General features: G+C 51.5%; 37 protein-coding genes, 1 rRNA gene, 1 pseudogene and 2 other annotated features (1 of these 41 cut by a window edge). Of the genes and pseudogenes, 19 read left to right on the forward strand and 20 right to left on the reverse strand.

The annotated features are described in order from the left end of the window. The 4 genes and pseudogenes from tssJ to L462_RS24015 all read left to right on the forward strand — a co-directional run. A pseudogene (gene tssJ / locus L462_RS05835) lies at positions 1-210 on the forward strand (type VI secretion system lipoprotein TssJ) (it extends 335 nt beyond the left edge of the window). Then, positions 210-650, forward strand: coding sequence for a type VI secretion system baseplate subunit TssE (gene tssE / locus L462_RS05830; protein WP_032679180.1), 441 nt, complete (start codon positions 210-212; stop codon positions 648-650). The pseudogene tssJ and the gene tssE overlap by 1 nt, the downstream one beginning before the upstream one ends. Before the next feature lie 19 nt (positions 651-669). Next, on the forward strand, positions 670-2,031 hold the full coding sequence (locus tag L462_RS05825) for a VasL domain-containing protein (protein ID WP_032679181.1): 1,362 nt from the start codon (positions 670-672) through the stop codon (positions 2,029-2,031). A 12-nt stretch (positions 2,032-2,043) separates the two neighbouring features. After that, a complete protein-coding gene (locus L462_RS24015) occupies positions 2,044-2,859 on the forward strand; it encodes a hypothetical protein (protein WP_050595759.1) in 816 nt (271 codons plus the stop codon). A 1,521-nt stretch (positions 2,860-4,380) separates the two neighbouring features. Here L462_RS24015 and L462_RS25195 read toward each other — a convergent pair. Both L462_RS25195 and L462_RS05820 read right to left on the reverse strand, forming a co-directional pair. After that, the gene (locus L462_RS25195) at positions 4,381-4,608 is read right to left on the reverse strand and encodes a hypothetical protein (protein ID WP_155964443.1); all 228 of its coding nucleotides are present in this window, start codon (positions 4,606-4,608) and stop codon (positions 4,381-4,383) included. Positions 4,609-4,889: 281 nt separating this feature from the next. Then, positions 4,890-5,825, reverse strand: coding sequence for a LysR family transcriptional regulator (locus tag L462_RS05820; protein ID WP_050595761.1), 936 nt, complete (start codon positions 5,823-5,825; stop codon positions 4,890-4,892). A gap of 2,008 nt (positions 5,826-7,833) precedes the next feature. On the opposite strand from L462_RS05820, the gene L462_RS0123770 reads away from it, so the two are divergent. The 6 genes from L462_RS0123770 to L462_RS05795 all read left to right on the forward strand — a co-directional run bounded on the left by L462_RS0123770 (position 7,834) and on the right by L462_RS05795 (position 16,577). Further along, a complete protein-coding gene (locus tag L462_RS0123770) occupies positions 7,834-10,596 on the forward strand; it encodes an inverse autotransporter beta domain-containing protein (RefSeq protein ID WP_082209491.1) in 2,763 nt (920 codons plus the stop codon). Positions 10,597-10,624: 28 nt separating this feature from the next. Further along, a complete protein-coding gene (locus tag L462_RS24595; protein ID WP_072031460.1) occupies positions 10,625-11,287 on the forward strand; it encodes a ZirU family protein in 663 nt (220 codons plus the stop codon). A gap of 190 nt (positions 11,288-11,477) precedes the next feature. Next, a complete protein-coding gene (locus tag L462_RS25200; RefSeq protein ID WP_155964445.1) occupies positions 11,478-11,909 on the forward strand; it encodes a hypothetical protein in 432 nt (143 codons plus the stop codon). 17 nt (positions 11,910-11,926) lie between these two features. Further along, positions 11,927-12,403, forward strand: a complete 477-nt coding sequence (locus tag L462_RS05810) for a hypothetical protein (RefSeq protein WP_032679184.1) — start codon at positions 11,927-11,929, stop codon at positions 12,401-12,403. Between the two features lie 697 nt (positions 12,404-13,100). After that, on the forward strand, positions 13,101-13,259 hold the full coding sequence (locus tag L462_RS25785; RefSeq protein WP_369797572.1) for a PerC family transcriptional regulator: 159 nt from the start codon (positions 13,101-13,103) through the stop codon (positions 13,257-13,259). A gap of 1,668 nt (positions 13,260-14,927) precedes the next feature. Further along, a complete protein-coding gene (locus tag L462_RS05795; RefSeq protein WP_020884498.1) occupies positions 14,928-16,577 on the forward strand; it encodes an alpha,alpha-trehalase in 1,650 nt (549 codons plus the stop codon). Positions 16,578-16,637: 60 nt separating this feature from the next. Here L462_RS05795 and L462_RS05790 read toward each other — a convergent pair whose 3' ends face one another. Continuing rightward, entirely contained in the window at positions 16,638-18,227 is a 1,590-nt protein-coding gene (locus tag L462_RS05790) for an STY4199 family HEPN domain-containing protein (protein WP_032679187.1), read from the reverse strand. A gap of 148 nt (positions 18,228-18,375) precedes the next feature. Here L462_RS05790 and L462_RS05785 point away from each other — a divergent pair, with 148 nt between their 5' ends. Then, positions 18,376-18,915 carry a GNAT family N-acetyltransferase gene (locus L462_RS05785; protein ID WP_032679188.1) on the forward strand — a complete coding sequence of 180 codons (540 nt, stop codon included), beginning with the start codon at positions 18,376-18,378 and terminating at the stop codon, positions 18,913-18,915. Positions 18,916-18,986: 71 nt separating this feature from the next. Further along, the gene (locus L462_RS05780) at positions 18,987-19,325 is read left to right on the forward strand and encodes a lysozyme (protein WP_032679189.1); all 339 of its coding nucleotides are present in this window, start codon (positions 18,987-18,989) and stop codon (positions 19,323-19,325) included. On the opposite strand, the gene L462_RS05775 is transcribed toward L462_RS05780, so the two are convergent. Together L462_RS05775 and L462_RS05770 are read right to left on the reverse strand one after the other, a co-directional pair. Then, entirely contained in the window at positions 19,304-19,906 is a 603-nt protein-coding gene (locus L462_RS05775) for a response regulator transcription factor (RefSeq protein WP_032679190.1), read from the reverse strand. The genes L462_RS05780 and L462_RS05775 overlap by 22 nt on opposite strands. Positions 19,907-20,079: 173 nt before the next feature. Next, positions 20,080-20,838, reverse strand: coding sequence for an SDR family NAD(P)-dependent oxidoreductase (locus tag L462_RS05770; protein WP_032679191.1), 759 nt, complete (start codon positions 20,836-20,838; stop codon positions 20,080-20,082). 119 nt (positions 20,839-20,957) lie between these two features. On the opposite strand from L462_RS05770, the gene L462_RS05765 reads away from it, so the two are divergent. The 3 genes from L462_RS05765 (at position 20,958) to L462_RS05755 (ending at position 24,517) form a co-directional block, all read left to right on the forward strand. Then, positions 20,958-21,857: a LysR family transcriptional regulator gene (locus L462_RS05765; protein ID WP_032679192.1), complete on the forward strand. Its 900-nt coding sequence runs from the start codon at positions 20,958-20,960 to the stop codon at positions 21,855-21,857. Between the two features lie 50 nt (positions 21,858-21,907). Next, positions 21,908-22,933 (forward strand): inner membrane protein YhjD, encoded by a 1,026-nt coding sequence (gene yhjD / locus L462_RS05760; RefSeq protein WP_032679193.1) that lies wholly within the window; start codon positions 21,908-21,910, stop codon positions 22,931-22,933. A 261-nt stretch (positions 22,934-23,194) separates the two neighbouring features. Beyond that, positions 23,195-24,517, forward strand: coding sequence for an MFS transporter (locus L462_RS05755; RefSeq protein WP_014172082.1), 1,323 nt, complete (start codon positions 23,195-23,197; stop codon positions 24,515-24,517). A 60-nt stretch (positions 24,518-24,577) separates the two neighbouring features. Here L462_RS05755 and L462_RS05750 read toward each other — a convergent pair whose 3' ends face one another. Together L462_RS05750 and pdeH are read right to left on the reverse strand one after the other, a co-directional pair. Next, positions 24,578-26,620: an AsmA family protein gene (locus tag L462_RS05750; protein WP_032679194.1), complete on the reverse strand. Its 2,043-nt coding sequence runs from the start codon at positions 26,618-26,620 to the stop codon at positions 24,578-24,580. A gap of 65 nt (positions 26,621-26,685) precedes the next feature. Further along, positions 26,686-27,459, reverse strand: coding sequence for a cyclic-guanylate-specific phosphodiesterase (gene pdeH / locus L462_RS05745; RefSeq protein ID WP_032679195.1), 774 nt, complete (start codon positions 27,457-27,459; stop codon positions 26,686-26,688). A 228-nt stretch (positions 27,460-27,687) separates the two neighbouring features. Between pdeH and L462_RS05740 the strand changes: the two genes are divergently transcribed. Then, complete coding sequence (locus tag L462_RS05740) at positions 27,688-28,617, forward strand: 2-dehydro-3-deoxygluconokinase (RefSeq protein WP_032679197.1); 930 nt, start codon at positions 27,688-27,690, stop codon at positions 28,615-28,617. A 45-nt stretch (positions 28,618-28,662) separates the two neighbouring features. Here the strand turns inward: L462_RS05740 and L462_RS05735 are convergent, their stop codons facing one another. From L462_RS05735 to bcsR, 9 genes are all read right to left on the reverse strand, one after another. Beyond that, a complete protein-coding gene (locus L462_RS05735; protein ID WP_014172086.1) occupies positions 28,663-30,156 on the reverse strand; it encodes a M16 family metallopeptidase in 1,494 nt (497 codons plus the stop codon). A 226-nt stretch (positions 30,157-30,382) separates the two neighbouring features. Beyond that, positions 30,383-31,669, reverse strand: coding sequence for a dicarboxylate/amino acid:cation symporter (locus L462_RS05730; RefSeq protein WP_014172087.1), 1,287 nt, complete (start codon positions 31,667-31,669; stop codon positions 30,383-30,385). A gap of 159 nt (positions 31,670-31,828) precedes the next feature. Continuing rightward, positions 31,829-33,835: a biofilm formation regulator HmsP gene (gene hmsP / locus L462_RS05725; protein ID WP_032679198.1), complete on the reverse strand. Its 2,007-nt coding sequence runs from the start codon at positions 33,833-33,835 to the stop codon at positions 31,829-31,831. Between the two features lie 119 nt (positions 33,836-33,954). Next, positions 33,955-37,437: a cellulose synthase complex outer membrane protein BcsC gene (gene bcsC, locus L462_RS05720; RefSeq protein ID WP_032679199.1), complete on the reverse strand. Its 3,483-nt coding sequence runs from the start codon at positions 37,435-37,437 to the stop codon at positions 33,955-33,957. Continuing rightward, positions 37,419-38,525 carry a cellulose synthase complex periplasmic endoglucanase BcsZ gene (bcsZ, locus tag L462_RS05715; RefSeq protein WP_032679200.1) on the reverse strand — a complete coding sequence of 369 codons (1,107 nt, stop codon included), beginning with the start codon at positions 38,523-38,525 and terminating at the stop codon, positions 37,419-37,421. Before bcsZ ends, bcsC begins: the two co-directional genes overlap by 19 nt. Positions 38,526-38,531: 6 nt before the next feature. Continuing rightward, positions 38,532-40,952: a cellulose biosynthesis cyclic di-GMP-binding regulatory protein BcsB gene (gene bcsB, locus L462_RS05710; protein ID WP_032679201.1), complete on the reverse strand. Its 2,421-nt coding sequence runs from the start codon at positions 40,950-40,952 to the stop codon at positions 38,532-38,534. A 10-nt stretch (positions 40,953-40,962) separates the two neighbouring features. After that, positions 40,963-43,578, reverse strand: a complete 2,616-nt coding sequence (bcsA, locus tag L462_RS05705; RefSeq protein WP_025202799.1) for a UDP-forming cellulose synthase catalytic subunit — start codon at positions 43,576-43,578, stop codon at positions 40,963-40,965. Next, a complete protein-coding gene (gene bcsQ / locus L462_RS05700; protein ID WP_025202798.1) occupies positions 43,575-44,327 on the reverse strand; it encodes a cellulose biosynthesis protein BcsQ in 753 nt (250 codons plus the stop codon). The genes bcsA and bcsQ overlap by 4 nt, the downstream gene beginning before the upstream one ends. 11 nt (positions 44,328-44,338) lie before the next feature. Further along, a complete protein-coding gene (gene bcsR, locus L462_RS05695; protein ID WP_020884481.1) occupies positions 44,339-44,527 on the reverse strand; it encodes a cellulose biosynthesis protein BcsR in 189 nt (62 codons plus the stop codon). Between the two features lie 173 nt (positions 44,528-44,700). Here bcsR and bcsE point away from each other — a divergent pair, with 173 nt between their 5' ends. The 3 genes from bcsE to bcsG are packed head-to-tail and all read left to right on the forward strand — an operon-like array spanning position 44,701 to position 48,126. Next, positions 44,701-46,263: a cellulose biosynthesis c-di-GMP-binding protein BcsE gene (bcsE, locus tag L462_RS05690; RefSeq protein WP_020884480.1), complete on the forward strand. Its 1,563-nt coding sequence runs from the start codon at positions 44,701-44,703 to the stop codon at positions 46,261-46,263. Further along, on the forward strand, positions 46,257-46,454 hold the full coding sequence (bcsF, locus tag L462_RS05685) for a cellulose biosynthesis protein BcsF (protein ID WP_025202797.1): 198 nt from the start codon (positions 46,257-46,259) through the stop codon (positions 46,452-46,454). Before bcsE ends, bcsF begins: the two co-directional genes overlap by 7 nt. Next, positions 46,447-48,126: a cellulose biosynthesis protein BcsG gene (bcsG, locus tag L462_RS05680; protein WP_032679202.1), complete on the forward strand. Its 1,680-nt coding sequence runs from the start codon at positions 46,447-46,449 to the stop codon at positions 48,124-48,126. Before bcsF ends, bcsG begins: the two co-directional genes overlap by 8 nt. Before the next feature lie 44 nt (positions 48,127-48,170). Here bcsG and L462_RS05675 read toward each other — a convergent pair whose 3' ends face one another. From L462_RS05675 to rrf, 4 genes are all read right to left on the reverse strand, one after another. Continuing rightward, positions 48,171-49,166: a glycosyl hydrolase family 8 gene (locus L462_RS05675; protein WP_020884478.1), complete on the reverse strand. Its 996-nt coding sequence runs from the start codon at positions 49,164-49,166 to the stop codon at positions 48,171-48,173. Positions 49,167-49,172: 6 nt separating this feature from the next. After that, complete coding sequence (birA, locus tag L462_RS05670; protein ID WP_032679203.1) at positions 49,173-50,135, reverse strand: bifunctional biotin--[acetyl-CoA-carboxylase] ligase/biotin operon repressor BirA; 963 nt, start codon at positions 50,133-50,135, stop codon at positions 49,173-49,175. Then, positions 50,132-51,160: a UDP-N-acetylmuramate dehydrogenase gene (gene murB, locus L462_RS05665; RefSeq protein WP_014172099.1), complete on the reverse strand. Its 1,029-nt coding sequence runs from the start codon at positions 51,158-51,160 to the stop codon at positions 50,132-50,134. Before murB ends, birA begins: the two co-directional genes overlap by 4 nt. Before the next feature lie 134 nt (positions 51,161-51,294). Beyond that, a 5S ribosomal RNA gene (gene rrf / locus L462_RS05660) occupies positions 51,295-51,410 on the reverse strand. Positions 51,411-51,487: 77 nt separating this feature from the next. Then, positions 51,488-51,753: a sequence feature (23S ribosomal RNA rRNA prediction is too short), on the reverse strand. Positions 51,754-51,768: 15 nt separating this feature from the next. Further along, positions 51,769-52,311 (reverse strand) — a sequence feature (23S ribosomal RNA rRNA prediction is too short).

Here is a 52,311-nt window from a genome sequence, read left to right on the forward strand (position 1 = left end):
GGTGCTCAAACCGGGCGGTGACGCACGCCTTGATATGCCAATGGAAGAAGGCGCGAAATATGTGGCCGTGGTGGGATTATTTAGCCATCCGGATATGGAGAAAAACACCTAGAAACTGACGATTGAACGCGAAGAACTTGAGGCGGATGAAGCCGGGTCATTGAGGCAGGAAATAACACCCTGACCCTGAAGCCTGTTGAGGAACAATAATGCCACAGGAACCGAATACACCTTCACTGTATGACATTCTGACCGGCAACTTCAGCGGAGGGCTTGAGCGTCACCAGGTCAGTGAAGAAAACCAGGTCATATTGTCCGTTCTGGACAATATCCAGCGCATCCTGAACACCAGGGCAGGAGCATTGGCCCATCTACCGGATTACGGACTACCGGATATGACAAAAATCCTGCAGGGAATGCCCGGAACGGCACATCAACTCGTCGCCACGCTTTCCGGTGTTTTGCTGAAGTATGAACCACGGCTGAACAGCGTGCACGTTGCCCTGCTTGAACAGACGCGGCCCGGTGAGCTCCGTTATGCCATTGATGCCGGGCTGAAAGGGTTCGGACTCGTGCGATATGGCACGCACTTCCAGCCTGACGGTAAAGTGATATTAAGACACCTCAAGCAACAGCAGTTGCTCCCCTAAAACCTCAAGGAACCTTCCTATGTTTTCCAGAAACCTGCCTGTTCACACGGGCCAGGACCCTCGCCCGTGGAGCGAGTTCACACATCTGCGTGAAGAGTTAAATAAACTGGCGCATCCAGCCAGACCCGACGTGGACTGGCAAAAGGTGGAACAACTGTGCCTGACGCTGTTTCGCCACAACGGCACGGATTTACAGACCACTGCCTGGTTCTGCTGCGCACGACTGCAGCTCGCAGGGCTTTCAGGGCTTCAGGAGGGACTGGAGTTACTGGACTCACTGATTAGCCATCAGTGGAGCATTATGTGGCCCGCACAGCCAGCGTTGCGGCGTGAAATTCTGGTATGGCTCAGCGACCATCTGATACTGAGTCTTCGCCGTTTAACGCTCAGTCACCAGGAACTGCCGGTGATTTATCGTCTGGAGCAACAATTCCGGCACCTGTGCGATTTGCTGCAACGTCTGGAGATACGTCAGGCGAGCAAAATGGACGCGCTGTTGCACTGGATGCATGCTGCAGTGGTCCGGCTGGAAAATGTGCGGGAGTCCCGGCTGACCGACAGCGTTTCAGGCACTTCTTTTGCACCCGGCGTAAGATCTGATACCGCCGGACAGCAGCATACCGCAGATGAGCCGGTGGTTCTGGTATTCAGGGATGACGGTACTCTTCATAGCAGACAGACATCAATACGCAGTCTCCATCGCAGTGCTGTATGGGCGGGGTTTATCGGGGGAGTAGTCACCACTTTATTGCTCACGGTTTCGGGTGTTTCGGCCTGGCAAAGCTGGCAGGAACGTCAGCCGGAGGCCTTACTGTCAGGTTCACTGAGCCCGTTACCAACACCTCTCACGGGAGCAGAGCAGACCGCAATAATTAACACTCATGCAGCAAAGTTTCAGTCGCAGGGGCATAAGCTCCTCTCACAAACCCGCAAACAGCTGGACACGCTGATAGCACTGACGCCCGGGTGGGAAGTGCACTATGGGTTTGCACTGGTGGCGCAGGCGCAGCGTCTGTGGCCTCATCATCCCGAAACCTCATCTCTGGTCACCCACTGGCAGCAGCAGGTGGAAAGCGCCTCACTACCTGCAGGCCGTCTGGAGGGCTGGCATCAGGCCATGACACAGCTTCAGTCGCTGACGGCAAAACTGAACAACACAGATACAAAGCGGGGTAAATACTTGACGGTTTCGGAACTGAAGTCAGAGGTTTTTGCCATCACGCAGACAATGAGCCAGAACCCACCACTGGAAGAGCTTTTACGCCGGTTAACACAGCAGCAGACAGAGATGCCCGACTGGCACCAGACAGAGCTACAGGCGACGCAATATCTGCGCCTGCTGATTAATCGATATGTGCTGGCTGTACAACCATTAGATTAAGGAGGCTGAAAAATGAAAGACAGGGAAAGTAAAATTAAGGCTGTTAAACGTTCAGGGGGATTAAGCATGCCTGGCCGGAACCACGGAGCAGGATGGACAGTGGCAGAGATGAACTACGTTGGATCCCTTTATGGGAGCATACCTGCGCAGGAGATTGCGGATAAGCTGGGCAGAAGTGTTAATGGAGTGAGACGAATTGCAGGATACCTTGGTGTGACGAAAAAATCAGCGGGGGTATGGGACGAAGAACAGCTAAAAATACTGCGTCAATATTATAAAAATGGTCATGGGCTCGAGGAAGTAATGAAACGTCTACCGGGCCGGACAAAAGAATCGATCGCGGCGCAGGCAAGCAAGCAGGGGATTGCCGGGGGTAAAAAAAGCTGGGGTCTTCAGGAGAAATCATTTTTAATAAAGCATTATGGCTTATTGTCAACGCATGAAATTGCCCAGGCACTGGGGCGAAGTGTCAGTGCAGTGAGAGGGGCTGTCAATATGCTTAATCTCGGAAAACGCTCCTCCGGCCCATGGACTGAAGCCGAAAAGGTGATTTTGAAGGCCCGTTACGGACGTTATCACGATATGCTTGATATCCAGTCCCGGTTACCTGGCAGAACCCGGCACGCCATTCAGATGCAGGCATCTCTTATGAGTCTGACCTTTGCTCGTGAATGGAGCGAAAATGAAGAATATATTTTACGGAAGTACTATCCGATACAGGGGGGCAGGACTGTAGATAAACTACCGGACAGAACAGTATCTGCAGTGAATCATCATGCAAAGACGCTTGGTCTGAAGTATCAGCCCCATAAGCAGAGACAAGAATGAGATACGTCAGGTACAGATCTTCGTCGCAAGGCCTGGCGCCTCGAACTATTTATATTTTGAACCCTGTGAAAACCAGTATCAGTAAGGCTGGCTGCTGGCTCACGCCATAGTGTCCCTATTCTTTGGGGGCTCACATGCTTCTGTTCCCTGATAACCTGAAACCGGCTGTCAGTCACGATGAACCGATACTGAACAAAAACTACCGCAAGCCAGGCTGGTACTACAAACTGCAGTACTCCCGCCCGACGTAACCCCAAAGACGAATTAAACCGTCCCAGCTGCGGAGCACTGATTCCTGATTCGTTTGCGCCATAAAGATTCCCAAGTGCTGACCAAACTTTATCTGACCAACGGTGATCTATTGCAGGAACTTAATGAACGTCTGACCCGTCGAATGCTGTAAAAAAGGACGAATATGGGGATAAACTCGCACTTAAGGTTCTCCCGCCTTAGCGTCAGGAACAGGAGGTTATATCCAACGGGCAATCAAGGCCGACGCCCGACTCGTTCGTTTCATTCCCTGGGGAAACGGGTTATCCAGCATTTGAGGGCACAGCAACAGGGCTGGTTCATCAAGCCGCCGCCAGCAACTATGAAGACGGACTTAAACTAGAGCAGGCAAGAAACCAGCCTAGCACGACGTCGAAAGCTGGTTAAAGGAAGTTTTAGCCTGAAATCGACATAACTGACCCGTGTTCAGAATATAATGTAATCATCGTAACTAATGCCTTGCATATCTCTTGAGCCATTCAACTTTCCAACTACTAAAGACCAGCTTTACCGGAAGAAATATCCATATTTGGTACATGGATAGCCCATGTTTGTCTCTTCTGAGCCGAGAGAAATGCATAAATGGAATGACACTATTCATAATATCAACTGGAATGAAACGTGGTGGGTCGTTACTATACCTTTATGTTTTAGTAAAATTCTTGGATAGCTAATAGTCTTGGTGAATGTCCGAAGTTTTTTTTCAGGTCTCCGCTTAACGTCTGTTTCAGGACGCTACTTTTTTTCCTCAATTGCCTGCTGAGTGATACAGGCGTTAAGCGGAGGCATGATAATAATAAGTAGTGGTAAGAAGTAGTAAATAAGAGTCGTACCATCCCAGTTTACCGGCCTTTGGCCGGTTTTTTTTGGGTGAATCCATCAGATTCCAGAGAGTGTCGTAGTAAGCGTTTCTCTGGTGGATCGATGGTATTGGAATTGTAGTCGTTCGCAATAATATCCAACGGCTTAACCCACACAACATAGTCTACTGTGTCATTACTAAATGGACAATATAGGAGAAATAAAAGCTTAACTTCATTGATCATATTCACTTTTTTACTAATAGTGAATCGATTGGCATGCATCAAAGACCCAGGTGCCCCCCCCTTCAACACACAATCAAGCACTTAACGATGGTGCTGCACCATAAATTATATTAATAGGAAAAAATCACTTTATGAATATGCATGCATTGCAAGGACTAAGGACTAAGGACTAAGGACTAAGGACTAAGGACTAAGGACTAATCAATTAAGCTCTTCTATTTTTAATTAAATCAGTTAAATGTTGGTTAATGGCAGAATAAACCTCAATGTCGATCAAGCCTGAACTTCTATTTTCGGTAGTAGAATAAAAACAACTATTACTTTCAACATCAAGCACCTTGCAGACTTTATCTGCCAGTCCAGCAACATCTGAAACCCCAGAGCTTTCCTGAGGATATGAAAATGCTGCGAGTAGATGATGTTCTACTGGCACCAGGGTATCCAGTCTGGAAGAACCCAAAGCATTTAATGAAACAAAAAAAGAACCACAACAAATAAGAACAGAGCATAGTTTATGTGTAAAAACAAAATTATAAAGCACAGCAATCACACCAAAAATTGAAATTGAAAAACCATCATAATCCCAAAAGACACATAAAAAAAATTAAAAAAAGGAATAACACAATTCCCGCAAGAAAAATTTACAGGCCTCAACATTATCAATCGTCATTTGATATACTGAAACATTAAGGCATCCAGCACTTTGTTTATAATCTATAAGCCACCATACGTATCCGCATACTTTTTAATCTCAGAAATGATCCCATCCAAAATAAACTGGACACGGAATGGTTGATATTCCCGCTTTTTGAAAATAACCTTTAAATCTAGTTGAGTTACTATATCTTGCCGTCCAAAACATGCCTTTAAGCTTCCGTCTTGTATTTCTTCAGATATGATGTATGGCGAGGTAAGAAATATTCCCAATCCTTGTTTAGCCAATTCAATTGCGGTCAAAGAATTATCGCATATGTAGCTCCCAGAAACTTTATAATCAGAGATTGATGAGTTATTGCGCTTAAAATGCCATATATTGTCCCCCCCCGTAAGCACTGAGTGTATAAGAATACAAGAATGTCGATATAGATCACTTGGCGCAAAAATAGGATTTTTTGACAAATACTCTGGACTAGCATAGGCCCGAACAGAGAGTTTAGCCACTTTAAGTGCAACAAGGGTGTCATCTTTTGGGGCAGTGTAAGTTAAGAGAATATCACAATCCTCGGGGAATTCCATTCCAGAGAAAAACTCCTCATTCGTTGGATTATATATTTTAAGTGCGATGATTATCCCTTCTGTTTCTTTAATAGCATGTATTACCTCCTTAGAAATAAATTTCATTATGCCCATTGGCGCATAAATAGTAACAACACCACTTTTTTTGGATTTATAATCAGTTATAAAATCGCTTGTTACTTGAATACTTTCAATATTTTTTTCGATGTAGGGTAGTAACTTCTTACCAAAGTCAGTCAGACTGATTTCTCTGCTTGACCGCTCGAAGACCTTCAAGCCTATACGCCCTTCAAAATTTGCAAGGTATTTACTTATATTCGCCTGCTGCATCCCCAAAAGAGTTGCTGCATAGCTGATATTTTTCGTTCTTGCCACGATCTGGAGTATCTCCATTTCGATAGTTTTGATTTTCATATCCCACTCCGAATATTTCATAAACAGGAAAACAAAATATACACTTTGATACTTGTTTTTCTAAAACAATACAAATCGATGCAACTGGAAATCCGAAAAACTTGTATCTTCTCGCCTGTAAGCACCTGATTCAGTATAGCTAAATTAGGTTATTCTGTTCAACTTTTCAAGTGTCAGACTCATTTCTAAACAGCAAATACAAACAAAGAACTTTACTAATAAGCTTATCACTCCTCTTTACTTTCATATAAAACCATGAACTTTACACCATAGTGCACAAATCCTTGCATCACGAATAAATGGAATACCGCCATTCCATCGGTTACCCCGTTGTTTTTTTTGACATTTATGTGACACTGAAACGCTACCTCAATATTAAGCCTTTATCATTTCTGCTTATATCCTTATCATAACTTTTGAATCGAATATACCCCCTTCTGTTTTTTTCCGACAGAAACCATTACAAAGAAAAATTAATATTTTATATCTTTTATATGAGAATCAACATGTATGATTTAAAAGAGAGAATTCGTAGGTGTGCAACACTTGAACAACTCGATATGTTACATGCCATCATGAGAAAAACCGTCTCTGTTCAGTTACGGAATGAATATATTGAACTTATTAATATACAGGAGTTATACATATTGAAGAATTTATTTATCAACTTAGATTACCCTGAGTAATTTAAACTTTGACAAATTAACAACTGATTGATGTAAACATAATTATCAGTTCAGGTTTGAATACCATAAAAATCAACGTAGAAAGGTGAGGCCATATCAGGCGCCCCTGACAACCCGATCCACATTCGGTGATGCAGGCACTTTTCATCCCAAAACAATTCCGACATCCTCAAAAATAGTAATCATTTCACTTTCAGTGATACACGAGCAAAGTAAATATTGATTTTTTTTCATTTATATTCTGTCCTGGCTGTGTCTGCCACAACGAAGATCGCAGGCAGCGAGTGGCATTATAGCTTGCCAAAACCTGCCAAAACCTGCCCTCTTGCAATGAAGCCAGATATCATATTCATGAAACGGATAGTACCCTGAAGATATAAATCAATCTGTCAATCGTTGAAGAATCAAAGGTAGCAAAGTAATGCCTGGGTATATACGTTTCCAAAAGTCCGGTATTGGGTAAATCTCAACTGCTGAATCCTCCCTTTGGACACAAACAAACGCCTGATGGAGAAAAATAGCCTGATGAAAATCCCGAATAGTCCCTCCCATACAACACCGAATAAACTCTATCATTTATTTTCATGCTCAGGGACGATGTCTGTATGTCTAACTCAAACCGTCGTAATGAATGATTGAGAATCATTCAGGGTGGTTAGAAAACGGACATACTTAAAGTAATTCTACTCGAGTCAGGCAGTTCTTCAAAGGAATACCTTAGCAGTACACGAACGTAATCCGTAAGGGGTATCCTCGTGATACTTTAACACATACTGTCACTGATATAGAGGAGGCTAAAAATATAACCGTAAAAATAAATGCCTCCTCACAAGAGCACATTTCGCCCTGGACAGTAATGCTCATATCTCTGAACGTTTGAAAGAAGTAGCGCCAAAGATTCGACAGCAATTAAGCAACTCTTGTGATTGCCATCATAAAACGCTAAAAAAACTGTGGCCTTACATGCAGCCCATAGAATTGAAGGTTCATATAATAGCCTGTTTTAAAATGGATTTACACTTACGACATTTTTTACTATCGATTTAACTTTTAAAGTTTTGGTTTCTCCACAATTGATTACTTCAGATTTTATAGTATCGTTAGTATTAACAATACCACCCCCAAAAAAAGATAAAAATTAACTAGCAAGCTATTCTTTCAGTCAGAAGCAGGAAGGCATGGAATAGCTCTATTCCTGTAGCTATGTCATTGTAATTTCGAGAGTAATCACAAACACCCGTCTTTTGAGTCTTCCGAAGATATGTATAAAAGATACAATAGACGGAATTGAACTTACCTTAATACTCTATGGTCGATCTACGATGCCAGCTAAAAAACCGGATACTACTAATCCATACAGCCTATCTTCCTTTGCTTTAAAGAAAACAAGCATAGCTTGCATTATGCTTCAGGTATTATCTATATCTACTCCCGCATATGCAGCATTTCACAAGGAGCCAGTAGATAGGGCTAATGAGTATCAAGCAAAACTGCTTTCTTATCCCTCTAAGACTTACACTCTTAAGGATGGAGAAAACACAGCTATTATCGCTGAGAAGTTAGGATTGTCTTCGGCACAATTGAAGAATTACAACCAGTTCCGTACCTTCAGTAAGCCATTTAATAAGTTGTCTGCAGGGGATGAAATAGACATTCCTGCGACAGAAATGAAAATTTCCGGCGATCCAACTGAAAGCAATAACAAAGCTGCAAATGAATCCAAATTGTTTGAAGCCAGCCTTGCACATGGGGCTTCATCAATGGCAGGGGTTCTGCAAGAGGGCCAGGTTGCAACGGCGGCAGAAAGTATGGCTCGTGGTATGGTGACGAATAAAGTCAATCAGGGTGTACAGGGATGGCTTGGGCAGTTTGGTACTGTCCAGACACAAATTAACCTCGATGATGAGCTATCACTCGACAATAGCAGCATAGACTGGCTGGTACCAGTATATGAAACCGAAGGTAACACATTCTTCGCACAATTGGGACTGAGAAATAAAGACGATCGTAACACCATAAACATCGGTGCTGGAGCTCGCTGGTATACAGAACAATGGCTCTATGGTGTTAACACATTCTATGACTATGACAAGACCGGAGACAACCGTCGCCTGGGAGCTGGCGTGGAGTTATGGCGGGACTATCTTCAGTTTTCAGCAAACGGATATTTTGCGTTAACCGACTGGCATCAGTCTCGTGATTTTGATGATTATGATGAACGCCCGGCTAATGGATTTGATGTAAGAATGAATGGCTGGTTACCATCGATGCCACAGTTAGGTGGTAAACTGATGTTCGAACAGTACTTCGGTGAAGAAGTTGCATTATTTGGAAAAGATGAACGCCATAAAGATGCGTTCGCTGTCACAGCTGGCGTTAACTATACGCCTTTCCCACTAATGACACTAGGAGTTGATCATCGCATTGGTAAAGGCGATGACAGTGAAACCAATATAAATATTCAGTTTACATGGAAACCAGGGGAATCCTGGCAATCTCAGATTTCTCCAGCAAGTGTCGCGCCACTGCGTGAAATCGCTGGTTCGAAACATAATATTGTTGACCGAAATTACAACATAGTACTTGAGTATCGTAAACAAGAACTAATTAAAGCAAAACTTGATAAGCCTTATATTAAAGATTCTGAGGGAACAGTACATGCCATCCACATGGCTGTTGAAAGTAAATACCCAATGAAACAAGTTAACTGGAGCAATTCTGAATTTTTAGCTGCGGGAGGTAAACTGCGTGAGATTGACAAAACTCATTTTGAGATAACACTGCCGGCTTATAAACAAACCACCGTTGTTGCTCAGAATGCAACTGCCGCATCAAACGCATCAAACGCATCAAACGCATCAAACGAAAATATATATATTTTAATAGCAGAGGTCGAGGATACAAAAGGCAATATTTCTCAACCGCAAGAAATGATTGTTGAGGTATTGGCTCCTGAAATAAGTTTCAGTGGTGAAATGATTGTGGAAAACAACAATGCACCAGCAGATGGTAAAACGCCAATAGTTATCAAAACTAAACTCGTTGACAGCAATACAAAACCGGTCGCAGGGGAACAGGTTACAATGCAGGCAGTGCTTGCTGATCAGACTATTGTGACTGCTGACGTGATGACGGACACCACCGGTACTGCAATGTGGGAGTTAACTTCCGCGATTTCTGGTGTAGCGATAGTCACTGCTACAGTAGGGAATCAAAAGCAAACAGCTGAAGTTACTTTTTCTGAAGCAGGACCAAGTCAGGAATCATCTAAATTTGATGCCAGTAAGAAACAAATACTGGCGGATGGTAAAGACAACGTAAAACTGACCATGCTCCTCCAGGATGTGAACAATCACCCAATCACCGGGGAAACAATATTGTTCAACAGTTCACTGGAAGGTACGACTATTTCTGAGGTTGTTGATGGTGGCGATGGAACCTATGTTGCTTATTTGACAGGTATAAAAACAGGAATAACAACAGTAGTTGCTTCCGTTAAAGACTATGAGTCACTTGAATTTGCCCCTGTCCAGATTGAACTCATGTCTGTAGCAGGAGATATCAGCGAAATACTGGTAGTAAACAACAACAGACCTGCTGATGGAAAATCTGAAAACAGTATTAAAGTTATCGTTCGAGATGGCGATGGAAAGCCATTTGAGGGTCAAACTGTACAATTTAAAGCTGATAATGGAGCGAACATTTCTCCAACAGGAATAACAGATATCAACGGTGAGGTAACCATGCCTTTAACCAGTTCACAAGCAGGTCAGAGTCTGGTAACAGCTACTCTAAGCGATGGTAGCAGCAAGGATGTAACCGTTACGTTTACAGTTCCGAGCAATATTTTAGTCTATCGGGGAGATAAAGAGCTAGCTGATAACCCAATTGTAGATGATGTTCTTACTGCAATACTAAAATGCGGTGATACTCCCTGTGCCGAACAACCCACTGGATTTCAATGGCAGGTTGAAACAACTCCTGGCAGTGGAACCTTCACCAACATTGCTGGTGAGACACAACAACAACTTGTTGTTAAACGGGATATACAGAAACGTGCGTTGCGTGTAAGCATCCCTGATTAATTTTTAATTATTTTGAGTGAATTTAATTATGAAACAGAAATATATTTCTTTACTTATTAGTCTTTCTTTTGTCGCTATTTCAGGCTCTGCTCTGGCGGTTACCTCGAACCCTACTGATACCGTTAAAGGGCGAGCGCCAGTACTGACAGAAAGTACTATTTCCTCAACAGATAGTAATACCAATGGTATTATTGATACCGGTGATGTTCTTACTATTACCACACCAGGTGACTTTAGTGATGCCGATCAAGATGCCGAAACTCAACGCACCTACCAGTGGTTAGCGGATAATACCCCGATCAACGGTGAAACATCCGCAACATACACTGTCAAGGCAACTGATTTAGGCAAATCGATTTCCGTACAGGAAACTCCGCATACAGACCCTGCGACAACCGATCCGGAATTGGGTGCACCAGTTTCGTCTAATGCCCTGACCGTTGCATCCTCAAGTGCTCCAGCGAGCGTAGTTATCGATGGATTCGTTAACGGATATCCTCAGGTAGGTACAGCGCTCACAACGACTGTCACCCTGGCTGATGGATCCACTGGGGCAGCAAATTCATATCAGTGGCAAATCGAAACTTCCGTCGGTTCAGGCACATATGAAGATATTCCAGGCGCTACGACTAACACATATACACCTGTAGGTTCCGAGCAGAAGCGTCGAGTTCGTGTTATTGCAGATTAATTCTTAAAAATTCAATCTCACTGTTCTTTTATGAAGAGCAGTGAGATTCTTTATAGGGTTTATTGTATAAGTTCATTCATATCATTATTCATTACCATTTGCATAATTATTGCAGGCTATGCTTTTATTCATTAAAAACTTAGGCATTTTTGTATTTTCGCCAAGCTAAAACAGGAACTGTTGAAATATCATGACAAAACGCCATATCCAGAAGTTACCAGTAATTATTTCATGCCTTTACATATTATCTGGCTGCACATCAGAAGAAAAAGTCCCGCATGGAACTGAAGTAATTACAGCCATGTCGACTCCGCCCAACAAAGAATATAATACAACTGAACAGCCAGTTGAAAAAGGCAGCGAAGATACTTATTTACAGCAATGTCTTAATGATGCAGAATTGCTGCTCAGAACAAATAAAAAATATACTAATGAAGTAACCTCTCTATACAAAACCATAGACAGTGCTAAACACTACGCTTCGGTCTCTAGTAAAGTATCCACGAGCGTTAGCATGACAGTAACACCACTTTATGAGTTCAGGGTTCATGATATATGCAATAATATATCATCCCTTGTAATTAAAGAGATCAAGACTGAATCAGGCACGCGTAACAATTAACAGGAGATATAATCAAAATGTCACGATCATACTTCCTTATAATTCCTTTTATACTTCTAAGCAACTCTGTTTCAGCAAGCACCTTTTTAACAGAAGTTTCTGAAATTAAATTACCAATGCATTATGAAAAAAACGAAGTTGCAAAGTCTCCCCCTAAAAAGAAAAATAGTAAAATTGAAACAAAACAAAATGTAAAAGTAGTATCACATCATCATATTTCTAAACAAAATGAAATTAATACATTGAAAAAACAGCTTGAAGAAATGTCCAGACAGAATGCACTACTTACGGCCAGAGTCGGAATCTCACAAGACCAGTCTGTAAATGAAGAATTAAAAAAGCTAACCATTGAACTCGATAAAAAAGATCGGGTTCTAAAGGCCTTACAACTTCAGGTTGAAGATCTTACACATAAAAATGCGAAGCTTAGCTCTGAAAGCAGGCGTACGGATCCATCGTCCGCAGTGTCTCAGGAGCAGTCAAACAAAAGCTAAAAAGCCTTAGTGCTAACATATAAGTCCCGATTCCTTATATTAAGAAAACTATATGGAATGATGAGCGCCCAACTTCGTGAACATTATGGCAGGCTAATTATACATGGTAAATGTTGTTATTATTACTGATTGCTTATATCATCAGATCGGTGTTCAGGCACTGTTCCATCCTTTTATTCAGGATGGCTATAAAATTAACTTCATAATTAAAAGCACTACATCTTTCCTGCAGGACCTGAAAGAATCTTGCTGTTACATCCAGGTTAAGGCGAGTCTTATTTTTGCTGACAACAAAGCTTACCCTTTAATTAAATCCCTCATGAGAACAAGTTTCAATGATATTAAACTCTTCTCACCCAATCTATCTCTTAACGAAATTAATTTCATTCTGTACTCCCTAAAAATACCGAAACCTCATACAATACATTTATATAAACTACCAGAATCCTTAAGCATGATAGAGATTTCAATATTACAATACACTGCAAAAGGTTATTCTATATCAGCAATTGCTAAAATCTTGCAAAAACAATGCAAGTATATTAGCCAAGTGAGATTGAGAGCATTCCGAAAGTTAAATATTATTAATCACTCTTTAATGGCCAATTACATACACATAATTTCCTGAGCTATCAAGAAATCATATCAAACCACTCAATTTATTTCTGGAGGAACCATGGTCATTAATCCCGATATTATGTATGACTCAATTGCTTTACAACTTGAATCAGCCCGATTCTGGCGTCGTGCCGCTACTCGATGGCTGTATCTTTTGAACCGGTGTCATAACAAAGAACTTCAGGAGTCTATCAGACGAAGAAAGGATTTTTGCATAAAAATGTCGAAAGAAAAATGAACAGATCACAATATGACATTTTTAAATAACGAATTAATTTTGAGCCTTACGAAAGCATAGATTAACGGAGCGTAACATGAATACAAGATGCAGAATAAAATACCGACAATAAAGGCGAAAAATGGGATTGTCATTTTATTATTATATCCCCTAAGTAAACACAGATATGAATTTGGGTTCTAACCTGGTACCTTGGAAAAAACGAAATGAATCTGCACTTTCTTCGGGGATCGAATAAAAAACCGATGGGGAATGAATATTTCCAATGCAAATTGGATTTTTACATGCTTGTTCAGCCCAGCATAAATTAAGAATTCTAGGGAGTTCAACTGATACACTTGATACGGTGAAACTTAACCTTTCAGTATATTCCCGGGAGGACGTGAGAGAAACGATTCCATTAAGTAATGGAGTTACATTATATACGTCACTTTTGAAATAAACAGGAATATAAAAACACACTATTTAACAGTTTTTTTTGAAAAAATAAATCACATTAACTTTAAACCTCAAATATCTTAGAACGAGAAAAGCATGTGAATCTAAGAAGAACACAGAGTAAGCATGACGATCGAGCCACTTTTTAGGGATTTACGCATCTTTTAGGCCAGAATTCGAAAAACAACACCCTACTTGTAACAGTAAAAAAAGGATGGCAAATGCCATCCGAAAACCCTTCCAGACTAAATATAAAAACATCTCTTACTACAGATGTAATTGACCCCTCCACTAAACCAACGGTTCGCATACTAGCCCTAAAACCATGCCCCATCAAACATTATAAAAAGAATAATTTCATTCCATAAGTTTTATAGAAGATGGTGCCGACATGAAATGATTTAGGCCGTCATATAGAATAGTCATGAACATATTTCATCCTATGAATTCAGGATCATTAAAATCTCATCTTCCGACCGTCCAGTCTTAGTCTGTTCTTCACATTCGTGAGGAAGAATTTGCTCACTCGATAGATTGATAAATTACTGACAAGTAGTGAGAGTATCATCTCTTAAAAGAATTCTTTTGTCGACGTTACGGCAGAAAGTCTCATGTGAAAAAGACTCAAAACGGGTATAAAAGCTCTAACAACACACCCTCTTGATATTAAGTCTCATTTTACTTTGTACATCACGATCCAACATGCTCATTCCGTAGATTCTTTTCTGGTACCAGATAGCAAGTAAAAGAGAGGTCTTATGCAACGCAAGATAACTCTCCCTTCTGATAGAATCCTTTAATGCTTAATCATTAGCCAACAGCGTTAACAACAAAAGTAACTTTGGAAACACGTCCATGGTCTGGAAAAATACAAATCATACGTTCAGAACACGCTCTGCGGGGCTTTCCAGAATTTCAGAAATTGGAATCTGTGATAGTATTGTGTCACCATGCGTTAAGCAAAATGCCCCTCTGCGGAGGGGCGTTTGTTTCAGACATAAATGGTTGCACAACGAATGCTCTGAATTATTTGCCCCATAAATCTGTCTAAAAATCCCTTTTAGCCTTTATTTTTCAGCCAATTGCTGTTCTAACTCCGCAAATACCTCGCGTTTAAAAACGTGATCAACCGCACATTTCCCTCAGCCAACACCGAAGCGAATGTCTACGCTTATAAGACGCCCGGAAAAAACTGTTATTTTGAACACACAACCGGAGGTCCTTATCGCCATGTTCAACCAGAAACTACAGGCTGCCGAGAACATCGAGTTCGAGATTGCAGAAGAGCTGCGCTACGAGACCGATCCCTGCGAGTTAAAACTGGATGAAATGATTGAGGCGGAGCCGGAACCCGAAATGATTGAGGGGCTACCCGCCTCTGATGCTCTGACGCCCGCCGATCGCTATCTGGAACTGTTCGAGCACGTGCAGTCGACACGGCTGTTTGCGGACAGCAAAACCTTCCCCGACTGTGCCCCGAAGATGGATCCTCTGGATATTCTGATCCGCTATCGCAAGGTCAGGCGCCACCGGGATTTCGACCTGCGCCGGTTCGTGGAGAACCACTTCTGGCTGCCAGAGACCTATACTACGGAATATGTCTCCGACCCCGGCCTGTCGCTAAAAGAGCACATTGACAGCCTGTGGCCCGTGCTGACGCGCGAGCCGCAGGACCACATCCCCTGGTCTTCTCTGCTGGCGCTGCCGCAGGCCTATATCGTGCCCGGCGGGCGTTTTAGCGAGACCTATTACTGGGATTCCTACTTCTCCATGCTGGGTCTGGCAGAGAGCGGACGTAACGATCTGCTGAAATGTATGGCGGATAACTTCGCGTGGTTGATTGAACGCTACGGCCATATCCCGAACGGTAACCGTACCTATTATCTCAGCCGCTCCCAGCCGCCGGTATTTGCCCTGATGGTGGAGCTGTTTGAAGAGGATGGTGTGCGCGGTGCAAAGCGCTACCTTGAACACCTCAAAATGGAGCATGCCTTCTGGATGGACGGGGCGGAATCGCTGCTGCTTAATCAGGCCTATCGCAGTGCGGTGCGTATGCCAGATGGCTCGCTGTTAAACCGCTACTGGGACGACCGTGACACGCCGCGCGATGAATCATGGATTGAGGATGTGGAAACCGCCCGTCACTCTGGCCGTCCGCCGAATGAGGTTTATCGCGATTTGCGCGCAGGCGCGGCCTCCGGCTGGGATTACTCCTCGCGCTGGCTGCGGGAGCCTGGCCGACTTGCCAGCATCCGCACCACGCAGTTTATTCCTATCGATTTGAACGCGTTCCTGTTCAAACTGGAAAGCGCGATCGCCAATATTTCGGCATCGAAAGGGGATAAAGAGACCGCGGAACTGTTCCGCCAGAAAGCCAGCGATCGCCGCGCCGCGGTGAACCGGTATCTGTGGGATGACGAGAATGGCTGTTACCGTGACTACGACTGGCGCCGCGAGGTCATGGCGCTGTTCTCAGCGGCGAGCATTGTGCCGCTGTACGTTGGCATGGCGACCCACGAGCAGGCTGAACGCTTGTCGGATGCGGTAAAAGCACGTCTGCTGACGCCGGGCGGGATTCTAGCCACCGAGTACGAGACCGGCGAGCAGTGGGATAAACCCAACGGCTGGGCGCCGCTGCAGTGGATGGCGATTCAGGGCTTCAAACAGTACGGCAATGACTCGCTGGGCGATGAGATTGCCTGGAGCTGGCTGCAGACGGTGAATCATTTCTATAAAGCCCACCATAAGCTGATTGAGAAATATCACATCGCCAGCAGTACGCCGCGCGAAGGGGGCGGGGGTGAGTACCCGCTGCAGGATGGCTTCGGCTGGACTAACGGCGTGGTACGGCGGTTGATTGGGTTGTATGGGGAGCCGTGACCTTCTGCGGTCTGATGCCCGTATCCATCCCTCTCCTCCCGGGAGAGGGAGAAGACAGGATTAACGAATCACTTCATAAATGGCGGTCTGGATGGACTGCCATTTTTTTGTGGTGGCATCCGGCTGTGATTGTGCCCGACGCGTCGCCAAATCCAGATCATGCTGCTGGCGCTTCACCACGGCAGGCACGGTGCAAAACGCCTTCAGATACTGTTTACGCATTGACGTCAGGGACTCGCCATTCGACATGGCATGGCTGAGCGTGTTGATAAAGCGCCGGCACGGCTTCTGTTCCACCATGTTCTGTCGGTAGCGCAACATCAGCTCCAGAACGTCGTCATAGTCAGCCGACATCGCCTCTTCCGTCCAGGAGAGCTTCCAGTCCATCCCTCCCTGCAAAAACAGCAGTGCCACCCGGGTATCATTGCGGTTAATCGCCGAGCGGAAATTATTCTCGTCCCAGGTCACGCCCATGCGCGACAGCGTCTCGCGCGAGGAGGGGGTTTCGCGCATCTCCTGAGGCTGGGCCGTTTCTGCAACGTTCCCGGCTGCAGGCTGGGGTTTACTGCTGGTTACCAGCCAGAAGCCGCCCGCCACAATGGCAATCACCATCACGCCAACCGCCCCCCATAACGCGCCGGAAATAAGCTGCTCACGCTGTTCTGGCGTGCGCGGTGCGCGCTGGGTCGGTTTTTCAATCGTGTCACGAACCTCAAAGAGATCCCCGCCGGTCACACGATCCATTTTCTGCGCCTTTTCCCAGAAAGCATGCAGCTCGCTGGCATCCACCGCCATCAGTCCGGCCGGGTTGACACGGGTTCTCCCCTCTTCAAAAGCACGTTGAACCGGTCGGGTGATCTGCGTGTAGTAGTTATCCAGCAGCTGGATTTGCGCCGAACTTAACGCTTTCTGCACGGTAATATTGTTGCGGATTTGCCGAATATCATCGAGGAAGGTTTGCAGGGTTTTCCGCGGTTCCACCATCAGCGTGAGCATTGACGGATCGCTAAACAGCGAGGCGTAGTAGCGGCTGAACTCTTTTTTATCCACCAGCATCTGTGCCAGCTCACTGAACATCATGCCGCTCAGCACATCATTGATGTCACCAAGCTTCAGCCAGCGCCGCACGCGGTCCGCGTTAAACAGGGTTTTAAGATGGTTATTCAGCCGCACCTGATCGGGCCAGGCCTGCTGGATGAGCCCTTTTATCATCAACTCAATTGTACGCACCTGCTTGTGCGCCTGTTGCTGCTGGAGTTCACTGCCAGGCGCCACTTCGGTGCTGTAGGTCAGAAGAGGCTGCTGCAAACGAAGGTGCTCCAGCGTAGTCACAAACCGCATCGCGGCAATCAGCTGGTTTTCACTGACATCCTGACCGCTTTCGTACTGAGGAACACGCTGCTGAAGCAGACGCAATTGCAGCGTGAATTCGGACATCTCCGCGTCATTCAAATTGAGCGTCTTCGCAACCGCATTCCAGCCCCCCAGGCCTAAACGCGCGCTGTCCAGTTGTTCCAGAAACCAGCGTGGATCTTTTCCCTCAGAAACATGTACATTCAGGAGAAGTAAAATTTCAACCGAGGCCTGGCGAATAACCGCCAGACAGTGTTCGAACTGTTCGCGGATAGGGTGTGCTGTGCTGAGAGTCATTGTTTTCCTTAAGCGACAACGAAGACAACCAGAATGGGCCCGTAATGGCCGTTTTTCTTTTTATTTATACGAGGTTAACCATACCTGACTTTCTGTTGAAATAAAGTGACACCACGAAAATCATTTTAAATGTTTCAGGAGAATCTGAATGCCTGTCTTAACGACATCGCGTCTTATCTGTTCACCGCTGCAAGACCATGACTGGCCCTTTTTCCTGGCGTTGCAGCACGACCCCGAGGTGATGCGTTTTGTCGCGGAAGATCGCCCCGTGGAGGCGATCCGCGAGGCGTTCGAATCTCGTCTGACGCCCTGGACGCCGGGCAGCGCGCACTGGCTTTGCCTCGTTGTGCGTGACGCCACCTCCGGCGTACCGCTCGGCGTCACCGGTTATATTCATCGCGATGACGATTGCGCGGAAGTGGGTTTTCTTTTTGCACCTGCGGCCCAGGGGAAAGGCTACGGCTTCGAATCACTGCAGGCGCTGTGCGGTTACGCCTTTCATCAGGGCGGCATACGCCGCCTCACCGCCACCGTCACGGCGGGGAATATCGCCTCCAGACGCCTGCTGGAAAAAACGGGCTTTCGTCTGGAAGGTGAGTTACGCGAGAGTTATTACCTTGGCGGACAATGGCATAATGACTGGCTGTTCGGTTTATTGAAGCAGGAATATCTCAGCAATTATTCCTGACCTATAGCCATTTGGCGGATATTTCGCGTGCGTCGTTTCCTCTACAATATTGCCATTAAGAGGAAACGAATATGAAAGGTCATGCGCTGAAGATATCTTCTGCCGCCATTGCGTTAATAAAAAAACACCAGGGGCTTTCTCTGGAGAAATATCGTGATGAAAACGGTTTATGGGTTATAGGCTATGGCCATGTTATTCGCCAGGGCGAATGTTTTCAGCGTCTTATCACGCCGCTACAGGCTGAATATTTACTTCACGATGATATTCAGCTGTGCGAAACGCTGTTTCGGGAAAAATTTAAACGCCCGTTAACCCAACAGCAGCACGACGCGCTGGTGTTGATGATGCTCAGTTTCGGTGAGACGACCTCACTCCCGACCGCAATTCTTCAGGCCGTCGCCCGGGTATAGTACATCGCGGCCTGGGTTCTGTTTTTCACCTCCAGACGGCGGAAAAGCGCTTCCAGGTGCGCTTTCACCGTGGCGGCGCTGATGTTGAGATTGCGCCCGATCTCTTTGTTGGACTCCCCCGCCGCCAGTAATTTCAGGACTTCGCGCTGGCGTTCGCTTAAGGATAATAACGCCTGCGGCGCCGACGGTTGCCTCACCCACTCACCGGGGAAGCACACCATTCCTCGGGAGACCGAATCCAGCACCGCGGAAAAGCGCTCCGGGTGCGCATTGCGGGGAACAATGGCCATCACGTTTCGCTGCAGCAATTGCTCAACCCAGCGGGCCTCTTTTTTAGCCAGAACCATTACCACGCGTATCGTCGGAAAACGCTGCATGATCGCTTCCAGCCAGGCGATCCCCTCATCCTCAATTAAATTCCCGTCAATCATGACGATAGCCGTGGGTGACGCTGAAATTTGCGCCCATAAATCTTCTGCCTGACAGCTTCCCGTAATATTTATTTCCGGAATTAATTTCTGAAGACTGTGTATCGCTCCGTGAATAAACAGGGACTGCCTGTCAAACATAATTACCCGCATCGTTTTTCTCCCTCTGAGAGTCGCGAAGGGAGATTCTACAGAGGCATTATTTAAGAAAAAACTCAATGAACGGAGACGTTACAAATCCACCAGTGTTATTTATATCTCCCAGTATCTGGACACATTCAATTTGAGGATTTCCTTAAGAGGTTCCATCCCCTTAAGCGAAGGCATCACAGGAACATACCGCCTGATACTTCAATACGCTGCGCATTCATCCAGCCCAGTTTATCGCTGAGCAGCGCCGCAATGGCATCACCGATATCATCCGGCAGCCCTACGCGCCCGAGCGCCGTCTGTGATGCCAGCATCTGGTTAAGCTGCGCGTTGTCACGCACGCGTCCGCCGCCAAAGTCGGTTTCTATCGCACCGGGAGCAATGATATTGACGGAGATACCGCGCGCGCCCAGCTCTTTCGCCTGGTAGCGGGTCAGCACTTCCATCGCCCCTTTCATTGCTGCATAGGTGCCGGAACCGGGTTGCGTAAAACGGGCCAGCCCGCTGGAGACGTTCAGGATCCGCCCACCGTCGTTCAGCAAGGGAAGCAAACGCTGCGTCAGGAAAAAAGGCCCTTTGAAATGGATATTCAGCGCCTCATCAAACTGGGCTTCCGTTGTCTCGGCATAGGGCGCGTACAAGCCCGTCCCGGCGTTGTTTAATAAATAATCAAAGGTTTCACGCTGCCATACGGTATTAAGGATTTCCTGAAGCTGACCGGCAAAAAGGTCGAAACTGGCAACATCGCCGACGTTGAGCTGCAATGCGGCCGCGTTAACGCCTTTTTGCTGAATTTCGCGCACAACATCCAGCGCGTCCTGTTGGCTTCGGTTATAGGTCAGGATAATTCCCGTTCCGTCTGCTGCCAGCTTTAAGGCCGCGTTTTTACCCAGGCCACGGCTACCACCTGTGACTAATGCAATACGTTCAGACATAAGAAACCTCGTTTTGACTGTTGTGGAGATTGAGAAAGAGCTTATTAGGTGATAGAAGATCAATAAAGATGTCGCAGAGCGCTTCACTGTTTCAATTGCAACAACAATGAGCTTCGTCTATGGATAAAATTCACGCAATGCAGCTGTTTGTTCGTGTCGCGGAACTGGAGAGTTTTTCCCGGGCGGCGGAGTCACTGACGCTGCCGAAAGGCAGTGTTTCGCGGCAAATTCAGGCGCTGGAAAACCGACTGGGAACCCAGCTATTGCACCGAACCACGCGTCGCGTAAGCCTGACGCAGGACGGCATGGTGTATTACGAGCGGGCAAAAGATCTTCTGACAAACATGGATGAACTGGACGGTATGTTCCAGCATGACCCCTCCACCATCAGCGGTCGGTTACGCGTGGATATGCCCGTCAGCGTTGCTCGAAATTTAGTCATCCCCAAACTGCCTGCTTTTCTGCAGCAATATCCGGGCATCGAGCTGGAACTTAGCAGCAGCGATCGCCTGGTGGATGTTATTCGTGAAGGGTTTGATTGTGTGGTACGCGTCGGCGCGCTCAAAGACTCGGGACTTATCGCCCGCCCGCTGGGCAAGCTGTCGGTGATTAACTGCGCCAGCCCGGATTATGTCACGCGTTTTGGCTATCCGGAAACGCTGGAAGATTTAGGTTCACACGCCGTCATTCACTACGCCGCCACGCTGGGAACACGTCCCCTGGGCTTTGAATTTTATAACGGCACGTCGACGCAGTGGGTGAAGACGGGCGGGGTTTTGACCGTCAACAGCACAGAAACGTATCAGGCGGCCTGTATCGCCGGGCTAGGTATTATCCAGGTGCCGCGCGTTGGCGTGCGTGACGCTCTGCGCACCAGGAAGTTGATTGAAGTTCTCCCGCAGTACCGGGCGGAACCGATGCCGGTATCGCTGATTTATCCCCACCGGCGCAACCTCTCCCGTCGGGTACATCTGTTTATGGAGTGGCTTACTGCACTCACAAAAGCTTACGTGGATTAGTCGCAAGCTATAATTCAATAACATCCAGCCAAACGAAAAGGAAAAGTCGCGTGACGCCGGAAAACAACCCGCAACGACCTACCCAACATTTAGATTACGAACCCATCCAGAAGATGGAAACCGGGCCTGAAGAAGCAAAAATGCCAGGCACCGCCAGCAAAGCGCTGGGGACTGTCACCAGCCTGGCAGAGCGGATACAGCAGTTCCCCATGATTGCGCACTTGATACGCGCGACAGAGCGGTTTAATGACCGCATGGGTAACCAGTTTGGTGCTGCCATCACCTATTTCTCTTTTTTATCGATGATCCCGATCCTGATGGTGTCCTTTGCCGCAGCCGGTTTTGTGCTCGCGTCACACCCAACGCTGCTGCAGGATATCTTCAATAAAATCCTGAATAACGTCAGTGATCCGACCCTCGCCACCACGCTCAAAAACACCATTAATACCGCCGTACAGCAACGTACGACGGTCGGTATCGTCGGTCTGCTGATTGCCCTTTACTCCGGGATTAACTGGATGGGCAACCTCCGCGAGGCCATTCGTGCCCAGTCGCGCGAGGTGTGGGAGCGTAAGCCTCAGGACCAGGAGAAAATCTGGGTTAAGTATCTTCGCGACTTTGTTTCGCTGATTGGCCTGCTCGTCGCGCTGATTGTGACGCTCTCCATCACCTCTGTCGCCGGTTCGGCGCAGCAGATGATTATCTCTGCGCTCTATCTGGATTACATCGAGTGGCTGAAGCCCGCGTGGCGCGGCATTGGACTGGCTATTTCCATCTTCGCCAACTATCTGCTGTTCTTCTGGATCTTCTGGCGCTTGCCCCGCCATCGTCCGCGTAAGAAGGCGCTGATCCGCGGCACATTGATTGCGGCGATAGGCTTTGAAGTGATCAAAATTGTGATGACTTACACTCTGCCATCGCTGGTGAAATCCCCTTCTGGCGCGGCGTTTGGCTCGGTGCTGGGGCTGATGGCGTTCTTCTACTTCTTCGCCCGCCTGACCTTGTTCTGCGCGGCGTGGATTGCCACCGCCGAGTACAAAGACGACCCGCGCATGCCGGGTAAAACACACCGATAACGTCTCTCCCGGGCTGAAACTTCAGCCCGATTCATCATTTCAGCATATAAATCCAGTCCGTAACTTTTATTTAACCAAAAACCAGTTTTATCAGCTGATATTTGAAAACTGTGAAGCATTTCATGAAAGTGTTTTGTCTGGCCTGAACATTATCCGCTTTTTGTTGCTTTTATCACCAGCGCGCGGCTTTGTTACAGATTGAAATGTCGCTTTTGCTGTGCGTAATATGGCCTTTCGTCCGACTAAAAATAAGAAAATATTATGCAAGCAACAGCCACAACACTCGACTCCGGTGCGGAAACCGCGCCGGTTAACTCGCGAAACAAAGTTGTCGTCGCCTCGCTGATTGGCACCGCCATTGAGTTCTTCGACTTTTACATTTATGCCACCGCAGCGGTCATTGTCTTCCCGCATATTTTCTTCCCGCAGGGTGACCCGACGGCAGCCACGCTGCAGTCTCTGGCTACCTTTGCGATCGCGTTTGTTGCGCGTCCGATTGGCTCTGCCCTGTTTGGACACTTTGGCGATCGCATCGGCCGTAAGGTCACGCTGGTGGCCTCGCTGCTGACGATGGGGATCTCCACCGTCGCTATCGGCTTGCTGCCTACCTACGAAACCATTGGTATTCTGGCCCCGATGCTGCTGGCGCTGGCGCGTTTTGGTCAGGGTCTGGGGCTGGGCGGTGAATGGGGGGGTGCGGCGCTGCTGGCCACGGAGAACGCACCGGCACGCAAACGCGCGCTGTACGGTTCATTCCCGCAGCTTGGTGCACCGATTGGCTTCTTCTTTGCGAACGGGACTTTCCTGCTGCTCTCCTGGCTGCTGACGGACGAACAGTTCATGAGCTGGGGCTGGCGTATTCCGTTCGTCTTCTCCGCCGTGCTGGTGCTGATTGGCCTGTATGTCCGCGTGTCGCTTCACGAAACGCCGGTTTTCGCTAAAGTTGCTGCCGCGAAAAAACAGGTAAAAGTGCCGTTGGGTACGCTGCTGACTAAACACGTCCGCGTGACGGTACTGGGCACGTTTATCATGCTCGCGACCTATACGCTGTTCTATATCATGACGGTCTACTCAATGACGTTCAGCACCGCCGCCGCGCCGGTTGGGCTCGGCCTGCCGCGTAACGAAGTGCTGTGGATGTTGATGATGGCGGTCATTGGGTTTGGCGTCATGGTGCCGATTGCCGGCCTGCTGGCGGATAAGTTTGGTCGTCGCTCAAGCATGATTGTTATCACCACGCTGATCATTCTGTTTGCCCTGTTCGTCTTCCCGCCGCTGCTGGGTTCAGGTAGCCCTGCGCTGGTCATGGCGTACCTGCTCATTGGTCTGAGCCTGATGGGCCTGACCTTCGGCCCGATGGGCGCGCTGCTGCCAGAGCTGTTCCCAACGGAAGTGCGTTATACCGGTGCGTCGTTCTCCTATAACGTTGCCTCTATTCTGGGTGCGTCCGTTGCGCCTTATATCGCCACCTGGCTGCAGGCAAATTATGGCCTGTTCTACGTGGGCGTTTACCTGGCCGCCATGGCAGCACTGACGCTGATTGCCCTGCTGCTGACCCACGAGACGAAGCACCAGTCTCTGTAATTCACCGCGGCCTGATACCCTCTCCCCCAGGGAGAGGGTAAAGGTCCCGAAAGCCGCACGTTATTTTTTCATCTGCGACAAAATGTTCCGGCACTGATTCGCATCCCCTTCTGACGGCGAAATTAACGCCAACAGCGCCGCCGCTGGCGTAACCAGCGTCGCGAGTGCTGCCGCCACCGCGCCGCGCGCAATCAGCGGACCGGGTTTCACACCCGCCTGCGGATTTTTAAAGGTCCCACGCACGTAGAGCGGCGAACGCAGGGTGATGATACGAATCCCCTTACTTTCCGGATCGATGGTTAAATCAAGCTGCTCGGAGGCCATACTGGCGGTGCCGGTCACGTTGATGACCGCGTTCTCCGTATCGAAGGCAAAAATTTGCGGGCGCGCCACGCCGTTGACCAGATCCAGGTTGGCCGCCGCACAGTTCACCCGCACCTCATCATCACCGAATATTTGCCCGATGACGTAGTTCCCGACGTTCAGCCCCAGGATCTCCATCAGGTTGCGGCTCACCAGCCCGTCGTTCATCAGAAGCTTCAGGTTACCGTTACTGCTCCCGAGCAGTGCAGCCACAGAATTCCCCACGCCGCGGATATCGGCATCGCCGTTCATTTCACCCAGGGTTTTCTGCATCAATTCCACGTTCGGCATCAGCTCTTTCAGTTTGAGCCGGCGGGCCTTGATATCGGCACGCCCCTGCATCGGCTTTTTATCGCCTTCGAGGTGAATGTTCGATGAGAGGGTCCCACCCGCCATGCCAAACTTCAGTGGCTGCAGGCGTAAATCGGCATTTTTAAGCAGGATATGGGTCGAAAGATTACTGATCGGCAGCGTACTGCCATGTTCGATTTTGCCCCCTTTAAAGCGAACATCCGCATCCATTACGTCCCACTTATCGGTCTCAAAGCGATCGTAAGGCAGGACTTTCCCCGCCGGCTGGCGATCTTTCTTCACCTCTTTTGATTTCGTGCCTTTACCGGAATCAATCCCGATCAGCGGCCCCAAATCGGCCAGCCGCAGCTGGCGAGACTCCACATCGCCTTCCAGTTTCGGACGCGGTTTTCCGGTGGTGTAGGTCAACGAGCCATGGATATCGCTGTCGCCAATACGGCCATTGAAATCGCGATAATCAAATACCGACGATTTTTCCGTGTCGATTTTTGCCACCAGATGCCCGTCCGTCTCAAACGGTGGCGTATCTGGCAGCAGGACGCCAGTGAGTTCATACAGTTCACCCAGCGAATCACCGGCAAACTTCAGCCGCAGATCAACGCCCCCCATGTTCATAGGATCGTTGACGGTCCCGGTGAAGGCCACCCGCGTGTTCCCGGAGCGGAAATCCGCCTGCACAGGAAATGGCGTCGAGTCGCTTCGAAGCGCCAGCATGCCGCCAATTTTTCCGGTGCCGGTCAGGGGCTGCCCTTTGTAGCGCCCTTCGGCCTTCAGGCCGAAAACATAATCCCCGGCTTTGGCATTATCGCCCTTCGCTTTTGCACCGGTCACTTCGCTAAACGGCAGCGGTTTGCCCAACGGATCGACCAGGATCTCGATATCAGCTTTGCTGACCTTGTCGTCGATGGCGATCCGCCCGCGATCGAAGAGAATATTGTCGAGACGGAATGACCATGATGAGGGTTGCGCATTGGGATCTTTTTCGTCGCTGCTGGCGAGATCAAACGTCCAGTTGTTATTCTTTTCGGAAAGGCGGATCAGACGCGCATCGGGCTGCTGAAGCTTGATCCACGGTAGGTAAACCGTTTTGGTCAGTAGCGCTAACGGGGCCAGCGTGGCTTCTACGCGGGGCAAATGCACCATTGTCACGTCAGGAATATCCGGCGGGTTGCCGAGAATGATGTCGTCGGCGTGGACATGCGGCCAGGGGATCCAGCTTCGCCAGCCGGTCTCCTCTTTCTGGCGTTCCCACACCACCCCGAGATCGCCGCGTATGGCGAAGGGGCGATTGAGTTCGGTGGAGACTTTCTGGTTGATGGTCGGCTTAAGGCGGTTCCAGTCAAACGTCGCGATAATGACGACGGCGACCACGATCAACAACAATAAAATCCCTGCTGTCCAGGAGATTACCCTGGTTGTTTTTGTCATTGTTATCCCCTTTCCTGATGACCTTACCTGTAAAACTATAGTTCAGACAAAGGGAAGCGGGCAGATCAGAGGATCGTTATCACGGAATCGAGGGTATCCATTGGGACCGGACGAGAGAGGAAATAGCCTTGTGCCGCCGCCGCGGGAGAATTTTGCACATCACGCCACTCATCCAGCGTTTCCACGCCTTCCACTATCACGCCCTGGCAGTAGCGGTTCATCAGCTGTAATAAGAGCGTAAACAGGTTCCGCCCTTCCGGGGTCTGGCGCAGCATAATGAACAGGTCGCGGGCCACTTTAATGTAGTCGTAACGCACTTCGCTGAGGGCAGAGAAGTTCGCCATCCCGGTGCCAAAGTCATCCAGCCACAGCGGGCCGAATTCGCACATCGAGGCAAATGATGAGTCCTGTGGCAGACGAACATGCTCCACCAGCTCAAAGCGCATCCACGGTAAGGAGGCGATCAGCTCCTGTAATTTCGCGTTCTGGCGCAGCGCCAGCAGGGTGGGTCCATCGACGTTGACCGAGGCGAGGATGGCGTGCTGTTCGAAAAAGGCCTGTTTGGTTGCCAGCATACGGAGCTGTTCTTCCAGCACATCCAGGCGCTGGCGCACGGCAACTTCGGCAAAATAGCGGTCCGGTGCGATACGCTGTGAGGGGTTTGACGGGTGCGTCACGACGGTCAAAATTTCAATAGCCATCAGTCGACCGTCCGTTCGGTAGATCGGCTGATAGGTGTACGCACGCTCACATTGCAGCCAGTAGCGATGCTCCTGCAAGTTCTCAATACTTGCCTCAGGCGTAGTGCTCAGCCGCTGGATAACCTGCTCTGACTTCATTTCAGATGTCCTGTTGTTGGATGGCCTTTCTGGACTCGTCAAAGGGTTATCGGCCCGGCAATTGAGAACTTTATGTTCAATTCACCGGGAAAATGAAATTAAGCGGGCAGAAATTAACAGGAACACGCGCTGGCTCAAATAAAATAATGGAACGTCGTTTTAATATAGTTGACCGCATAATTCACTCAGCGCACACTACCGAAAATTACTCTGTTCAGGTTCACGACTATGACCAAGAAAATTGCCGTGATTGGCGAATGCATGATTGAGCTGTCACAAAAAGGCGCGGAAGTCAGCCGCGGTTTTGGTGGCGATACGTTAAACACCTCCGTTTATATTGCCCGTCAGGTTGCCCCTGAGGCCCTTACCGTGAACTACGTCACCGCCCTGGGGACGGACAGTTTCAGCCAGCAAATGCTGGAAGCCTGGCAGAGTGAGCAGGTGGACACCTCGCTGATACAGCGTATGGAAAACCGCCTGCCGGGGCTTTACTACATTGAAACCGACGATACCGGCGAGCGGACCTTCTACTACTGGCGTAACGAAGCCGCGGCCAAATTCTGGCTGGAGAGCGACGATGCGGCTGCCATCTGCGAAGCGTTAGCCACCTTTGATTATCTTTATCTGAGCGGGATTAGCCTGGCTATTTTAAGCTCAGCCAGCCGTGAAAAGCTGCTGTCGTTACTGCGTGAATGCCGCGCCAATGGCGGCAAGGTTATTTTCGATAATAACTACCGTCCGCGCCTGTGGGCCAGCCGTGAAGAGACGCAGCAGGTTTATCAGCAGATACTGCAATGCACCGATATCGCCTTCCTGACGCTCGATGATGAAGATGCGCTGTGGGGTGAGAAACCCGTTGATGAGGTGATTGCGCGTACGCAGGCCGCCGGCGTAAGTGAAGTGGTGATTAAGCGCGGGGCTGATTCGTGTCTGGTCGCCATCGCAGGTGAAGCCGTCATCGACGTCCCTGCGGTGACGTTGCCGAAAGAGAAAGTGATTGATACGACGGCGGCGGGTGATTCATTCAGTGCGGGCTATCTGGCGGTGCGTCTGACGGGCGGGACGCCTGAAGCGGCGGCCCAGCGTGGACACCTGACGGCGAGCACCGTGATCCAGTATCGCGGGGCAATTATTCCGCGTGAGGCAATGCCACAGTAAAAACAAAACCCTCTCCGACAGGGAGAGGGTTCTGGATGAGGGGCATTACTGCCCCTGCGGGATATCCGTTGCGTCCTGGTGCAAATCATCTGCCGTAGCAGCCTGCGATGGCTGCGGCGCGGAGGCCATAATGGTATTCCAGGTCGACTGAAGTTCCTTCATGTCATATTCCGGCTCGCCTTTCGGCTGCAGAAGAATCAACGCCATTTCCTGCGACAGCTGCTGACGTAAGTCCTGATTCAACATATCGACGGTCAACCCCTCCAGGAAGTCCTGACGAAGCTTCTGGTACTGCTCCGGCGCGATATCCACCACCTGATTCTGCAGTGAACGAATACGCTGGCTGATCAGAATGTCGGTATCGGCGCGGGCATACGTTGCAAACAGCTTCTGCAGCTCAAGTTTTTTCTGCGCGACCAGTGCATTGAACTCTTCTTCCGACAGACCCTCTTTGCGCACTTTTGCCAGCTCTTTTGCCACCACGCCCAGATTCGCATTCAGCTTATCACCCGGCGATTCAACGTTAATGGCACACTGTGCACGCTGGAACAGCACGCGGCAGTCAAAGCCGAGACCGATATTCTTCACGTTATTCTTGCTGAGCGTCTGCTGAACGTGCCAGAACAGCGCTTCACGTGCCAGATCGGCACGCCAGTAGCGCAGCAGCGCCGCTGACTCACGGATTGGCTGCCAGGCGTTATCCCACATGACGGAGAGGCGGTCCTGACGAACGGTATCCGTCATAATGCTGACAGGCTCTGCGCGCAGCGGAGAGAGCGTTGGGACAGGGGCCGGTGTTTCGCGTTTGCCTTTCAGTTCGCCAAACGCTTTGTTGATCTGCTCCACCACCGCACGGCTGTCCACATTCCCCACCACGATAAGCGTCATCGCGTCCGGGGTGTACCATTTCTGGTAGAACGATTTTACCTGCTCAGCGTCCACCGGCTGTTTCAGCGGCTCGGCCGGGTCATGCCCAAGCAGCGTTGAACCCTTCAGGCGGTAACGCCACCAGCCCTCTTTGGTGTCCACAGGCCAGGTGGCAACCATGTCACTGTTGCTCAGCGCATAGTTAACAGTTTCCGGCGTAATCGCCAGATTGCCCGACGCATCGGCGAGATACGTAAGGGCTTCTTTGAGCAGGTCGTTACGGTTATTTGGCAGGCTCAGGTTGAACATGGTGTAGTCATACGAGACCACAGCCGGAGGAAGCGGGCGTTTCGGATCAATGGCCTGTTGCCAGAGCGAACGCACCTGAACTGCTTGTAAACTGCCGCTCTGCGTGAGCGCCAGTCGGGGAATAAAATGGCTAAAACCGGTTTGCTGAGTGCTTTCCGTGAGGGAGCCGGTATTAACAGACAGACGGATTTCAACACGGTCACTCGGACGTTGTGGGGTGGCTAAAACCTGCCACTGAAAACCGTTCGCTAGTGTCCCTTGTTGCCAGGCCGGGTCTGGCTGGAGCGCATCTGCCTGCACATAACTGGCTGCTGCCATCATCAGCAAACCGCCGGTTAAGAGTCGAATTTTTGTGCCCTGCATGTGAACCCCTGATCAACATTCCTGGTTAAAGAGAGTGTCTCGCGACGCGTTTCACTCTAAAAGATGACGATGAAAACACGTCGATTAGACCGCGTGTTCTACAAAACGTCACGGTCAGAAGTGAAATATACCCAAAAAAAATCTTGTCGAATTATGACAGGTACGAACAGTTATTATGCGCAGGAGCCCGCATCCCGACAAGGGAATGCGGGCATTTGTGACAATATTAAGAGGATAAACCAGGAGTTTTGCTGTCTGACTGGCGATTATTTAACGTATCGTCGAGCTTTTTGTGATCCAGCTCTTTCACCCATTTTGCCACGACTACCGTTGCCACACCGTTACCTACGAGGTTGGTTAAGGCACGGGCTTCAGACATAAAGCGGTCAATACCGAGAATCAGCGCCAGACCCGCCACCGGCAGGTGTCCGACCGCGGAAATGGTGGCCGCCAGCACGATAAAGCCACTGCCAGTAACACCTGCGGCCCCTTTAGACGAGAGCAGGAGCACCACCAGCAGGGTAACCTGATGGAAAATGTCCATATGGCTGTTGGTCGCCTGAGCGATAAACACGGCCGCCATTGTCAGGTATATCGAGGTGCCATCAAGGTTGAAGGAGTAGCCCGTCGGGATGACCAGCCCCACCACCGATTTACGGCAGCCCAGCTTTTCCATCTTATCGAGCATGCGCGGCAGGGCCGATTCTGATGAAGAGGTCCCCAGAACAATCAGCAGCTCTTCGCGGATATAACGGATAAATTTGAAAATGCTGAACCCTGCCGCGCGGGCGATTGAGCCCAGCACCACCACCACGAACAGAATACAGGTGATATAGAAGCAGATGATGAGCTGGCCCAGCTGCACCAGGGTACCCACGCCGTACTTACCGATGGTGAATGCCATCGCACCGAAGGCCCCAATAGGCGCCAGGCGCATGATCATATTGATGATGCCGAAGATGACCTGCGAGAAGCTTTCAATGACGTTAAAGATCAGCTGGCCTTTGTTGCCCAGACGGTGCAGGGCAAAGCCAAACATGACGGCAAACAGCAGCACCTGCAGAATGTTGCCGCTGGCAAATGCACCAATGACGCTGCCTGGGATAACGTCCAGCAGGAAGGCCACTACCCCCTGGTCTTTCGCCTGATCGGCATACACCGCGACCGCTTTGGCATCCAGCGTCGACGGGTCAACGTTCATCCCCGCGCCGGGCTGCACCACGTTCACGATGATAAGACCAATAATCAGCGCAAGGGTACTGACCACTTCGAAATAGAGAAGCGCCACTGCACCGGTACGGCCTACCGCCTTCATGCTTTCCATGCCAGCGATGCCCGTCACGACGGTACAGAAGATCACCGGGGCGATGACCATTTTGATGAGCTTAACGAATGCGTCGCCAAGCGGTTTCATTTGTGCGCCAAGTTCAGGGTAATAGTGACCAAGCAAAATACCGATTGCGATGGCTGTCAGGACCTGAAAATAGAGACTTTTGAAGAGTGAGGTTTTCATAGGGTGTCCTTGGGAAGAAAAACCACAGGCTTTGTAAGGTTATGGTTAACCTGCGGCTTTAAAATAACACCCGTATAACAGGACAGAAATAAACCCAGTTCAAATTTGAAACACAAATGTTAAGAACTTTGAGCTGGCTCGCACAAGCCAGCAACAAAATTACACGTTTGCGCTATTGTCCCCACCGGAAAGGTAGCGTTGTTCAAAGACATCCGACGGAACAGCCGGTGCAAACAGGAAGCCCTGTCCACCCTCCACGCCCGCTTCAGCCAGCCAGGTGCGCTGCGCGTCTGTCTCAATCCCTTCGGCAATCAGCTGCAGTTTCAGGCTGCGGGCCAGCTGGATAATGGCCTGGACCATGCTGCTGTCTTCCGGCAACCCTTCAACAAAGGCTTTGTCGATTTTCAGCACATCCACCGGCAGGGTTTTCATATGCTGGAGCTGACGCAGCCCGGCATAACCCATACCGAAATCGTCCAGCGCGATGCGTATACCGGCATTACGCAGCGGTTTCAGAATCGCGACCGCCTCATTAGGATCGTCAATACGCCGGCTTTCCGTGACTTCCAGCGTCAGCGTATCAGGCTTGATCCGGTAACGATGGATCAGCTCCAGCATCTCAGACACCATGGTCGGATGCATCAGCTGCAGGGCGGACAAGTTGACCGACAGCGGGAGCGTCACGCCTCGTTCCTGCCAGGCAGCAAGCTGTCGGCACGACTCCTCCAGCACCCAGTAACCGACGGTGACCATCAGGCCACAGGATTCGATGCGCTCAATGAGCCCTTCCGGCAATTCCCATGAACCATCCGGCTGCTGCACGCGCAGCAGCGCTTCCGCGCTGATCACCTTGCCCGTCAGCAAATTCACCTGCGGCTGGAGCCAGAGGGCAAACTGACGGTTATCCAGCGCGGTCAAAATGTCGCTCTCTTCCGTCAGGCGCTGCTGCGCCCTTTCCATCTGTTCCGGGTCGAAGAACTGGATCTGATTTTTCCCTTTGCGCCGGGCGGTAAACGCCGCCGAGAAAGCACGACGGTAAAGCTGTTCCGCCGTTAAGTCTCCGTAGTACATCGCAATACCGATGCTGGCGCTTGGACGAAGCTGGATGCCCTGAATCGGCAGCCGCTCATTAATGACAGTGAGTACTTGCTGACCTAACGTGATCGCATGCCACGGCTCTTTCACGCCGTTGGCAATCACCACCAGGTCATACCCGCTGACCTGGGTCAGCACCATGCGTGGGGCCAGCACGGACTTCACTTTCTCCACCAGCGTCAGGAGCAGCATTTCACGCTGGTTCTCTTTGAGCACGCCGGCGGTGTCCTGCAGGGTTTCACAGGCGATCACCATCAGCGCGGTGGTTTGCTGGCGGGCAACAGTCTGTTCCAGCATCGCCATCAGGAAGGCTTTATTGGGCAGCTCCGACACCGGGAAGCGCGTGGCGCTGCTGTTCAGCTCATCCTGCTGGCGCTGCATCCGCTGCTGGTTGAGGTTATAGCTACGTACCAGCATGCCAATCTCGTCATCATGATGAAGACGCGGCAGCGGAAGCTGATGCCCCACCTGGTCCTGCGGTGAAAGCGTGTTCAACTCCCGGGCAATCCGACGTAGCGGATGCACAATCAGACGGTTAATACACCAGGTCAGCGCCACACTCAGAATAAGTGTCATAAGTAAGCAAGTGGTCACTAACGTGACAACCCAGCTCATGACGAACTTGTACATGCGGTACGAGTCTGCCTGCAGAACAAGGTAGGCCAACGGCTGTGGATTCGCGGGACGCTCAAGCGAATAGACCGGCAGCGAAATCTGCACCGGCAGTTCAAACAGCCGCATCACCATCATGGGGACCGGTCGCTCGGGGATAAAACTCATCCGCAGCGCCTGAAACTGATTGGGTAACACCACGTCTGCGCGGCTCACGACACCGGCAGGCTGAATGCGTTTTAAAATGGTTTCCGCTTCGGGAATATCCCCTTTCAAAATAGAGGCAGAGAGCGGGCCACGCACCGAGCGGGCAATACTTTCTAATTGCGAAGCCGTGTTATAGCGATTCTGCTGTACGGAATGAAACAGCAAAATTACGCAAAAAAGGAGTACAAACAGCATTGTGACGGCAGAAACCATCGCCATCTGTTTGATAGTTAAGGAACGGCTGACACGCAAAATGACTCTCCACAAAACTCGAAGCGCAGGGCGCACCAGGGTGTAAACCTGGTGCGCCTGAGTATACCCGATTGCTGTACTTTTAAGAGAGACTTACAAATGGATTAAGTTAAATCCGATTACCAGTCCGCGTAAGGGATCAGCGGCTGCGGCGGTAAGTCCATATCGCCCTGCCAGCCTGCAGCAGAGTAGCGTACATAAAGCAGTGCGTGGCTTGGGGTATAATCTTTTGCTTCCTGAATATCCACACCGAGGCCCACAAACCAGTTGGACGTGACCCGGCGCTCGATAATGGCCCGTGCGGTATAACCCGTGCCTGAGGAGCTGCTGCCGGTTTCCATTTCGCCTCTGTCGGTGTAGCGACCGGGCTCATCGGTCGGAATCAGTCCCTGAATGGGATAGCGCATCACGTCGTTAGTTTTAGAATGAGACCATGACACCGATCCGCCCAGCTCCCAGGACCAGTTCTCGGTACGTTTACGCCAGGTGACAGGCAACGCGAAGGAGACATACTCCTGCGGGCTGTAATAACCGCCCTGACCCAGGGTATAACCGCTCAGATCTTTATCGTAGTGCCAGAGCATGTTGCTCACGCCGACGGTCAGACGCTCATTGTTTTTATTGATGAGCTTGTAGTAGTAACCGGTCATCCAGCGGACGCGCCAGTTATCTTCCACATTTTTACCCGTCAGCGTTTCCGCATTCAGGCTCGACCAGACGCCGTGCGCCTCACCTTTGTCATAACTGATGCTCGCGCCACCGCCGGTTGCGCGCACGCCGCCCCAGGTGGTGCCGGTGTTGGTATCTTTTTGCCCGGCAAAGGCGAGCAGAGAGCTGGAGATCGGGCGACGATGGGCGTTAACGGTATAACCGATTGGCCCCAGGTCACTGCTGTAGCTTACACCACCGACTACGTCGACAACGTCAAAGCCCATCGGCGTGGTACCAATATCCCACGCCCAGGTTTTGTTCTGCCAGCCCACGGCAATACTCGCGCCATTTGCTGACTGATGCGTGTTGCCACTACACGGCGTTTCGTAACAGGTGCCCCATTTCGGATCGTAGGTACCGTTATCGGTGGAAAAGGACCCGGCATCCATATTGACCAAATCGCTACGCAGGAACATACGGCCATCCGCCAGTGGTGCATCCGCCTGTAACATGGTGGTATGCGCTTTAAGATCGGAATAGCCGCCGGTGCCGCTGGAGCCCCAGTAATCATGCTGCAGCGTGACGTTAACATCCTGCTGACGGTACAAATCACCGGCGTCGCTACGCACGCCGCGTTTCAGCCAGTCGTCTTTTTCGTCGTTACGCGTCAGGCGGGTAAAGCTGTCATTGTCAGCCGGACGTGTCGTCGTGACGCCTGACGACACCATCGCATCTTTATACGTTTCCAGTGCCTGCTGAGGCTGACCATTTTGCGTCTGGAAACGGGCGGCATCACGTAATACCAGCGCGTTTTCCATAGATGCAGGCTGTGATTTCGCCTGAGGAATAATCTTGCTGAACGTCTGCTCTGCGGCGGCGAAATCCCCAAGGCCTGCCTGCGCCATCGCGATCCGGCGCTGCATATTGAGCGACAGCGGCTCTCCGTTTTGCGCGGCAGGCAGTTTTGCCAGCGCGGCACGGGCTGCCTCTTTGTTGCCCTGGGCGCTATACACTTCGGTCAGACCGAGGATCGCATCTTCGTTCTGCGGTTCACGCTCCAGCACGGTGTTGTAAGCCGTTTTCGCGGCCTCCAGATCGCCACGCTGCTGCGCCCAGTCCGCAAGGGTTAAGTCGATACGGGTAGAGGACGGCTGCTGGCGAAGGAGGTTTTCCGCCTCCTGCTCTTTGCCGCTATCGCGCAGTCGGTTTGCCGTTTCCAGCGTCTGGTTACTCTGCAGGCGGTCGGCAAGCTCCTTAATATTGGCGTTCCACTGGCTGCGCGGAAGCGTCTCCAGATGCGTGAGCGCGGCCCGGTCCTGATCGTTTCCGGAGAGATACAGCCCACTGGCATACACCTGTTCCGGATCGGACGGTTTCTGGCTGGCAAGCTGGCGCATCAGGTTATCCGCCTGGCTGCGCTGGCCCGCGCTATAGAGATCGCGCGACAGACGGTAGGTTATCCAGACGTCGCCCGGAGAGAGTGCCAGACGACGACGCTGAATTTCCGCCGCCTGAGCGTATTGGCCCTGGTTTTCCAGCTGTTCCGCCTGGGCTGACAGCTGCTCGTTGGTCAGGCTACGTTCAATGTCATCAATGCTTCGGCGCTGGCTGGCAGAGAGCGACTGGATAAACTGCGCGGCCTTTTCCGGGGACTGCGCACGATAAACATTGGCAAGGCCACGAACGGCATTGCTGTTACCGCTGTCCATACGCAGCGCCTGACGGTAATAACGTTCCGCCGCAGCCGTGTCTTTACGCGCCGCCGCGGCATCTCCCAGCCCCAGCACCGCATAACTGTCGGTATTGTCGAGGGTACGCGCCTGCTGGTAATAACGTTCCGCCTGCGCCGTATTGTTCGCTTTCAGGGCGGTATCACCCTGCTGGATCAGCAGCCAGTAGCGGTTAACTTTCAGCAAACTGTCCCATTTGCCACGGTTATCGCTCTGCGGATCGAGGGCGATCGCCTTTTCAAACTGCGCCACCGCACGGGCGCGATCGCCTTTCTGAGAGTACGCCTGTCCAAGCGCGCCCACGGCTTCGCTGTCGGCATGATTTGCGCTGACCGCTTTTTGCAGATCCGCCACCGCCTTATCGCCCTGCCCGGCATCCACCGCCGCCAGCCCTTGTGCTTTTGCACGGAACGTTGGATCGGCGAGCTGTTTTTGCTGCGTATCAAGTTGGGTACGTGCCGCCGCTACGCTGTCGCCGTCGCTGAAGACGCTCAGGTATTTTTGCAGCGCGCTGACGCTGGCGTTGCTGACAGGCTGATTTTTGATCTGCTCATACCACATATCAGATGCCTGGCTGCGGCCATTGCTGGATTTGGCCATCTCCTGCAACACCGCAAAGCCTTCATCGCGGCGTCCGGTCTGGAACAGGAGCTGGGCCAGCGTGCCCTGCAGCTGCGTATTGCCCGGGCTGCTGGCGTTAATTTTCTTCAGCTGATTAATGGCGACGCTACGGCGGGCAGGATCTTTCGCCACAACATTCCAGTATTCCGTCGCCACGTCACCGCCCGGCGGATTACCGTCAAAAAGCTTGTCATAGGCCGCAATGGCCTCCTGAGTATGACCCGTTGTAGCCAGTAACCGGGCCTGCTGTAACTGCTGACGGCCTTCAGGCGTAGAAAGCAGCATCGTATTGCGCGAGGACTGATACGCACTGGAGCCCGGCGCGATCCCTTTCAGACGATCCAGCTCTTTTTGCGCACCGGCGTTATCACCCTGACGAAGCAGGTAACGAAAGCGCGCCGCAATGACGTCGGGGTTGTTCGGGTCAATCAGCTCAAGGCGGTAGAGCGACTGACGAACCAAATCCTCACGCTGCGTCGATTCACCCAGCCGCACCTGTTGCAGCAGCTGTTGCTGCTGCGGGGAGTTAGCGGCCTGAGCCAGCGGCATCAGTGCCAGGCTAAGCGATAAACTGAGTAGATTTACTGTGAAGTTGCGCATTCCTGGCCCCAGTCCGGTATTAATTCACCTTGAGCGGTGAAGCGAAAACGATGCTGATCCCATCCTTGCCCGAAGAGAGTCAGTACGTAGCTGTAATAGGCATTATTATCGGGAAAATTATCTGCAACGCGCTGGCGCTGTACCGCCTGCGCATCACGCTGCTGTAAAAAAGGCAGCATCGCAGCGGAAAAGCCGACCGGCCCCTTGCCCGCAGGCTTCCCGCTCGCCACATCCACTTTTTCCGGCGGTACACCGTGTTTCGTGGTCATTGTCGCCATCGGCCGGAAGCGTGTAAGCAACCGGGCTTTCTGGGCGTCTTTGTCACTCATCATTCCGACCCAGAGGTAGACGCGGATGGCGTCGTAGCCGCCCACCAGCGATTTATCCTGCTGCAAATGCCAGCCTCTGTTTTTCTGATACTGCACCCAGTCCGGCGAAAACCCCTTTGGCGCCGTTTCCAGCAACAAGCGCAGGTTGGTTTCACGAAGGGTCGTCCACGGGGCACCAAAGCGCGTGAAATAGCTCGCTATCTGCGGAGGAAGATAGCTGGGGTTAAAGCGCCAGGCTTTCTCCTCGGCAAAACCGACCTTCCCGGGCAGCAGCATGGAGCCGAGTCCCGGTACTTTCACCACTTCCTCATGGGTAATGCGTTTAAGGAGCGCCTTACCCGTGCGGGTATAGTCCGGATGTTTCCACAGCCGGCCCGCCTCAAGCAGTGACCAGGCAATCCAGACATCGGCATCCGAGGCGGAGTTGGTATCGATTATCGCCCAGTTGTCGTGGTCTTTCTGACCCCATAGCCAGGCGGGCAAATTATCGTTCAGATTGCCCCCGGCCAGGTTGTCGCGCGTCCACGTCAGCAATTGATCAAAGGCTTTGCGATCGTTCGCGGCCAGGGCAATGAACAACGCATAGCTTTGCCCTTCCGACGTGGTGATTTTGCGCGTGTCGCTGGGATCAATGACACGCCCGCTCTCACTGATGTAATCCTTTTTAAACTGCTCCCAGGCAGGCCAGGTGCAGGCGGCGCGAAGAGGGATCGCCGCCAGCATCAACGCTGCTAACACACACCAGCGAAACGCTTTCATCGCCTGTTACTCATCCGGGTTAAGGCGACGACGGCTGATGATACGCAGCAGACGCCACAGCACCCACGCCAGCAACACCACGCTGACGGCGGCCAGGATAGCCAGCAGAACCGGATGGTTAGCCAGCGCATACCACAGACGCTCGAACCACGGCAGATGGCCCACGTAGTACACATCGCCCACGCGCAGGCTATTGACCCCAGACTCGCGGATCACCGCCACCGAACCAAACATCGCGGCACGTTTGCCGCTGTCGTTCATCGCGCTGTTGAGTAACGCATACCCACGCGGGCTGTCCGCCAGGAGCGCCACTACGCTACGCTGCTCGTTGTAAGGTGACTGGAAGCCAACCACCGCGGCCATTGGTCCCTGAGACGTAACGGTTGTCTGCACGCTGGCCTGACGATCGTTGATATCCGGCATAATGCTCGGGAACTCGGTCTGACGCAGTGGCGTGTTAACCCAGGACTGGGCTGCTTTGACCAGCAGATCGATACGTTTGTCATCCTTCAGCTTATCCGGGATGTTACCGATCACCATGATGTCCGCGTCTTTGTTCTGGATCTGGCTACCATCGTCAGTCAACGTGACGTTAATTGCCGGTAATCCGGTCTGCGCACCCACGGACGCCATGGTGTCCAGCAGGGTCGTCACCTGGCCCTCATTTGGCGCTTTTGGCATGACGACAATGGATTCAGAGAGATCGGCCATACGGCTGAACGGGAAGCTGGCATTAGCAAATGCACGCAGGTCCGGCATGGCAAGGAAGTGGTAATACTTCGAGAAGTCGATGGTTGACTCATCACCAATCACAACGTGGTTCTGTACTTGCTGGAAGGTGATGCAGTTATCCACCGAGCCGCCGGGCATCGGGTTCATGTACTGGAAATCAAAGCGCAGCTGGTTGATCGCCCCAAGCTTCAGCGCCGGAATAGAGACGTCCGTTTTCCCGTCCAGCAGCCCCTGCAACACCGGCAGACGGAGCATCAGTCGGTTAGTATCCTGCGTGCTTGTCAGACTGAAAGATTGCAGGAACTGGTTGTTCAGGCTGATATCCATGCGTGAACTGTCTTTGGTTGCCGGCGCGGTGTAACGGTAGCTCAGATTGATATCAATGCCGTTGGTGCGCAGCAGGTACAGGTCTGGCGGCAGATTCAGTGACAGACTAATCGGGGCTGGCTCAAGCCCCGTCGCCTGAAGCTGTTCTTCATACGTTTTCAGTTCGCCAAACGTGACGGCACGGTCAGTACGCACCCAGTTTGGTGCATCATAAGGTTTACGCGGCAGCAGCGGTTTAACCTCATCCACCACCACGCTGTTTCCACGGAACAGAACGTTACCCTGGGCAATGCCCTTGGCCGCCTGCACCAGGTCTTTATCATCACGCCCGAAGACCACCAGCAGCTTCACGTACGGGTTATCCGGGTGGCTCATCATCTCAATGGTCGGCGCTTTTACGTCCGGGTGATCGCGCAGGAAGGCAGGACGTTTCGCGTTGGTCGCAAACACGATCGCGTTTCTGTCCGGCATTTTGTCGTACATCACCGGGAAGTTCTGCCCGCGCCAGCCAGAACGTGAACCAAACCACGATGCCACAATGGTGGCCGCCAGCTGCTCGGTGACGTCCGGAGACGCCGCAAACACCATTGGCAGCACTAACTGACGACTATCACGCGGATCAAAGAACGGAACCGGGAACGACGAAAGGTCGTTTTTCAGTGCCAGCGACTGGTAGGTCATCTGCAGCGAAGAGTTGCGTCCTACGTCTACCCACAGCGTATTGCTGGCAGGGTTCTCACAGACGTCACGGTAGTGACCGACAAACTCCAGACGTATGCGGTTAAAGTCGGTGATGAAAAGAGGGTTAATCGGCACCTGGGCCTGTGTTTTCTTACCCAGTTGCTCTTTCGTGACGGGCAGAACGTCCATCAGTTCATCATTCAGGTAAACCTTCAGCTGAGACTGTACCGGCAACAGCGACGGTGATGGCGTGTATTCAAGGTTCAGCATGGCGTGAGAGACAACCTCATCGCTGCGCATACCGAACTCAATGCCGCCGTTAGGGTTAATACCGCGCAACACCATGCTGCCCGGCGGCGGCGCAATCTGCGCAAAGCTCAGCTTCACGTCCCGTGATGGGGCATCTTCCGCGACAATAGGCGCGTTTGCTCCCTGTACGCCCGGCATCACCTGACCGACGACATTGCTGTCTGCCGGCAGGGTGTTGCCGTCCGTAGGCTGGTTCGGAATGACGTTTTCCGTTTGACCGGGTGCCGCGGTGATAACCGGATCGGTCGCCTGGGCGACCACAGGCACCGTCGGAGCAGGCGTTGCCGCTGCGTTATCGGGTGCTGCGTTAGCCATCGTTGTGGGGAGCGCACTTACCCCCATTGCCACTGCACATAACCAGGAAAGTTTAGTTTTCATCGCGTTATCATCATTGTTGAGCCATAACCGGGTCCGCCTGCTTCGCCTCATCCCGCTCGGGACGACGAGGAACGAACGATACGATCCAGGAAACCAGCGAAGTAAGGGACCGGAAAATTAATTTCACCGACGACGGGGCAAATTCTGCAAGGTGACGATAGCCACGGAACCCCAGCTTCAGAATATCCAGCAGGCTTTCCAGAGGCTTATCTTCCGGGAAGCTGTCCTGCCAGAGAGCCCACGTGTCCGCGCGGGCAAACGTACACTGCACAAAATCAATATGTTGCTTTTTCGTCAGCGGCATCAGCTGCAGACCGACTTCATTACCGGCTACACGCACCACCTGCGTCGGGAAGACGTACTCCTGCTGGCCGCGCTTCAGCAGCAGGTTAACCTTCTGCCCTTCCAGCACCTTCGCCTGACCGTTGATTTTTATCCCCAGACCACCGTCTGAGAAGTCGTGCACGGTACAGGAGAAGAGGTGACCATCTTCACGGGCGATTGCCGCAGGCATGCAGATTTCCACGCGATGCGCACGGCGGACTTGTTTGCTCTCCACCGACACCGCAACCGCGCCGCCGAGGATAATCAGGTTGTAGAACACCCATGCCATACTCACGAACACGGTCAGGATCTCGTTTTCCGGGCCGTAGAAGTAGCGCCAGATACCGGCAATCACGCCCACGATATTCAGCAACACCAGGAAGATGTACGGCCGGGAGATGACCCAGTCGACATACTCTTCTTCCACCAGACCGCCCTTCGCGGTGACGTTGAATTTACCTTTGTGCGGGTTGATCAGCGCCACCATCGTCGGCGGCGCGATGTACCAGGCCAGCACCGTTTCGTAGATTTCACTCCAGAACGAATGGCGGTATTTACCCTGAATCTTCGAGTTCGTCAGGCTCGCGTGAATCATGTGCGGCAGAACGAACAGCGCAATCATCAGCGCAGGCGCGTAGATGATATAGGCGTGAAGAAGCAGGAACGCCAGCGGCGCGGTCAGGAAGATGAGGCGCGGGATACCGGACAGGAAGTGGAACATGGCGTTGACGTAGCACAGACGCTGCGCGAGTTTCAGCCCTTTCCCAATCAGGGGGTTATCGAGACGGAAAATCTGCACCATGCCGCGCGCCCAGCGAATACGCTGGCCGATGTGCGCCGAGAGAGATTCCGTTGCCAGACCCGCGGCCTGCGGAATACGCATATACGCGGAGGTGTAGCCCCGACGGTGCAGGCGCAGCGAGGTATGCGCATCTTCGGTGACCGTTTCGACGGCAATGCCACCGATCTCATCCAGCGGTTTACGACGAATAACCGCACAGGAACCGCAGAAGAAGGTCGCATCCCACATGTCGTTCCCGTCCTGCACCAGGCCATAGAACAGCGTGCCTTCGTTAGGGGTTTTACGGAAACGGCCAAGGTTACGTTCAAACGGATCCGGCGAGAAGAAGTGGTGCGGCGTCTGCATCATCGCCAGCTCTTTCTCCTTCAGGAACCAGCCCATCGTCATCTGCAGGAACGAGCGCGTCGGCACGTGGTCGCAGTCAAAGATTGAGACAAACTCACCTTTGGCATATTTGAGGGCGTTGTTGATGTTCCCGGCCTTGGCGTGTTCATGGGTGGTACGGGCGATGTACTCGACACCCACCTCTTCCGCGAACTGACGGAACGCCGGGCGGCCGCCGTCATCCAGGACCCAGATTTTGAGTTTATCTTTCGGCCAGTCGATACCCAGCGCGGCGTAAATCGTGTTTTTTACCACGCTCAGGTCTTCGTTGTAGGTCGGCACGAAGAGATCGACAGACGGCCATTGTGACGTGTCTTTTGGCAGCGGAACCGGCTGACGGTTGAGCGGCCAGATGACCTGGAAATACCCCAGCACCAGTACAACCCAGGCGTACGTTTCCGCAAACAGCAGAACCAGACCGCACACCAGGCTGACCGGGTCATCCCAGTTAAGCGTTGAGGTGTAACGCCACCAGATGTAGCGACAGGAGACGGTCAGCGACAGCACTATCAGCATCAGGGCGGAGAAGCGTCCCGGAATACGGCGCACCAGCAATGCCACGCCCCACAGCAGGATCAGGAAGGTGAACTGCGCCAGAGGGTTAAAGGGCTGCGTAATACAGACCAGGGCCAGAATGAGCGAGAAAACGACGATTACGCCGAGTATAAAACGCCGCAAGCCCGGGTGCAGATGCCCGAGCTCTTTATGGTTATCCAGATGGCTGGTCTTGTCACCCACGCGGTCAGGCAAACTGTCCAGCCACTGGTGATAGCGCTCACGTAAATGTTGCACGCGGGAGAAGCTGCGCCAGCGCGGCGCTTTGTTTTCTGAGCGGGACGACGTGGCCACCAGCCAGACTGCCTGAATGATATAACGCGCCGGATCCAACGGTCGCGGGCGGTCGGGATGAATATGCGGATATAACTCACTGTGCTGCGCACGAATGCGCTGCCAGCGCGGGTGTTCGAGGGGAATGAACGTCCAGGCCAGAATCATCCAGAAGCAGCCGAGCGCGGCGCTGAATGCCGAAGCTCCGTGCCGGCGAAAATGCCGGTAATGTTCGCTCAGACGCGAACTGACCGGCGGGATGAGTAACCAGCTGGCGAGACGGCTCATACAGAACTCCCTGCAGGCTCTGCCCCTTTGGCAAAGTGCAGCAGACACCAGTTCGCCAGCGTCAGGATCTCTTCTGCCGCCAGGGAATCGCTGCGGTATTCACCGAGTGGCTGTTTGGAGGCCAGGCATTCCGCCATGCCCTCATCACGATGGATAACAATCGGCAGCAGACGGCGCTGGCTTTGCAGCCAAACCTGATACAGATCGTCCTGGATCTGGCTGCCAATGCGTAAATCGTTAATCAGGATATGACCATTTTCAGGCAACCCTTGCTGATGCAGACGGATATGGCAATTCGCGTCGACGTTCACAATCGACAGCACGCGATCGCACTGCGCCATAAGCTGTCGGGTCAGCGTGCCGGCGCCGTGCGGCAGATCCAGAAGGATCCACTTATAATGGCCTTTTTCTTTCAGCTCCTGCAGCGCGACGGTGAACTGGGAAAACAGACGCTGATAGGCAGCTTCATTTTCACGCTCGGTAGTGGTCAATTGGCCAAAGGGCAGTACATCAAGCTGCGAGGTATAACGCATACCCGCATCGCGCCAGTCTTTATCATCAAGCAGCGCGCGAGCCCAACCCTCTGTACGCGTAAAGTCGACATTAAACGACATGCGCAGCAAATTATCGGCACAGGCGTCAATCACCAATACCGATTCACCTAAAAGCTGTAATGACCACGCCAGCGCCGCGGTAACGGATGTTGTACCTACTCCACCACGGACGCCCTGTAATCCTAGTATGGCCATCAATGGCTCCCTTATTGTTGTTGGGCAAATTCAGCTAATAGCGGCCAACGTTTAATAGCCGCGGCCAACTGTTCCCGCTGGGAAATGTCGGTGTAATCTATTTCAGGTAATGAAAACGCCTGCGTCAGCGCCAGAAAGTCGTTCTGGAATGTGTAACCCAGGGTTGAGTCGACTGGGGTGCCGGGTTCGTTATTATCCATTCTATTCCATCCCTTTGAGTAAAATCGCACAATCAGAAGTAGCGAGGCTTCCTGCCCTATCAAATTTCATTTACATGCTAAATCTGATGTTCTTTAATTTCAATGTTAGGTTTATTTCTACGCTTTCGCTAGTAAACTGAGATACAGAGAAATTAAACGAAAAGAGGGACACCGTGGACTCCATATTTTCTATTGGCATCCAGTCATTATGGGACGAATTGAGCCACATGCCAGTCGGAGGAGTCTGGTGGATTAATACGGATCGTAATGAAGATGCTATCAGTCTGGTAAACAAGACAATTGCCGCTCAGGGCAAGGATTCCCGCGTGGCCGTCGTGAGCATGGGCGAAGAGCCAAAGAAAATTATCACCCTTGAAAACGATCGCGGTCCGCAGACGGTGCGATTATTTTCCATGCCTGCGGAGGCCGATAGTCTATACTTTTTGTCCCGCGACATTCAGTGCTCTATTGATCCGGATCACTATCTGGTGATTCTGAAATGCTCAAATAACGCCCTGCAAAATATCCCTGCTGAAAAACTACTGCCCTGGCTGGAAAAAATCAATAAATGGGCAAAATTTCAAAATTGCACGCTATTGATAGTCAATCCTGGCAGTAATAATGACAAACTGTTTTCCCTTTTAATGGGCGAATATCGCTCCCTGTTTGGTCTGGCGAGTCTTCGGAACCAGGCAGACAGCTATCTCTACGATATTGCGTTCTGGTGTAATGAAAAAGGCGTAAGTGCCAGACAACAGCTCACCCTTAAACATATTGAGGGCGAATGGCACCTGGCGCAGCAGGAAGAAACCGTGGTGCAACCGCGCAGCGATGAAAAACGAATCCTGAGCCATATTGCCGTTTTAGAGGGGGCACCTGCGCTCTCGGAAAATTGGTCGTTGTTTGATTCTAACGAAGCGCTTTTTAATGAAGCTCGCACAACCCAGGCGGCAACCATTGTTTTTTCGCTCATGCAAAATAACCAGATTGAAACGCTGGCGCGACAGATCCACACCTTACGTCGCCAGCGCGGAAGCGCCTTAAAAATAGTGGTGCGCGAAAATAACACCAGCCTTCGCGCCACGGATGAGCGCCTGCTTCTGGGCTGCGGTGCCAATATGGTGATTCCGTGGAATGCGCCGTTATCACGCTGCCTGACGCTTCTCGAAAGTGTTCAGGGTCAGCAGTTCAACCGTCACGTACCGGAAGATATCTCCACCCTGCTCTCCATGACCCAGCCGATGAAGCTGCGTGGATACCAGAAATGGGATACCTTCTGCGACGCCGTCGGCAACATGATGAGCAACACGCTGCTTCCTGCAGACGGGAAAGGGGTAATGGTTGCCCTGCGCCCGGTACCGGGTATCCGCGTTGAACAGGCGCTCACGTTATGTCGTCCGAACCGCACAGGAGACATCATGACCATCGGCGACAATCGCCTGGTGCTGTTCTTGTCCTTCTGCCGGATAAACGATCTTGATACCGCCCTTAACCATATCTTCCCCCTGCCAACCGGGGATATTTTCTCGAACCGTATGATCTGGTTCGAAGATAATTCTATCAGTGCAGAGCTGGTGCAGATGCGTGCCCTCGAGCCTGAACAATGGGCGAAACCGCTCACCGTGAAGAGCGATGCCAAACCGATTCTCAACGCCCGACATGACGGACACGTCTGGCGGCGAATACCGGAACCCCTTCGCCTGTTAACTGAGAATGGGGAGAACGCACCATCATGAATATCAGCGATATCATTCAACTGGTCGTATTCTGTGCGCTGATCTTTTTCCCGCTTGGCTACTATGCACGCCATTCCATACGCCGTATCCGCGATACGGCCAGAGTGCTGTTTGTAAAACCTCGCTATGTAAAACCAGCCGGAACACTGACACGGGCATCACACGTCAAGGCAGACCGAAAACATGACTAATTCTACCTATACCGCTTCGTCACCATCGCCGCTCTGGCAATACTGGCGCGGCCTTTCCGGCTGGAACTTCTACTTTCTGGTGAAGTTTGGTCTGCTGTGGGCAGGCTATCTGAATTTCCATCCCCTGCTCAACCTGGTGTTTATGGCTTTCCTGCTGATGCCTTTGCCCAATATCAGGCTGCATCGCTTGCGTCACTGGATTGCTATCCCTGTCGGCTTTGCTCTGTTCTGGCATGACACCTGGCTGCCGGGACCGGACAGCATTATGAGTCAGGGTTCGCAGGTGGCAGGGTTTAGCGCCAGCTATGTCCTTGACCTGACCGAGCGCTTTATTAACTGGCAAATGATAGGTGCCGTCTTTGTGCTGCTGGTGGCCTGGCTGTTCCTGTCACAATGGATCCGCGTCACGGTATTTGTCGTCGCCATTATGATCTGGCTGAACGTGCTAACGCTTGCGGGTCCAGACTTCTCCCTGTGGCCCGCGGGTCAACCCACGACCACGGTGACCACTACCGGGGGAAGTGCAGCGGCAACCGTCACGACGGCAGGTGATACGCCTGTGGTCGGCGATATCCCGACGCAGACCGCACCGCCGACGTCCACTAACCTGAACGCCTGGCTCTCCAGCTTCTATACCACGGAAGATAAACGTCAGACCAAATTCCCGGAAGCCCTGCCGGCGGATGCTCAGCCGTTTGAGCTGCTGGTGATCAACATCTGTTCACTCTCCTGGGCTGACGTCGATGCCGCGGGTTTGATGTCTCACCCGCTGTGGTCCCATTTCGATATCCAGTTTAAAGACTTTAACTCTGCCACTTCGTACAGCGGCCCGGCGGCAATTCGCCTGCTTCGCGCAAGCTGCGGTCAGACATCGCATAAGAACCTGTATCAACCCGCCGGCAACCAGTGTTATCTGTTCGATAACCTCTCAAAACTGGGCTTCACGCAGCATCTGATGCTGGGACATAACGGCCAGTTCGGTAACTTCCTGAAAGAGGTGCGCGAACAGGGTGGTATGCAGGCACAGCTGATGGATCAAACCGGACTGCCGGTCACTCTGCTGGGCTTTGACGGTTCACCTGTTTATGACGATACCGCCGTGCTGCAACGCTGGCTGAAGACCATCGAAAAAGACAGTAATCCGCGCAGTGCAACGTTCTACAACACGCTGCCGCTTCACGATGGTAACCACTTCCCTGGCGTGAGCAAAACGGCCGATTATAAAGTTCGTGCGCAGAAATTCTTCGATGAACTGGACGCATTCTTTACGGAGCTGGATAAATCGGGCCGTAAAGTGATGGTGGTTGTGGTACCTGAACACGGCGCCGCGCTGAAAGGCGACAGAATGCAGGTGTCAGGTCTGCGTGATATCCCTAGCCCGTCGATTACCAACGTACCGGCAGGCATTAAATTCTTTGGTATGAAGGCACCTCATCAGGGCGCACCGATTGAGATCGCTCAGCCAACCAGCTATCTGGCCATTTCAGAACTGGTTGCCCGCGCGGTTGACGGCAAACTGTTTGTGGAAGACAGCGTGAACTGGGATCAGCTCACCAGTAACCTGCCGCAAACTGCCGAAGTCTCTGAGAACGCGAACGCGGTTGTGATTCAGTATCAGAACAAACCATACGTTCGCCTGAACGGTGGAGACTGGGTACCTTATCCGCAGTAAACCACATTTCCCTCTCCCCCAGGGGAGAGGGCTCACCCGTTCCGTTATGGCTGCTCAGCAAGCCATACAAGCATTTTCAGGCTTGCGGAGTAGTAATCATCCTTTGCAGTGATCTCGGGTTCTCCGGATGGCTGTCCCATCGTTAAATCACGTACCGCCAGCAGCCCCCCTTCCATCATGTAAGGCGCATATTCATTGGTCGTCACGTTTACCCATGCGGGAGTTTGTTCGCGGGGGAACTGACCGAACCAGGCTCGCCACGGCGTTAACAGCGGGCTCTTCTTATCAGACCAGGCCAGGTAAAGTGGAATGCGGATCGCGTCGTAGCTCATCCGTGGCGGCCAGGCTTTGGCCGGGGACAGCGTGCCCGTAGAGCCCAGTGAGACCCAGTCCGTGGGAAGTCTGGCTTTACCCGATCCCATTTTTGCCAGCAAGCGATGGCCATCCTGAATCAACTTGCCCCAGACCGGCGAATGGCTGCGACTGGCAAAGGCCTGCCAGGCCGGGAAGACGAAATAAGAGGGGTTAAGCACGATCTCACCGTCGAGGGTAAACCCCTGGACGCCGGGCAGCATCACGCGGTAACCCGCATAACGGGTCACGGTGTGGCTAATGAGTGCTTTCGTTATCGCATCCGATGCGGCGCTGTACTGTTTGTCATGCCAGCGCGTATCCGCTTTCAACAGCGCCCAGGCAATCAGGACATCGCCATCGGCGGCGTTATTTTTGTCGGCAATCGGGTTGGACTCGGCAGGGTTATAACGCCAGTAAAACAGACCATTTTCTTTGTTCTTCAGCGTACCGTCAGTCCATTTCCACAGCTTATCAAACGTGGCTTTATCGTCGTTAGCCACCGCCATCAGCATGGCGAAGCCCTGGCCTTCAGTATGCGAAACATTGCCGTTGCCGGTATCGACAATCCGCCCTTCCGGCGTAAAAAAGCGTGCTTTGTAGCTCTCCCAGGCCTGACCCGCCTGAGAGAGGGGGGAGAACAGTAAACTCATCATGACGGCCAGAGCGGCGCATGCGGGTTTTCGCATAATGGGTTATTCCGCGCTGCGCAGTGAAATCTCACCGCCCACCCAGGGTTTGATCACGCCATCCTGCTCCAGGAGCAACGCGCCCTGTGCGTCGATGCCGCGGGAAATACCGTAGATCTCTTTATCACCAATCAGCAATTTCACCGGACGGTTAATAAAGTTATCCAGCTTTTCCCAACGGGACAGGAAGGATGCCAGCCCCTCTAGTTCAAAGAGCGAAAGCGAACTGCGTAATTCTTTAATCATACGCACGGCAAGGGTGTTGCGATCGATGGTGATCCCCGCTTCCTGCAGGTTGGTCCACGCCTGATTCACCACGTCATTTTGTACATTGCGCATCACCATATTGAGGCCTGCACCAATGACAATTTGCGCCGCGTCGCCTGTTTTACCCGTTAATTCAACGAGAATACCGGCAAGTTTACGATCGTTCAGATAAAGATCGTTTGGCCATTTCACCCGCACCTTATCAGCGCCCAGATCGTGCAGCACTTCCGCCATCACAATCCCGATGACCAGACTCAGGCCAACAGCAGCAGCGGGACCCTGCTCCAGACGCCAGTACATGGAGAGATAGAGGTTGGCACCAAATGGCGAAAACCACTTGCGGCCTCGACGGCCACGCCCGGCCTGCTGGTACTCGGCTACACAGGCATCCCCGGAGGATAATTCGCTGAGTCGATCCATAAGGTACTGGTTAGTCGAATCGATCACCGGCAAGACCGCAACATTGCCATGCTCTACCTGGCTGCGGATCAGCGCTTCATTCAGCAGCTGAATCGGCTCCGGCAGGCTGTAGCCTTTTCCGGGTACCGTAAAGACATCGACACCCCAGTCGCGGAGGGTCTGGATATGCTTGTTAATGGCGGCACGGCTCATGCCCAGGTGTTCACCCAGCTGCTCGCCGGAATGGAATTCACCGTCGGCAAGAATGCTTATCAGGGTTAAAGGGATAGTATTGTCCTTCACGCGATAACCTCCACGGCATTCACTTCACCCGTACGGCCAATGAAGCGGACCTCTGGCTCCAGCCAGACGTTAAATTTTTCGCCCACTTGCTGACGGACGTGATGGGCCAACCGGACAACATCCTCGCTGGTCGCATCGTTTTGATTAATCAGCACCAGAGCCTGCTGACGATGAACGGCCGCACCGCCCACGGAGGCGCCTTTTAACTGGCATTGATCGATAAGCCAGCCCGCGGCCAGCTTCACGCTACCATCCGCCTGTGGGTAATGGGGTGCGGCAGGCCAACCTGCAAGAAACGCTTGGGCGTTTTCGCTGCTGATAACCGGGTTTTTGAAGAAGCTTCCCGCATTTCCATTCACTTTAGGATCAGGAAGCTTGGTCGTGCGCATATGGCACACCGAGTCAAAGACGTCACGGGCAGTCGCCGTTTCGGGATCGAGACGCGTTAAATCACCGTAGGTTAGCACCGGCTGCCAGTTTTTTGACAGACGCAGGCCTACGGCGACAATCACGTAGCGATCCTGATATTCATGCTTGAAAATACTGTCACGGTAGCCAAAACGGCACTGTTCAGCGGTTAAACGCTGAGCCGCGCCGGTCGCCAGCTCAATACAATCGACGTATTCACAAACGTGTTTCAGTTCGATGCCATAGGCACCGATATTTTGAATGGGGGATGATCCGGCGCAGCCAGGGATAAGGGCAAGGTTTTCCAGTCCTGGCATTCCTTTGTCCAGGGTGTATTGCACCAGATGATGCCAGTTTTCACCGGCGCCAACGTGCAGATGCCAGCTATCGGCGCGCTCTTCCACATCAATTCCCATGATGCGGTTAACGATCACCGTTCCCGCAAAATCATCGAGAAACAGGACATTACTTCCTTCGCCCAGAATCAGTACAGGTTCGTCTTGTTCTGTTGCGCTTTGCCAGGCATCCAGCAGCTGCTGTGCAGTATCGGCACGTACAATTTTATTAGCATTACGTTGAATGCCAAAGGTATTCCAGGGCTTAAGGGAGTGATTCATAGACGCTATCCTGAGACAAAAACCGGGATAGTTTACCGTATATACGGGGGGATAGGTGATTAGTTTAGAGCAACGAGGAAGGGATAAAAACGCAAAAAGGCCATCCTTTCGGATGGCCTCTTCACTTATTTGATGCCTGGCAGTTCCCTACTCTCACATGGGGAGACCCCACACTACCATCGGCGCTACGGCGTTTCACTTCTGAGTTCGGCATGGGGTCAGGTGGGACCACCGCGCTAAAGCCGCCAGGCAAATTCTGTAATCTGTATCAGCTGAAAATCGTCTCTCTCACGCCAAAACACCTTCGGCGTTGTAAGGTTAAGCCTCACGGTTCATTAGTATCGGTTAGCTCAACGCATCGCTGCGCTTACACACCCGACCTATCAACGTCGTAGTCTTCAACGTTCCTTCAGGAGACTTAAAGTCTCAGGGAGAACTCATCTCGGGGCAAGTTTCGTGCTTAGATGCTTTCAGCACTTATCTCTTCCGCATTTAGCTACCGGGCAGTGCCATTGGCATGACAACCCGAACACCAGTGATGCGTCCACTCCGGTCCTCTCGTACTAGGAGCAGCCCCCCTCAATTCTCCAGCGCCCACGGCAGATAGGGACCGAACTGTCTCACGACGTTCTAAACCCAGCTCGCGTACCACTTTAAATGGCGAACAGCCATACCCTTGGGACCTACTTCAGCCCCAGGATGTGATGAGCCGACATCGAGGTGCCAAACACCGCCGTCGATATGAACTCTTGGGCGGTATCAGCCTGTTATCCCCGGAGTACCTTTTATCCGTTGAGCGATGGCCCTTCCATTCAGAACCACCGGATCACTATGACCTGCTTTCGCACCTGCTCGAGCCGTCACTCTCGCAGTCAAGCTAGCTTATGCCATTGCACTAACCTCCTGATGTCCGACCAGGATTAGCTAACCTTCGTGCTCCTCCGTTACTCTTTGGGAGGAGACCGCCCCAGTCAAACTACCCACCAGACACTGTCCGCAACCCGGATCACGGGTCTACGTTAGAACACCAGCCATTAAAGGGTGGTATTTCAAGGTTGGCTCCACGCAGACTGGCGTCCACGCTTCAAAGCCTCCCACCTATCCTACACATCAAGGACCAGTGTTCAGTGTCAAGCTATAGTAAAGGTTCA

Source organism: Enterobacter sp. BIDMC 26 (assembly GCF_000534435.1).
GTDB lineage: Bacteria > Pseudomonadota > Gammaproteobacteria > Enterobacterales > Enterobacteriaceae > Enterobacter > Enterobacter ludwigii.

What these genes read in the sequence shown, in the direction of transcription:
- bcsQ (WP_025202798.1), bottom strand. Translation starts at nt 44,327, where the DNA reads ATGGCCATACTAGGATTACAGGGCGTCCGTGGTGGAGTAGGTACAACA.
- bcsR (WP_020884481.1), bottom strand. Translation starts at nt 44,527, where the DNA reads ATGGATAATAACGAACCCGGCACCCCAGTCGACTCAACCCTGGGTTAC.
- L462_RS05770 (WP_032679191.1), bottom strand. Translation starts at nt 20,838, where the DNA reads ATGTCTGAACGTATTGCATTAGTCACAGGTGGTAGCCGTGGCCTGGGT.
- bcsZ (WP_032679200.1), bottom strand. Translation starts at nt 38,525, where the DNA reads ATGAAAGCGTTTCGCTGGTGTGTGTTAGCAGCGTTGATGCTGGCGGCG.
- L462_RS05825 (WP_032679181.1), top strand. Translation starts at nt 670, where the DNA reads ATGTTTTCCAGAAACCTGCCTGTTCACACGGGCCAGGACCCTCGCCCG.
- murB (WP_014172099.1), bottom strand. Translation starts at nt 51,160, where the DNA reads ATGAATCACTCCCTTAAGCCCTGGAATACCTTTGGCATTCAACGTAAT.
- L462_RS05755 (WP_014172082.1), top strand. Translation starts at nt 23,195, where the DNA reads ATGCAAGCAACAGCCACAACACTCGACTCCGGTGCGGAAACCGCGCCG.
- L462_RS05775 (WP_032679190.1), bottom strand. Translation starts at nt 19,906, where the DNA reads ATGCGGGTAATTATGTTTGACAGGCAGTCCCTGTTTATTCACGGAGCG.
- pdeH (WP_032679195.1), bottom strand. Translation starts at nt 27,459, where the DNA reads ATGAAGTCAGAGCAGGTTATCCAGCGGCTGAGCACTACGCCTGAGGCA.
- L462_RS05735 (WP_014172086.1), bottom strand. Translation starts at nt 30,156, where the DNA reads ATGCAGGGCACAAAAATTCGACTCTTAACCGGCGGTTTGCTGATGATG.
- L462_RS05795 (WP_020884498.1), top strand. Translation starts at nt 14,928, where the DNA reads ATGTTCAACCAGAAACTACAGGCTGCCGAGAACATCGAGTTCGAGATT.
- L462_RS05780 (WP_032679189.1), top strand. Translation starts at nt 18,987, where the DNA reads ATGAAAGGTCATGCGCTGAAGATATCTTCTGCCGCCATTGCGTTAATA.
- bcsB (WP_032679201.1), bottom strand. Translation starts at nt 40,952, where the DNA reads ATGAAAACTAAACTTTCCTGGTTATGTGCAGTGGCAATGGGGGTAAGT.
- L462_RS05810 (WP_032679184.1), top strand. Translation starts at nt 11,927, where the DNA reads ATGTCACGATCATACTTCCTTATAATTCCTTTTATACTTCTAAGCAAC.
- L462_RS05785 (WP_032679188.1), top strand. Translation starts at nt 18,376, where the DNA reads ATGCCTGTCTTAACGACATCGCGTCTTATCTGTTCACCGCTGCAAGAC.
- L462_RS05765 (WP_032679192.1), top strand. Translation starts at nt 20,958, where the DNA reads ATGGATAAAATTCACGCAATGCAGCTGTTTGTTCGTGTCGCGGAACTG.
- L462_RS25200 (WP_155964445.1), top strand. Translation starts at nt 11,478, where the DNA reads ATGACAAAACGCCATATCCAGAAGTTACCAGTAATTATTTCATGCCTT.
- bcsC (WP_032679199.1), bottom strand. Translation starts at nt 37,437, where the DNA reads ATGCGCAACTTCACAGTAAATCTACTCAGTTTATCGCTTAGCCTGGCA.
- L462_RS24015 (WP_050595759.1), top strand. Translation starts at nt 2,044, where the DNA reads ATGAAAGACAGGGAAAGTAAAATTAAGGCTGTTAAACGTTCAGGGGGA.
- L462_RS24595 (WP_072031460.1), top strand. Translation starts at nt 10,625, where the DNA reads ATGAAACAGAAATATATTTCTTTACTTATTAGTCTTTCTTTTGTCGCT.
- L462_RS05750 (WP_032679194.1), bottom strand. Translation starts at nt 26,620, where the DNA reads ATGACAAAAACAACCAGGGTAATCTCCTGGACAGCAGGGATTTTATTG.
- L462_RS25785 (WP_369797572.1), top strand. Translation starts at nt 13,101, where the DNA reads ATGTATGACTCAATTGCTTTACAACTTGAATCAGCCCGATTCTGGCGT.
- L462_RS05820 (WP_050595761.1), bottom strand. Translation starts at nt 5,825, where the DNA reads ATGAAAATCAAAACTATCGAAATGGAGATACTCCAGATCGTGGCAAGA.
- L462_RS0123770 (WP_082209491.1), top strand. Translation starts at nt 7,834, where the DNA reads ATGCCAGCTAAAAAACCGGATACTACTAATCCATACAGCCTATCTTCC.
- bcsG (WP_032679202.1), top strand. Translation starts at nt 46,447, where the DNA reads ATGACTAATTCTACCTATACCGCTTCGTCACCATCGCCGCTCTGGCAA.
- L462_RS05790 (WP_032679187.1), bottom strand. Translation starts at nt 18,227, where the DNA reads ATGACTCTCAGCACAGCACACCCTATCCGCGAACAGTTCGAACACTGT.
- L462_RS05675 (WP_020884478.1), bottom strand. Translation starts at nt 49,166, where the DNA reads ATGCGAAAACCCGCATGCGCCGCTCTGGCCGTCATGATGAGTTTACTG.
- L462_RS05740 (WP_032679197.1), top strand. Translation starts at nt 27,688, where the DNA reads ATGACCAAGAAAATTGCCGTGATTGGCGAATGCATGATTGAGCTGTCA.
- L462_RS05730 (WP_014172087.1), bottom strand. Translation starts at nt 31,669, where the DNA reads ATGAAAACCTCACTCTTCAAAAGTCTCTATTTTCAGGTCCTGACAGCC.
- tssE (WP_032679180.1), top strand. Translation starts at nt 210, where the DNA reads ATGCCACAGGAACCGAATACACCTTCACTGTATGACATTCTGACCGGC.
- bcsA (WP_025202799.1), bottom strand. Translation starts at nt 43,578, where the DNA reads ATGAGCCGTCTCGCCAGCTGGTTACTCATCCCGCCGGTCAGTTCGCGT.